The sequence below is a fragment of the Pareuzebyella sediminis genome, from assembly GCF_008367235.1.
In the GTDB taxonomy this organism is placed as follows: Bacteria; Bacteroidota; Bacteroidia; order Flavobacteriales; family Flavobacteriaceae; genus Pareuzebyella; species Pareuzebyella sediminis.
The window spans coordinates 288,054-345,724 of record NZ_VTZS01000001.1; the positions used below are offsets into that span (position 1 = coordinate 288,054).

The 57,671-nt window shown below is 38.9% G+C and carries 43 protein-coding genes (2 of these 43 cut by a window edge); 16 read left to right on the forward strand and 27 right to left on the reverse strand.

The features are described from left to right. A protein-coding gene (locus F2B13_RS01150; protein ID WP_149302825.1) for a 16S rRNA (uracil(1498)-N(3))-methyltransferase crosses the window boundary here: on the reverse strand, nucleotides 1-183 show its beginning. The gene continues 525 nt to the left of window position 1, outside the view; 183 of the gene's 708 nt are visible here — the first part of the coding sequence; it begins with the start codon at nucleotides 181-183; its stop codon lies beyond the left edge, outside the window. A 95-nt stretch (nucleotides 184-278) separates the two neighbouring features. Further along, the gene (tsaD, locus tag F2B13_RS01155) at nucleotides 279-1,313 is read right to left on the reverse strand and encodes a tRNA (adenosine(37)-N6)-threonylcarbamoyltransferase complex transferase subunit TsaD (RefSeq protein ID WP_149302827.1); all 1,035 of its coding nucleotides are present in this window, start codon (nucleotides 1,311-1,313) and stop codon (nucleotides 279-281) included. Nucleotides 1,314-1,395: 82 nt separating this feature from the next. Here tsaD and F2B13_RS01160 point away from each other — a divergent pair, with 82 nt between their 5' ends. The 4 genes from F2B13_RS01160 to F2B13_RS01175 all read left to right on the forward strand — a co-directional run bounded on the left by F2B13_RS01160 (nucleotide 1,396) and on the right by F2B13_RS01175 (nucleotide 9,018). Further along, nucleotides 1,396-5,841 carry a translocation/assembly module TamB domain-containing protein gene (locus F2B13_RS01160; RefSeq protein WP_198439881.1) on the forward strand — a complete coding sequence of 1,482 codons (4,446 nt, stop codon included), beginning with the start codon at nucleotides 1,396-1,398 and terminating at the stop codon, nucleotides 5,839-5,841. A 229-nt stretch (nucleotides 5,842-6,070) separates the two neighbouring features. After that, entirely contained in the window at nucleotides 6,071-7,057 is a 987-nt protein-coding gene (gene pfkA / locus F2B13_RS01165; protein ID WP_149277068.1) for a 6-phosphofructokinase, read from the forward strand. Between the two features lie 25 nt (nucleotides 7,058-7,082). Continuing rightward, complete coding sequence (gap, locus tag F2B13_RS01170; RefSeq protein WP_149277069.1) at nucleotides 7,083-8,084, forward strand: type I glyceraldehyde-3-phosphate dehydrogenase; 1,002 nt, start codon at nucleotides 7,083-7,085, stop codon at nucleotides 8,082-8,084. An 82-nt stretch (nucleotides 8,085-8,166) separates the two neighbouring features. After that, nucleotides 8,167-9,018, forward strand: a complete 852-nt coding sequence (locus F2B13_RS01175) for an N-acetylglucosamine kinase (protein ID WP_149277070.1) — start codon at nucleotides 8,167-8,169, stop codon at nucleotides 9,016-9,018. 57 nt (nucleotides 9,019-9,075) lie between these two features. Here F2B13_RS01175 and F2B13_RS01180 read toward each other — a convergent pair whose 3' ends face one another. Continuing rightward, nucleotides 9,076-9,468 (reverse strand): RidA family protein, encoded by a 393-nt coding sequence (locus tag F2B13_RS01180; protein ID WP_149277071.1) that lies wholly within the window; start codon nucleotides 9,466-9,468, stop codon nucleotides 9,076-9,078. Nucleotides 9,469-9,516: 48 nt separating this feature from the next. After that, nucleotides 9,517-12,270 carry a putative LPS assembly protein LptD gene (locus F2B13_RS01185; protein WP_149302829.1) on the reverse strand — a complete coding sequence of 918 codons (2,754 nt, stop codon included), beginning with the start codon at nucleotides 12,268-12,270 and terminating at the stop codon, nucleotides 9,517-9,519. Nucleotides 12,271-12,374: 104 nt separating this feature from the next. Between F2B13_RS01185 and F2B13_RS01190 the strand changes: the two genes are divergently transcribed. The 9 genes from F2B13_RS01190 (at nucleotide 12,375) to F2B13_RS01230 (ending at nucleotide 23,605) form a co-directional block, all read left to right on the forward strand. Continuing rightward, nucleotides 12,375-13,790, forward strand: coding sequence for an N-acetylmuramoyl-L-alanine amidase family protein (locus F2B13_RS01190; protein ID WP_149302830.1), 1,416 nt, complete (start codon nucleotides 12,375-12,377; stop codon nucleotides 13,788-13,790). Nucleotides 13,791-13,873: 83 nt separating this feature from the next. Further along, nucleotides 13,874-14,842, forward strand: a complete 969-nt coding sequence (locus tag F2B13_RS01195; protein ID WP_149302833.1) for an MlaD family protein — start codon at nucleotides 13,874-13,876, stop codon at nucleotides 14,840-14,842. A gap of 5 nt (nucleotides 14,843-14,847) precedes the next feature. Further along, nucleotides 14,848-16,173 carry a (Fe-S)-binding protein gene (locus F2B13_RS01200; RefSeq protein WP_149302835.1) on the forward strand — a complete coding sequence of 442 codons (1,326 nt, stop codon included), beginning with the start codon at nucleotides 14,848-14,850 and terminating at the stop codon, nucleotides 16,171-16,173. An 86-nt stretch (nucleotides 16,174-16,259) separates the two neighbouring features. Next, complete coding sequence (locus tag F2B13_RS01205; protein WP_149302837.1) at nucleotides 16,260-17,054, forward strand: (Fe-S)-binding protein; 795 nt, start codon at nucleotides 16,260-16,262, stop codon at nucleotides 17,052-17,054. 40 nt (nucleotides 17,055-17,094) lie between these two features. Continuing rightward, on the forward strand, nucleotides 17,095-17,577 hold the full coding sequence (locus tag F2B13_RS20580; RefSeq protein ID WP_232623059.1) for an ABC transporter ATPase: 483 nt from the start codon (nucleotides 17,095-17,097) through the stop codon (nucleotides 17,575-17,577). A 105-nt stretch (nucleotides 17,578-17,682) separates the two neighbouring features. Continuing rightward, entirely contained in the window at nucleotides 17,683-20,595 is a 2,913-nt protein-coding gene (locus F2B13_RS01215) for a glycoside hydrolase family 3 N-terminal domain-containing protein (RefSeq protein ID WP_149302839.1), read from the forward strand. Between the two features lie 103 nt (nucleotides 20,596-20,698). After that, complete coding sequence (bshA, locus tag F2B13_RS01220; RefSeq protein ID WP_149277078.1) at nucleotides 20,699-21,841, forward strand: N-acetyl-alpha-D-glucosaminyl L-malate synthase BshA; 1,143 nt, start codon at nucleotides 20,699-20,701, stop codon at nucleotides 21,839-21,841. Beyond that, nucleotides 21,838-22,296: a hypothetical protein gene (locus F2B13_RS01225; protein WP_149277079.1), complete on the forward strand. Its 459-nt coding sequence runs from the start codon at nucleotides 21,838-21,840 to the stop codon at nucleotides 22,294-22,296. Before bshA ends, F2B13_RS01225 begins: the two co-directional genes overlap by 4 nt. Nucleotides 22,297-22,423: 127 nt before the next feature. Beyond that, nucleotides 22,424-23,605 carry an OmpA family protein gene (locus F2B13_RS01230; protein ID WP_149277080.1) on the forward strand — a complete coding sequence of 394 codons (1,182 nt, stop codon included), beginning with the start codon at nucleotides 22,424-22,426 and terminating at the stop codon, nucleotides 23,603-23,605. Nucleotides 23,606-23,869: 264 nt separating this feature from the next. Here the strand turns inward: F2B13_RS01230 and F2B13_RS01235 are convergent, their stop codons facing one another. From F2B13_RS01235 to F2B13_RS01320, 18 genes are all read right to left on the reverse strand, one after another. Next, the gene (locus F2B13_RS01235; protein ID WP_149277081.1) at nucleotides 23,870-24,835 is read right to left on the reverse strand and encodes a hypothetical protein; all 966 of its coding nucleotides are present in this window, start codon (nucleotides 24,833-24,835) and stop codon (nucleotides 23,870-23,872) included. A 3-nt stretch (nucleotides 24,836-24,838) separates the two neighbouring features. Continuing rightward, nucleotides 24,839-26,293, reverse strand: coding sequence for an MBOAT family O-acyltransferase (locus F2B13_RS01240; protein ID WP_149277082.1), 1,455 nt, complete (start codon nucleotides 26,291-26,293; stop codon nucleotides 24,839-24,841). An 80-nt stretch (nucleotides 26,294-26,373) separates the two neighbouring features. Then, complete coding sequence (locus F2B13_RS01245; RefSeq protein ID WP_149277083.1) at nucleotides 26,374-27,522, reverse strand: GNAT family N-acetyltransferase; 1,149 nt, start codon at nucleotides 27,520-27,522, stop codon at nucleotides 26,374-26,376. A gap of 113 nt (nucleotides 27,523-27,635) precedes the next feature. Continuing rightward, nucleotides 27,636-28,682, reverse strand: coding sequence for a GNAT family N-acetyltransferase (locus F2B13_RS01250; protein ID WP_149277084.1), 1,047 nt, complete (start codon nucleotides 28,680-28,682; stop codon nucleotides 27,636-27,638). A gap of 276 nt (nucleotides 28,683-28,958) precedes the next feature. After that, entirely contained in the window at nucleotides 28,959-29,615 is a 657-nt protein-coding gene (locus F2B13_RS01255) for an HAD family hydrolase (protein ID WP_149277085.1), read from the reverse strand. Next, nucleotides 29,599-30,567: an ATP-grasp domain-containing protein gene (locus F2B13_RS01260; protein ID WP_149277086.1), complete on the reverse strand. Its 969-nt coding sequence runs from the start codon at nucleotides 30,565-30,567 to the stop codon at nucleotides 29,599-29,601. The genes F2B13_RS01255 and F2B13_RS01260 overlap by 17 nt, the downstream gene beginning before the upstream one ends. Beyond that, nucleotides 30,564-31,583: a glycosyltransferase gene (locus tag F2B13_RS01265; RefSeq protein WP_149277087.1), complete on the reverse strand. Its 1,020-nt coding sequence runs from the start codon at nucleotides 31,581-31,583 to the stop codon at nucleotides 30,564-30,566. Before F2B13_RS01265 ends, F2B13_RS01260 begins: the two co-directional genes overlap by 4 nt. A 317-nt stretch (nucleotides 31,584-31,900) precedes the next feature. Continuing rightward, nucleotides 31,901-32,518: a sugar transferase gene (locus tag F2B13_RS01270; protein ID WP_149277088.1), complete on the reverse strand. Its 618-nt coding sequence runs from the start codon at nucleotides 32,516-32,518 to the stop codon at nucleotides 31,901-31,903. Between the two features lie 128 nt (nucleotides 32,519-32,646). Next, the gene (locus F2B13_RS01275) at nucleotides 32,647-33,798 is read right to left on the reverse strand and encodes a glycosyltransferase family 4 protein (RefSeq protein ID WP_149277089.1); all 1,152 of its coding nucleotides are present in this window, start codon (nucleotides 33,796-33,798) and stop codon (nucleotides 32,647-32,649) included. Between the two features lie 74 nt (nucleotides 33,799-33,872). After that, complete coding sequence (locus tag F2B13_RS20805; RefSeq protein ID WP_149302841.1) at nucleotides 33,873-34,496, reverse strand: glycosyltransferase; 624 nt, start codon at nucleotides 34,494-34,496, stop codon at nucleotides 33,873-33,875. Between the two features lie 691 nt (nucleotides 34,497-35,187). Next, entirely contained in the window at nucleotides 35,188-36,231 is a 1,044-nt protein-coding gene (locus F2B13_RS01285; RefSeq protein WP_149277091.1) for a sugar-transfer associated ATP-grasp domain-containing protein, read from the reverse strand. Nucleotides 36,232-36,361: 130 nt separating this feature from the next. Beyond that, the gene (locus tag F2B13_RS01290) at nucleotides 36,362-37,282 is read right to left on the reverse strand and encodes an ATP-grasp fold amidoligase family protein (RefSeq protein ID WP_149302843.1); all 921 of its coding nucleotides are present in this window, start codon (nucleotides 37,280-37,282) and stop codon (nucleotides 36,362-36,364) included. A gap of 75 nt (nucleotides 37,283-37,357) precedes the next feature. Beyond that, nucleotides 37,358-38,440 carry a glycosyltransferase gene (locus F2B13_RS01295; RefSeq protein WP_149277093.1) on the reverse strand — a complete coding sequence of 361 codons (1,083 nt, stop codon included), beginning with the start codon at nucleotides 38,438-38,440 and terminating at the stop codon, nucleotides 37,358-37,360. Beyond that, the gene (locus F2B13_RS01300) at nucleotides 38,433-39,392 is read right to left on the reverse strand and encodes an ATP-grasp fold amidoligase family protein (protein WP_149277094.1); all 960 of its coding nucleotides are present in this window, start codon (nucleotides 39,390-39,392) and stop codon (nucleotides 38,433-38,435) included. Before F2B13_RS01300 ends, F2B13_RS01295 begins: the two co-directional genes overlap by 8 nt. Nucleotides 39,393-39,445: 53 nt before the next feature. Next, on the reverse strand, nucleotides 39,446-39,988 hold the full coding sequence (locus F2B13_RS01305; RefSeq protein ID WP_232623060.1) for an acyltransferase: 543 nt from the start codon (nucleotides 39,986-39,988) through the stop codon (nucleotides 39,446-39,448). 109 nt (nucleotides 39,989-40,097) lie between these two features. Then, entirely contained in the window at nucleotides 40,098-41,438 is a 1,341-nt protein-coding gene (gene murJ / locus F2B13_RS01310) for a murein biosynthesis integral membrane protein MurJ (RefSeq protein WP_149277095.1), read from the reverse strand. 127 nt (nucleotides 41,439-41,565) lie between these two features. Next, nucleotides 41,566-42,486: an O-antigen ligase family protein gene (locus F2B13_RS01315; RefSeq protein WP_198439883.1), complete on the reverse strand. Its 921-nt coding sequence runs from the start codon at nucleotides 42,484-42,486 to the stop codon at nucleotides 41,566-41,568. Nucleotides 42,487-42,846: 360 nt separating this feature from the next. Next, entirely contained in the window at nucleotides 42,847-43,941 is a 1,095-nt protein-coding gene (locus tag F2B13_RS01320) for a glycosyltransferase family 4 protein (protein ID WP_149277097.1), read from the reverse strand. 541 nt (nucleotides 43,942-44,482) lie between these two features. On the opposite strand from F2B13_RS01320, the gene F2B13_RS01325 reads away from it, so the two are divergent. The 3 genes from F2B13_RS01325 (at nucleotide 44,483) to F2B13_RS01335 (ending at nucleotide 48,976) form a co-directional block, all read left to right on the forward strand. After that, entirely contained in the window at nucleotides 44,483-45,178 is a 696-nt protein-coding gene (locus tag F2B13_RS01325) for a tail fiber protein (RefSeq protein ID WP_149277098.1), read from the forward strand. A 122-nt stretch (nucleotides 45,179-45,300) separates the two neighbouring features. After that, nucleotides 45,301-47,181: a 3-coathanger stack domain-containing protein gene (locus F2B13_RS01330; RefSeq protein WP_149277099.1), complete on the forward strand. Its 1,881-nt coding sequence runs from the start codon at nucleotides 45,301-45,303 to the stop codon at nucleotides 47,179-47,181. A gap of 529 nt (nucleotides 47,182-47,710) precedes the next feature. Beyond that, the gene (locus tag F2B13_RS01335) at nucleotides 47,711-48,976 is read left to right on the forward strand and encodes a right-handed parallel beta-helix repeat-containing protein (protein ID WP_149277100.1); all 1,266 of its coding nucleotides are present in this window, start codon (nucleotides 47,711-47,713) and stop codon (nucleotides 48,974-48,976) included. Between the two features lie 84 nt (nucleotides 48,977-49,060). Here the strand turns inward: F2B13_RS01335 and F2B13_RS01340 are convergent, their stop codons facing one another. The 5 genes from F2B13_RS01340 to F2B13_RS01360 form a co-directional block, all read right to left on the reverse strand. Continuing rightward, a complete protein-coding gene (locus F2B13_RS01340) occupies nucleotides 49,061-50,902 on the reverse strand; it encodes an Ig-like domain-containing protein (RefSeq protein ID WP_149277101.1) in 1,842 nt (613 codons plus the stop codon). A 393-nt stretch (nucleotides 50,903-51,295) separates the two neighbouring features. Continuing rightward, entirely contained in the window at nucleotides 51,296-53,653 is a 2,358-nt protein-coding gene (locus F2B13_RS01345) for a PKD domain-containing protein (protein WP_149277102.1), read from the reverse strand. Nucleotides 53,654-54,062: 409 nt separating this feature from the next. Further along, nucleotides 54,063-55,343 carry a nucleotide sugar dehydrogenase gene (locus F2B13_RS01350; RefSeq protein WP_149277169.1) on the reverse strand — a complete coding sequence of 427 codons (1,281 nt, stop codon included), beginning with the start codon at nucleotides 55,341-55,343 and terminating at the stop codon, nucleotides 54,063-54,065. 390 nt (nucleotides 55,344-55,733) lie between these two features. Next, on the reverse strand, nucleotides 55,734-56,750 hold the full coding sequence (locus tag F2B13_RS01355) for an NAD-dependent epimerase (RefSeq protein WP_149277103.1): 1,017 nt from the start codon (nucleotides 56,748-56,750) through the stop codon (nucleotides 55,734-55,736). Beyond that, nucleotides 56,747-57,671 carry the 3' portion of a nucleotide sugar dehydrogenase gene (locus F2B13_RS01360; protein WP_149277104.1) on the reverse strand. The gene runs 473 nt beyond the window's last position, so the window shows 925 of its 1,398 coding nt (coding positions 474-1,398); the start codon falls outside the window, past its right edge — the gene reads right to left on this strand; its stop codon occupies nucleotides 56,747-56,749. Before F2B13_RS01360 ends, F2B13_RS01355 begins: the two co-directional genes overlap by 4 nt.

Genomic DNA, 57,671 nt, shown 5'->3' on the forward strand with positions numbered 1-57,671 from the left:
CTTACATTTTTTTGGTGCCGCCGATATAATTTTAGCCTCGAAGAGATGACCTTTACCATTGGTGATTTTCAAAATATCACCTTCTTTTTTTCTAAGGACTTTTACAATATGCCTGCTTTCTTGTTCTGAAAAATTAAACTGAGATAAACTCAGGTCTAGCGTTGGGTTATAAAAAAGTTGCATAAAAGCTAAGTTACAAAAGAAAGTTAGTTGCAAGTAATTTAAACGTATAGGGTTTCATAAAAAGGCCCTTGGTATCTTTCAACAGGCCATTAATTCTAGTACTTTTCACCCAACGCATAGCGTGATTTTGCCGAAACATCCTGCTGGGTAAAAGACCGTTGCCGGTATTTAAGATATCCAACGATTCCGATCATAGCGGCATTATCCGTACAATACTCGAATTTAGGAATATAGGTGGTCCAGCCTCGGGCTACCTCTGCTTCCTTTAGGGCGGAGCGAATACCTGAATTGGCTGAAACACCTCCTCCAATAGCAATTTGCGAAATTCCTGTTTGCTTCACGGCCATTTCTAATTTTTCCATCAGAATTTCAATAATGGTTTTTTGTATGGAGGCACATATGTTCTCCAAATGTTCGCCTATAAAGTCGGTATTTGAGGTCGTCTCTCGTTGTATAAAGTACAAAATACTTGTTTTCAGCCCGCTAAAACTGAAATTCAAGCCTTTTACCTTGGGCTTGGGAAACGGGTACGCTTTTGGGTCGCCTTTCTGCGCATTTTTGTCTATCAGCGGTCCACCAGGGTAGGGTAGGCCCAAAATCTTGGCACTTTTATCAAAAGCCTCGCCTACGGCGTCATCTAGGGTCTCTCCCAAGATTTCCATATCGAAATAGTTTTTTACGAGGACAATTTGGGTATGTCCGCCACTTATTGTCATGGCTAAAAAAGGAAATTCAGGAGTCTTATGATTCTTGTCTTCGATGAAATGGGCGAGTATATGGGCTTGCATGTGATTTACTTCAATAAGTGGAATGCCCAAACCCAGTGCCAGGGACTTCGCGAATGAAGTGCCGACCAAAAGTGAACCCATCAAACCTGGACCCCTTGTAAAAGCTATGGCTGATAATTGTTTTTTATCGATATTTGCTTTGTTCAAAGCTTGGTGCACCACCGGAACTATATTTTGTTGGTGTGCCCTTGAGGCAAGTTCGGGCACGACGCCCCCATATTCCTCATGTATTTTTTGCGTAGCCGTAACGTTGCTGAGTACCTTTTTACCGCTCAGAACTGCTGCGGATGTATCATCGCATGAAGATTCAATAGCAAGAATATAAATAGTTTCGTTCTCCACCGAGTTTGGAATAAAAGTTGGATGTGTCAAAGGTAAAACATATAGCCCTATCAAAAAACTTAGAAAAATACTGATTAGAACCGTGCTGGTTCTCGTATTGACCTGTGTTTTGGGCACTTTTGTACTTTCTTTGCCTTTCGTTCAGACCAGCTTTGCCAAATATGCAACCGATACCATCAATAAAGATTTTGGAACGAGCATTAATATTGAAAGGCTGCGGGTCTCTCTCATCTCTTGGGACACGAATCTTCAAGGAGTGTTTATCGAAGATTATAAAAAAGACACTCTTTTTTATATCAATGAACTATCGACTTCGGTCTTAAGTGTTCGCAATCTCATCAACGGGAAATTGGAGTTCGGTGATATTGATATCGATGAGCTCGATTTTAAGCTCAAGACCTATCGGGACGATAAAAGTACGAACCTCGAAGTCTTTATAGATAAACTTGATGATGGAAAGCCGCGAAAACCCGGTACTCCCCCTTTCTTTTTCTCTTCTTCCGGAATTGAAATCGCTAACAGTACGTTCAAGCTTCTGGACGAAAATAGGGAAACCACCGAAATGTTAGATTTTAGCAACCTTAACATAAGTGCGTCTAGTTTCCAAATTGTAGGACCGGAGGTAACCGCCGATATCGATAGAATGTCTTTTATAAGTGAACGGGGTATCGAGGTAAAAGAGTTACGGACCGAATTTACATATACCAAACAGCAGATGCGCTTCGATTCGTTGCGAATACAAACCCTCCAGTCAAAACTTCAAGGCGATCTTGTTTTTAATTATGACCGAAAAGACTTTGCCGATTTCTTGAATAAGGTGAAGCTTGCGGCCAATTTTAAAGAATCGACCGTTGCGTTTGATGAAGTCAATCTATTGTACAATCAGTTCGGTAGGGGTAAAAAGGTGAATTTTTCATCAAAAATCGACGGAGTTTTGAATAACTTGAATACAGAACTTATTTTTTTACAATCGGATAATACCGGTATTCGTGGAGACTTTAATTTCGAGAACCTTTTTAGTCGTAATGATCCGTTTAAAATGCGGGCCGACATGAAGAATGTGACCACAAGCTATTATGAACTGCGTTCACTTTTACCTAATATTATCGGGAAATCATTACCTCCCGCCGTTTTCGAAAAGCTGGGGCAGTTCACGATTCGAGGTGATGCGGTGATTACCGAAACCTCAATAGATGCCAAGGTTAATTTGAATACCGCTATTGGAAGCAGCTATGCCGATGTTGAACTAACCGATATCAATAATATTGATAATGCCACCTACACCGGTTTCGTATCCTTGATTGATTTTGACCTAGGCGCTTTCGTGGACAATGAAAAATTGGGGAAAACAACGCTCGATGTGAACGTCGAGGGAAAAGGTTTTGCCAGAGAAGGGCTGAATACGGAGGTAATCGGAGAAGTGTATTCCGCTAGCTTTAATAAATATGACTATAAAAATATTAATGTCTCCGGAATTTTAAAAGATCAACTTTTCGACGGAACGTTGTCGATCGATGATGAAAATGTAAAGTTCAATTTTAAGGGATTGGCAGATTTTGGAGAAGATCGAAACGATTTTAACTTCATCGCCTCTGTGGATTATGCAGATTTGAAGAAACTTCATTTAGTGAACGATAGCATGTCTATTTTTAAGGGAAATGTAAACATGAATGTAACCGGCAATACGCTTGACAATTTGGTCGGGGATATCAAATTCACAAAGACAGTCTTTAAGAATCAAAACGATACTTATTATTTCGAGGATTTCAAAGTGTCTTCAACTTTTGAAAACGATTCAATACGTATAATCGACATCAATTCGCCCGACATAATCACTGGGTATATGAAGGGTAATTTTAAAGTTAGGGAATTGGGCAAGCTGGTGCAGAACTCTTTAGGCAGTATCTATACCAACTACCGTCCGTATGAAATCTCGTCGGGACAGACCCTCACCTTTAATTTTAAGATTTATAACAAAATTGTCGATGTTATTTTCCCGGAACTCAAATTTGACCCGAATACCTTCATTCGGGGCGATATCGTCGCAGATGAGGGTGACTTTAAGTTGAATTTCAAGTCGCCCAGTATTGCAGCCTTTGGTAACGAGGCCGACAGCATCGATATCAAAATCGATAATAAAAACCCGCTGTTCAACACCTATGTTTCGGTTAGCGACCTATCTACAAGTTACTACGACGTAAAAGATTTCAGTTTGATCAATACCACCTTGAAGGATACGTTGTTCTTCAGGGCAGAGTTTAAAGGGGGTAGTGAGTTCAACGATAGCTATAATCTTAATTTTTACCACACCTTCAACAAAGAGAACAAATCCGTAATCGGGCTAAAGACTTCCGATGTCAGCTTTAAAGGTAACAAGTGGATATTGAACAAAGAAGGCAATGATAAAAATAAGGTTATAATAAACCGCACCTTAGATAGTATTGCAATAGAGGAAATCGTAATGAACAATAATGAGCAGGAGCAAATTAGGTTAAGGGGCCAGCTGGCCGATTCTACCTATAAAGATCTTCAACTACAGTTCAAAATAGTTTCCCTGAACAAGATTACGCCTGAAATAGACAGCCTTAAACTTCAAGGAGAGGTAAATGGTACCCTTAATATCCTGCAAAAAGACGATATTTATCTTCCCTCGTCGAACTTAGGTATTCAAGATTTTTCAATCAACGACTTTCGTTTGGGCGACTTGGCAATAGGTATAGTCGGAAATAAGGATTTGACGGAGTTTGCGGTTAACTCCCAAATTACCGATGAGGGCGAAGAAAAATTAGCGGTGGTCGGCAATATCCTAAGAAAGGGAGAGGTGCCCGAAGCCAATCTTTTGGTCAATCTCAATGGTTTTGAACTAAACCCTTTTTCACCCTTAGGAGAAGATATTTTGAACAATATTCGCGGTGAGGTTAGCGGTAATGCCCGAATTCAGGGGGCTATTGATAATCCTGATTTCAGTGGAATACTAACGCTAGACAAGGCGGGCCTAGGTATACCTTACTTGAATGTCGATTATAGTTTTGCACCGAATTCAAGGGTGAACTTGAGTAAACAGACTTTCGAGTTTGACCAAATCGAATTAACCGATGTAACCAAGAAAACTACGGCCACATTAGATGGTACCATCAGCCATTCTTATTTCGATAATTGGTTACTTGACTTAAATGTCGACACCAATAACAACAAGCTATTAATTCTCAATACACCTTTTGAAGAAGAGATACTCTATTATGGTACGGGATATTTAACGGGTAGCGGAAGAATTTTTGGACCTACTAAAGCTCTCAATATAAAAGTGGAAGGTGAAACTGCCCCGGGAACTTCACTCAAGATACCGTTGAGCGATGTAGCTTCCATTGGAGATTATTCATTTATCAATTTTGTCGAGAAAAATGAATACAACACTATTGAAGAAAAATTTGTGCTCGATGAATTTCAAGGCCTTGAGCTGACCTTTGATTTAGATGTAACGCCAGATGCCGAAGTGGAAATTGTGACGGATACCAAAACAGGGAGTTCACTAAAAGGTAGCGGTGTAGGTATTTTGCTCATTCGAATAAATACACGCGGGGCGTTCGAAATGTATGGTGATTTCGTAGTCGTCAATGGAGAATACAATTATAAATTTGGAGGAGTAATCAATAAGACCTTCAAAGTAAAACCCGGAGGAACCATAGTGTGGGACAGGGAGCCTTTAAAGGCGACGTTGGATCTGGAGGCCGTATACTCTTTGAATGCTAATCCTGCGCCCTTATTGGATAACCCTGGTTACCGCCGAAGAATACCCACCGAGGTCGTTATTAAGCTTACCGACGATCTTGAAAGTCCTGATATCGCTTTTAATATTGACTTTCCGGGAACTAACTCCATCATTCAATCGGAATTGGAATATCGCCTACAAGATCCGACTGTAGAAGAGCAAAATGCCCTTTTTTTATTGGCACAAGGGTCTTTTGTCAACGATCAGACGGGTATCAATCAGCAGGCGGTAACAGGTAATTTATTGCAATCTGCATCAGGCCTACTGAACCAGGTTTTGGGAAATAACGACAAATTCAACCTAGGTCTTTCCTATGAACAGGGAATTTTAGATCAAAGCGCCGCCTTTCAAACCGAAAATAGAATCGGGGTAACCGTATCGACACAGATCAGTGATAGGTTGCTTTTTAATGGTCGGGTGGGTGTACCCGTTGGGGGTACCACCGAAACCGTAGTGGCCGGAAATTTTGAAATTCAACTCATACTTAACGAAGAAGGAACCTTGAGCGCTAAATTCTTCAATAGGGAAAACGAAATACAGGAGTATTTGGCCGATAGGTTGGGCTATACCCAAGGGGTCGGGTTGTCTTATGAGGTAGATTTCAACAGTTTTAGGGAACTCTTCCGAAGCATATTGAACAGGAAAAAAGAGCAGGAAAGTAAAAAACAGGACTTGCCTCAACCAGACAAGGTTCCAACGGCCGTAATGGGTAAGGATAGTTTGTTGCGTTTCTACCCAAAAAGTAACAGATTACGCTAATCGTTCCGTAAAGACCATTCAATCATAGTAAACAATAATTTAGGCGTAAAAGGTTCTTGGTGTCTAAAGTTTAATTCCCCACATTAACAGGTCAAAAAGTTGTAATTCAAACATTATGGTGGCGCTCGCCTTGGGAAAATGATTTAAGGGGTCCACTTAATGATAATTTCGCCTTTTACCCTTCCTTGATATGAATAAGTTTGTTAATTTTGCAGCTTAGTTTTTTTTAATGACTTCAGAGATAAAGAAAATCGGTGTTTTGACTTCGGGAGGGGATTCTCCTGGTATGAACGCCGCCATTCGGTCCGTAGTTCGAACCTGTGCCTACATGAAGGTAGATTGCGTTGGAATTTACAGAGGGTATCAAGGAATGATCGAAGGGGATTTCAAGGATATGGACGCTAGAAGCGTCAATAATATTATCAATAAGGGAGGTACCATTTTGAAGTCGGCCCGCTGTGATGAATTTCGAACGCCTGAAGGACGTAAAAAGGCCTATGACCAATTGCGGTCGGAAGGTATCGATGCTTTCGTAGTTATTGGGGGGGATGGTAGTTTTACAGGGGCTATGGTATTCAATCAAGAGTTCCATTTTCCTATCATTGGTATTCCCGGTACGATAGATAACGATATATTTGGTACATCTAACACAGTGGGTTTTGATACGGCAATGAACACCGTTGTCGAGGTAATCGATAAAATTCGTGATACGGCCAGTTCGCACAATAGACTTTTCTTTGTAGAGGTGATGGGAAGGGATGTAGGTCATATTGCCTTGAATACTGGGGTAGGGGCCGGTGCCGAAGAGATTCTGATACCTGAAGAAGATAGGGGCTTGGAGCGCTTACTGGAATCGTTGAAAAGAAGCAAGAAATCAGGCAAATCATCAAGTATCGTTGTCGTCGCCGAGGGCGATAAGATAGGAAAAAGTGTTTTCGAGCTTAAGGAATACGTCGAAGAACATCTTCCTATTTACGATGTTCGGGTTTCGGTTTTAGGCCATATGCAGCGCGGTGGGGCGCCTTCTTGTTATGACCGAGTACTGGCCAGTCGAATGGGAGTCAAGGCCGTAGAAAGTTTGCTCGAAGGGCGAACCAATTTTATGGTAGGCGTCCAGAATAATAAAATTATACTTACCCCTATAAGCAAAGCGATAAAGGGGCACACAAAAATAGATAAAGAGCTCATACGAGTTTCTGAAATAATGACAACATAATTCTAATCCTAAAAACAAAGAGAACATGTCAAATTTAAAAATAGGAATTAACGGATTCGGACGAATTGGAAGATTGGTCTTTAGGGAAACAGTAAGAAGAGATGGTGTCGATGTAGTGGCCATCAACGACCTATTGGATGTAGATCACCTTGCTTACCTTTTAAAATATGATTCTGTACACGGAAAATTCGACGGTGAGGTCGAGGTAAAAGATGGAAATCTCGTCGTAAACGGAAGTACTATTAGAATTACGGCAGAGCGCGACCCAAAAAATATCAAGTGGGATGCTGTTGGGGCAGAAATTGTAGCCGAGTGTACCGGTATATTCACCACTCTTGAAATGGCGCAGTACCATATCGATGGAGGAGCGAAAAAAGTGGTAATATCTGCACCTTCCAAAGACGCTCCTATGTTCGTAATGGGCGTTAACCATAAAGAAGTAAAAGCTTCCGATAAAATTGTGTCGAATGCCTCTTGTACGACTAACTGTTTGGCACCAATGGCCAAGGTGTTACATGATAATTTTGGTATTGAAGAAGCATTGATGACCACCGTACATGCAACTACGGCTACCCAGATGACCGTAGACGGACCCTCAAAAAAAGATTGGAGGGGAGGCCGAAGTGCTATGTTGAATATAATTCCGGCGTCAACCGGGGCCGCCAAAGCGGTGACCAAGGTAATCCCAGCTTTGGAAGGTAAACTTACCGGAATGGCTTTTAGGGTTCCTACGGCTGACGTTTCCGTGGTCGACCTAACCGTTCGCTTAGAAAAGGAAACCTCGTACGATGCCATTAAAAAAGCCTTTAAGGAGGCTTCTGAGGGTGATTTAAAGGGCATATTGGGCTATACTGAAGAAGCTTTGGTTTCCCAAGATTTTGTGAGCGATAAACGAACCAGCATTTTTGATGCGGGAGCGGGTATTGAATTAAATCCGAAATTTTTTAAACTGATTTGTTGGTACGATAACGAGGCTGGTTTCTCAAATAAATTGGTCGACTTAACACAACACGTAGCAAGTTTGTAGTTTTTTTGATGGTTTTCGAAGTATTCCTGAAAATGGGCGAAAATTTGCTTATTTTCAGGAATCTTTTTTTAAACAGAATTTTATGATTTTAATAGTTGATAGTGGTGCTACAAAATCGGATTGGATTGCCCTAGACGATAAGGGGAACCAGTTGTTTTTAACACAAACTCTTGGGCTAAGTCCAGAAGTTTTGACGCGCGAGGTCATTGAAGATAGACTGGCGAATAATTTCGAACTCTCAAAGAATAAGGAAAAGGTCACTCGGCTACACTTTTATGGGGCTGGTTGTGGTACAGATCGGATGAAATCATTTTTGCGTGATATTTTTAAAGATTTTTTCCCCAACGCCAAGGCCGATGTCAAAGAAGATACATATGCAGCTATTTTTTCAACCACTAAAATTGGCCATCAGGGCATAGTGTGTATTCTGGGCACTGGTTCCAACTGTAGTTATTACGATGGGCACCAGTTGTTTCAAAAGGTTACTTCATTAGGATACATACCTATGGATGATGGTAGTGGCAATTTTTTCGGACGAAAGTTGATTCGCGATTATTACTTTCATAAAATGCCACAAGACTTGGGAATCAAGTTTGCCAAAGAGTATAATCTTGATGCAGATGTAATTAAAGAGAATTTATATAAGCAGCCAAACCCCAATACCTATTTGGCCACTTTTGCCCGCTTTTTGATCGAGAATAAAGAACACCCCTATAGCAAGGGAGTTATCGATAAGGGTTTTCAGCAATTCGTCAATAATTATATCATGCAGTTTGAGCTAGCGACGAAGGTTCCTATCAACTTTGTCGGTAGTATTGCCCATTACTTGAGGGACGAACTAATTACAGTGCTTGAGCGCAATGATTTGGTAGTAGGGGTTATTAGACAAAGGCCTATCGAGGGGTTGATGGAATTTCACCGTGAGACCATTTAATATGAGTTATTAGGCACCAACTCTTTATTGGAGAGTAATCCCATTGCACTAACTCCGTTAGTATATCTTTTCTTCAACGGCTATTACTGAGATTTCAACGTTTACAAATTTGGGTAGATTGGCCACTTCAATGGTTTCTCTTGCCGGGGCGGTCTCAGGTTTGAAATAGGATCCGTACACCTCATTGATCTCAGTGAACTGATTCATGTCTTTTAAGAAGATGGAACTTTTGACCACATTTTCAAATGTCATTTCAGCTTCGGTTAGAATGGCCTGCAGATTCTCCATAACTTTTCGCGTTTCCTTTTTTATATCTCCAGAGATGAGTTTTCCTGTTGCTGGATCCAGTGGAATTTGCCCTGAAACGTATAGGGTGCCATCACTCAAAATAGCCTGATTATAAGGGCCTATAGGCGCTGGTGCCTTTGTTGTATTAATGATTTTTTTCATATGTTAATTCTGTTATACGGTTTTAATTGGTTTCTGCGGAAGATCAAACTATCTTCTAGGGGGTTGACTTCTATTTTCCCATTTTAGATCGCTCAACAGCGAACTTTTTATCCCTATAAAAAAATACCACCGTGAATAGGTTCCAAAAGGCGTCCAGTTAAAGTTCATCCGAAAGCTTTTAAGGTCACGTTCGAAACGAAGCTGCGTTAAAGTAAACCCCTTATTTTTAAAATCATACCCCGATGACCCACCTACCTTCCATCTTGGGGAAAGTTCAATATCCCCGGAAAACATGAGTGAATGACTACTGAATTCGTTTTGACGGGCCGAATTAAAATAACTGGCCGAATAGGCTAAGCGAAAATTCCATGGAATTTTAGTGGCATAGGTCGGATTTTCAACGTCTTCGTCTCCCTTATCTCCATAGTCATCCTCAACAGATCGGTTATTGTAATTGTCGGCTCTACCAAAGAGGTCATCGTCGCGGCCACCACTCTGAGCGACATAATCATATTCCCCATACTCCTCTTCATCTTCTTCTTCTTCCTCTTTCTTTCCGAAAGTCTCACTATCTATAGAATAACCAATGTTAATATTGGCTTGGGTCAATCGAAAAAGGCTACCACCATTGTCTACGTTGAACTTATTGATTCGTCTTCCGTTATTGTCAATGGCATAAGGGTCGAGTCCTGCAGAGAAGTTAATTGACATTTTATTGTTTAATATATTGGTACCACCATTGACACGCAAAGGACTAAGCCTCAATGAATCGGATTCAAAATTATAGCCGGTCGATATATTAAAGTTACTCAGAATGGGTACTTTTTTAGGTTCGGTGGCCGTGGAGTCTTTATCGGTAACCTTGGCCTCGAGCGTATTGGCCAAAGAAAAACTCAAGCTGTTTGATTTACCTAGGCTGGGAGCTCCGTTTAGTGTACCCTCGAAACGGCTATATTGTACCACTTGGCCCGTATCGTTGTTCAAATATTCGTCGTAGAATTGTTCAAAGGAGGGCGCATATCCGTAACTTAGGGAAGGGCGCACTGTATGACGTATCGCCTGAATTTTTTTATCCTCACCAAAGTTAAATGTTCCGTAAAGCGTGGTTCCAACGCTGGCACTGAAGTTATACTTATTATAACGATCAAACCCAGGAATCGTATCCCGAACGACTTGCCCGCGGGTATCTTCCGTGGCGGCCTCGTATCGCTGTCGAAAGGTTTCAAGGGCCCAGACATCTTCATAACTTCCACCCATGCTCACGCTAAAAAACTTGGCTACTTTAAAATTGGTGCTAATCGGAATTCGGTGCCGTGCTCCCACCCTGGCGTTATCGAACATACCGGCCTTGAAGAAATTCTCATCATTGGTCGTCAGTTGGTTACGCGCATTGACATCGTATTGAAAATTGATATTTTGAATAAACCCCTTTTTAATACCTTCCCTAGGCGCAAAAGGAAAAATACGTTCAACGCTTGCCTGAAAGGTCGGTAAGGTCATTTGAATATTGTTGTCCTGAGGATTGGCTCTCGCCGATGCACTGGTATTTTGTGAATGCGTAGCGGTCAAACTCATATTCACCGATGGGTAGTTCGGAAATGTTTTGGAATACGATATCGATGAGGACAGATTGTTATTTTGTGTCAATGGGAGATTGACTTGATTCAAAGAGTTTTGATAGTATGAACTGCTCCCTAAGTTTACTGCGGCCGAAAACCTCGAATTCGGACTGGCTTTGGTATCCTGTGAATGTGATATCTGAATATTCCAAACTTTACTATTACTGTAATCGTCGAACCCTTTTTGACTGGTCACCAAATTTTCGTACCTGAAATTCACGTTACCTCGATATCTATAGCGTTTGGCATAGATACTCTGCGTTCTAAAACCATAGCTTCCGTTCGTGTAAAAATCTCCTGTTACCGTAATATCGGCATAATCGCTGAACGGAATATAATATCCCCCGTTCTGTAGAAAGTACCCCCTATTGGGGTCATTTCCGAAGGTGGGCATCATAAGCCCTGCACTACGTCCCACGGTCAACGGAAAATAGGCAAATGGTAAGGCTATGGGGGTTGGCACATCGGCGATGTAAAGATTACTGAATCCGGCGATGACCTTCTTCTTGGGAACGAATTTAGCCTTCCGTATCCGAATGTAATAGTCAGGGTTTACGGTATCTTTTGAGGTAGTAAGCTTTCCCTCGCTCAAAAAATAGACAGAATCATTTTCTTTTTTGGTGATTTCCGCATATACTTTCATTGCGTCGCTGCCCAATTGGCCTAGTCCGGCCTGTTGTTCGGTACGTGAATTCCAGATAAGTGCCTTTTCCGTATCAAAATTAAACCGAATACTGTCAGGCCGTACCTCGTTATCGCCTTGTTTAAAAAAGGGCAGTTGGGTGTAATTACCCAATGAATCTTTTAAACGCCCGGCATACACCTCATTCTTGATATAATCTAAAATAATAATGCCGGCCTTTAGTTCCGTGTCTTCATAATAAATTTCGGCCTCATTATAGAGGTATATTTTTTGGTCTTTTTGACTGAGCTTAACGTAATCTTTGGCCTTGTATTTGATATTATCCAATAAAATAGAAGGTGTTCGCTTAATGGAGTCAGCCTCAAGGGAATCTTTGCGCACCGCTTCTTTTAAGGCAGGGTCGGGGAATAGCGGTGCAATGATAGTGTCCTTTTCCGCTTTTATAGGAAGAGGCACTACGCCATCTTCTTGAGCGGTCGCTGAAAGGATACCAACAAACAGGAATACGATGAAAAGTAAATGATGTTTATTTGATTGCAAGGCTATATATCCTATTTTTGTAACCGTTTGGCGTAGCTTCCAGAGCTCAAACTTACATATATTTTTTGTTCCCCTTACAGGGCGTTACCATAAATTTAACCATAATGAAGGCATCCAAATACGGTGTGAATGTGAGGCTAGAACGGTTTTTTTTACTCCCTCTTACCTTGCTCGCAATTGTACTCGTTTCGTTTACCGAGCATAGTTTTGCGATTGAAAATGAAGATGAATTTGTCGTGGTTCTAGACGCTGGTCATGGTGGCCACGACCCTGGAAACCTAGGAAACGGTTATCTGGAGAAGAATATTGCCTTGAATATCGTCTTAAAAGCCGGTTCGATTTTGGAAAAGACCCCCGGTGTTAAGGTCATCTACACAAGAAAGGACGATACTTTCGTCGATTTATATGTGCGGGGTGAGATTGCCAATAAGGCGGGAGCCGATCTTTTCGTTTCTGTGCATTGTGATTCACATTCTTCAAAGGCATATGGTGCGGGCACTTTCGTACTTGGTCTCCATGCCAACAAACAGAATTTTGAGATAGCCAAAAAAGAGAATTCCGTAATTTATTTGGAGGATAACTATCGGAGTCGATACGCCAATTACGACATTAATTCTCCAGAATCGGTCATAGGTCTTACTATTATGCAGGAGGAGTTTTTAGACCAAAGTATCGCATTGGCCAAAGCTATTCAGGATAACTTTACCCAGAAATTAAAGCGTAAGGACAGAAAAGTAAAGCAGGCCGGTTTTATCGTATTGCACCAGACGGTAATGCCAAGTGTGCTGGTGGAGACAGGTTTTTTAACGAATCCAGAAGAAGGTGCGTATCTCAATTCCAAAAAAGGACAGTCTGAAATGGGTTCGGCCATCGCAGAGGCCGTCTTGACCTACAAAGGGGCGGTTATGGCCAATATGGCCGATGCGCAATTGGCCTTGATTACAGATACACCAAGCCCCACTACTTCAAATAATGAAGAACCGGTTGTTGTTGAAGCCGTTCCCCAAAAAAACAAAAGTAGTACACAGCTAGACACCCAGAAAGAGAATACCGACGGGGACGACGGTGTACGGGCTAATGTTGAAAAAGATACCGATGAAAAAGCAACGGCCCAGATAATCGATGAAGCTCGAAAAAAGGCGGAGCGTTCATCTCCTTCTTCTGGAAAAACAGGAGTAGGGACTTCTGTCAGCGAAAAAGCACCGATTGCGGCTGTTAGTAAAACCTCGGAAAAAATCGAAAAGAACCATCAACCTGAACCCAAGGAAGGTGTCATATATAAGGTGCAGATTATGGCATCCTCTAAAAATATACCCCTAAAGCCTTCTTCTTTCAATGGTCTTAATCGTGTGGTAAAGGAGCCTTATAAAGATATGTTCAGATACGTTTATGGTAGCACCAAATCACTAGAGGAAGCCAAAATGATGAAATCGAATGCCGACATTAAAGGATATCCTACCTCATTTATTGTTGCCTATCGAAACGGTGAGCGTATCCCTTTTAAGGAGAGCCTAAAATAAATGGGATGGATTTAATACCCCGCCCTTTCGTATTTTATTTCTAATTTTGTTATGAATCGTGTATAAATCTTAAAACTATCCTCTTGAAACTATCCAGGGAAATTAAGACAGGAATAATCGTCATAGGCGGTATTCTACTCTTCATATTAGGCTTTAGCTATTTGAAATCATCCCCTCTTTTCGAAGATGGTACCACGCTGTACGCCGTGTATAAAGATGTGGGCGGACTTCAGGTGGGTACTCCCGTTACCATTAATGGTTTTACCGTGGGTACTGTGAGCGATATCAAGTTCAAGGATGGGGGAGGCAATTTAGTGGTGACACTATCCCTAAAAAATGATTTTACATTCTCAAAAAATAGCCCTGCCGAATTATATGATACGGGTATCATTGGAGGAAAGGGAATTCAAATTAAGCCGGTATTCGATGGGGCTGAAATGGCGAAATCAAGGGATACTTTGCCAAGTAGTACCCAACTAGGGTTGACCCAATTGGTTCAAAAGCAACTAACGCCGCTCCAGCAGAAAATAGAGGGGGCGGTAACCAATGCCGATTCCTTATTAATGAATGTCAACCAAGTGCTTGATACTAAGGCTAAAAATGACCTAAGGGAAACGCTCAGCGGTCTTAATACGACCGTATCCAGTTTTAAACAAAGCGCTGAAGTGCTTAATCGCATATTGACTACGAATGAAGTTACCCTTGAGGGCTCGTTGAAGAACTTCGAGACCCTTACGTCAAATTTTGCCAAACTTTCAGATTCGCTAAACAACGCAGGTCTGGGAAGAACATTGGTACGACTGGAGTCGACCATAAACGATTTGGGGAATTTGATGGCAAAGATTGAACAAGGAGAGGGTACAATGGGCAAATTGATGAAAGATGAAGAGTTGTATACCAACCTTAGTAACGCCTCGCGTGAGCTAGATCTATTGCTACAAGACTTCCGTTTGAATCCGAAACGATACGTGAATGTTTCTGTTTTTGGAAAGAAACAAAAGGAATATGAACTTCCCGAAGATGATCCGGCGGCTAAAATGAACGAGCAATAAACTAGATGGGATACCTTTCGAATATTGTATTTGTACTCTTACTGGCATTTGGCATAGGCTATTTTATCAGAAACGTAAAACGACTGATACGTAATATCCGACTTGGGCAGGATGTAGATGTATCGGACAATGTGGCATTGCGGTGGAAAAATATGGCCAAGATAGCCCTAGGGCAGACCAAAATGGTGGTTAGGCCCGTTGCGGGAATCTTGCATATCATCGTTTATCTCGGTTTCATCATCATCAATATCGAAGTTCTTGAAATAATTATTGACGGTATTTTCGGCACGCACAGGATTCTGGGATTTCTAGGTGGGTTTTACGACTTTTTAATTGCCTCTTTTGAAATTTTGGCGCTATTGGTAATCGTTGCCGTTGTCGCTTTTTGGATGCGGAGAAATATCATTCGTTTGCAGCGCTTCGTCAAACCAGAAATGAAAGGGTGGCCCAAAACAGACGGTAATGTGATCTTATATATTGAATTGGTATTAATGGTGTTGTTCTTGACCATGAATGCAGCAGATTATCAATTGCAACAAATAGGCGTCGATGATTATAGTAGAGCAGGTACGTTTCCTGTCAGTCAATTCATTTTGCCGGTATTTGATGGTATGACCGCGGAAAGCCTTATTTTTATTGAAAGAGCCGCATGGTGGTTACATATTGCCGGAATTCTTTTTTTCTTGAATTACCTGTATTATTCCAAGCATTTGCACATTCTTCTTGCTTTCCCAAACACGTACTACGGAAAATTGTCTCCTAAAGGGCAATTTAAAAACCTCGATTCGGTGACCCAAGAAGTAAAGTTGATGCTCGATCCTTCGGCAGACCCGTTTTCCGAACCTGTAGATGATACCGGCGATCCTGGCAAGTTTGGCGCTTCGGATGTGGCCGATCTGAATTGGATACAGTTGATGAACGCCTATACCTGTACTGAATGTGGTCGATGTACAGACGAATGTCCGGCCAATAAAACGGGTAAAAAGCTATCTCCTCGAAAAATTATGATGGACACGCGTGACCGATTAGAAGAAGTGGGCAAAAATGTGGAAAAGAACAAAGGTCAATTTGTGCCGGATGGGAAGCAGTTGTTAGATGATTATATCACTAGGGAGGAGTTATGGGCCTGTACGACCTGTAATGCCTGTGTTCAGGCCTGTCCAGTTAGCATTGATCCTCTTTCTATAATTATGGATATGAGGCAATATTTGGTTATGGAACAATCGGCCGCTCCCTCCGATTTGAACAATATGATGGGGAACCTCGAAAATAATGGAGCGCCATGGCCATTCAACCAAATGGACCGTTTGAACTGGGCGAAGGAAGGGTAGACGTATCCATGGTCGCAAGCTCTCACATTGATTAGTGGCATATGGTCTGGTTGTATACCCCTGAATATGAAATAGAAATCTAAAAGATGAAAGCACAAGAACTAAGAGTGCCTACCATGGCAGAACTTTTCTCTAAAGGGGAGAAACCTGAAGTCCTATTTTGGGTGGGCTGTGCAGGTAGTTTTGATGATAGGGCGAAGAAAATTACAAAGGCCTTTGTGCAAATTTTGAATAAGGCCCAGATTTCTTTTGCCGTTCTGGGCACCGAAGAAAGCTGTACCGGTGACCCGGCAAAGAGGGCGGGTAACGAGTTTCTATATCAAATGCAGGCCATAACGAATATTGAAGTTTTAAACGGTTATGAAGTACAAAAGATAGTAACTACATGTCCACATTGTTTCAACACCCTGAAGAACGAGTATCCCGGCCTTGGAGGAACGTATGAGGTTGTGCATCATACCCAGTTCTTAAAACAGTTATTGCAAGAAGGAAAAATGACGTTGGAAGGTGGAAAATTCAATGGAAAGCGCATTACCTTTCACGACCCCTGCTATCTGGGTAGGGCCAACGGAATTTATGAAGCACCTCGAGACCTTATTCGGAAACTGGATGCAGAACTGGTCGAAATGAAGAGCTGTAAGCAGAAGGGGTTGTGCTGCGGAGCTGGTGGTGCCCAAATGTTCAAGGAGGCCGAGAAAGGGGACAAAGATGTCAATATCGAACGTACCGAACAAGCGTTGGAGACCGCGCCTGAAATTATCGCCGCAGGCTGCCCCTTCTGCAATACAATGATGACAGACGGCATTAAACACAAAGAAAAGGAAGGTTCAATAGCTGTAATGGATATTGCCGAGCTTATTGCCTCCGCCGAAGACCTTTAAACGGAAAATAGATTAAATCAAAATTTGAACTATATAAAATATGTTAGTAGACTTTGAAAGTTTACCGGAAACCTCAAGAGTCTGGATTTATCAGGCCAACAGGACCTTTACCGACGCCGAGTTAAACGAATTGCGTGGTGAGTTGGACGATTTTATTCGTGAATGGACGGCTCACGGTTTGGAATTGAAGGCGGGGTATGAAATTCGATATGGCAGGTTTATCATTCTAGCGTTGGATCAGCAAAAGAACGCTGCCTCAGGTTGTTCGATAGATGCTTCCGTACATTTCATTCAATATCTTGAAAAAAAATATGGGGTTATCTTGTTGGATAAAATGAATGTATCCTACAAACAAGGAGAATTTATAGCGTACAAACCCTTGGCCGATTTTAAGAAGATGGCCAAACAAAAAGCCGTGTCGAAGAATACGATCGTATTTAACAACCTTGTGATGAACAAACAAGAATATGCAGATCACTGGGAGGTTCCCGCATCCGAAAGCTGGCATGCTAGATTCATGTAGTTCACCTCTAGTTATAGCATGCCAAGCTCTTTATTTCAATACATACATCCGATGAAGTGCAATATTTATTTCCCTTTTTAGTTATTTCCATAGACTATCCCAACTATGCCATTTCTTAAAGTGTTTTCAATCTTTCTTTTCACCATTTTTTGTGTACATGCACAAAAAAATCCTTTGGTATCAATAGATAGTGCGGCCCAGCAAAATTGGGTTGACAAAACCTATGATAGCATGTCTTTGGAAGAGAAATTTGGACAGCTATTTATGGTGATGGTGGCCTCCGACCAAAGCAAGGAAACCACCGACAATATCAAGACCCTTATCGAAAGGGAAAAAATCGGCGGGGTAATCTTTTCGACAGGGGGCCCCGTACGACAGGCCAAACTCACCAATGCATTTCAGAAGGCTTCTACATTGCCCTTATTGATCGGTATGGATGCCGAATGGGGTTTGGCAATGCGACTTGACTCCACCTACGCTTTTCCTTGGAATATGACCTTAGGAGCAATTACCGACAGTTCAATTATTGAAAAAGTGGGTCGGCGAATAGGGGAGCATGCCAAACGCTTGGGAGTGCATATCAATTTTGCCCCTGACCTTGACATTAACATCAATCCTCAAAATCCCATCATTGGAAACCGTTCTTTCGGGGAAGTACGGGAAAATGTGGTTGAGAAAGGCATCGCCTTTATGAGGGGAATGGAAAGTGCCGGGGTATTATCGAGTGGCAAACATTTTCCGGGACACGGTGATACGGCTACCGATTCGCACCACGCGCTTCCTATGATCAACTTCACTAGGGCTCGTTTGGATAGTGTTGAACTATATCCGTTCAGAAAATTGATCAATGCCGGTATAAGTAGTATAATGGTCGCCCATTTAGAAGTGCCCGCACTGGAAATAAAGGAAGGGCTGCCCTCCTCATTATCGGAACAAATAATATCCGGTATTCTTAAGGAGGAAATGGGGTTTAAAGGATTGGTGTTTACAGATGCCCTTAATATGAAGGGGGTAACCGACCATGGCAAGAACGGGGATGCCGAAGTGGCGGCATTTATGGCAGGAAATGATATTCTTTTGATGCCTACTGAAGTGGCCAAGGCCAAAGAAAAATTGACCAAGGCATTTGAAAAAGGAAAAATTTCTGAAGAACGATTGGCCACATCGGTCAAAAAGATTTTAATGGCCAAGTATAAGGTAGGCCTTTACGATTATAAACCTGTCGTCTTAGAAAATCTTTACGAAGATTTGAATTCGAGAAAAGACGACTTGGTGTATGAGGAGGCTATTGAAAATGCCATTACCGTGGTCAAGAACGATTTTTATCTCATGGGCATCAAGAAATTGGAGAACAAGAAAATAGCCTATGTGAAGTTCGGTGATGCCGATAGCGATCCCTTTGTCGAAGAGTTAAATAAATATGCTCGTGTTACGCAAGTCAATGGGAAAGATATTGGCACTTTGAAAACGAAGCTCAAAGAATTCAATTTAGTGATTATCGGGCATCATAAGAGTAATGATAGCCCTTGGAAGCCCTATAAATTCTCGCAAAAGGAATTGAAGTGGTTGGCCGAAATTGCCGCAGAGCGAAGTTCAAATCTCATCCTTGCACTTTTTGCCAAGCCCTATGCCCTTTTAGACGTTCAAAGTTTCAACAGTATAGATGGTGTTGTGGTCGCTTATCAAAATAGTGCCATGGCCCAGCGCAAGGCTGCCCAGCTTATTTTCGGGGCCATACCCGCGAAGGGAAAACTACCCGTCACGGCACATCCCAGTTTTCCGGTTGATACCCAAATACTTCTAAAATCGCTTTTACGCTTGGGATACAGTTATCCAGAGCGGGTAGGTTTGGATGCCGCAAAGCTGGCGCAGGTCGATAGTTTGGTACACGACGGTCTCGATTCGTTGATGTTTCCGGGAGCCCAGGTCTTGATTGCGCGAAAAGGCAAAGTGGTTTACGATAAAGGATTCGGTAAACCGACCTATGAGTCAAAAGATAGTATTACCACGGACTATATTTATGATCTTGCCTCCCTTACCAAAATATTGGCAACACTTCCGATAATTATGAAAATGGAGGAAGATGGCGAGATTGCCTTGAACAATACCTTTCAGGATTTAATTCCGGAGTATGCCGAATCCCAACTTAAAAATGTAACGGTTTTAAAGGCCTTGTCGCATTATGGAAGGCTTCCCGCATGGATTGCATTCTATATCGATACGTTGGATAAGAATCGCAAACCTTCTAAAGAGTTCTATCGCACCGAGCCCATGGATGGCTTCACAACAAAGGTCACCGACCACTTGTACTTGACTGATGCTTATAAAGATTCTATCTACGACCGTATAGGCAGACAAGATCTGAAGTCGAATAGGTATCGCTATAGCGATGTGGCGTATTATGTGATGAAAAAATATATCGAGGACGTTTACAAAAAGCCGCTTGATCAGCTTGCCCAAGATTTTTTATATGCACCGATTGGTGCGTTTAATACGAGTTTCAATCCGTTGGAGAAATTTCCGAAGAATAGAATTGTGCCTTCTGAAATCGACAAGTACTATCGCTACGAAACTATCCAAGGCTTTGTTCATGATATGGGAGCCGCTATGCAGGGTGGCGTAGGCGGGCATGCCGGACTTTTTAGTAATGCCGAAGATGTTGCCAAAATCATGCAGATGTATTTACAGGAAGGGTTCTATGGAGGAACCAGGTTCTTGGAATCCCGTACCATTCAAAAGTTTAATAATTGCTATTTCTGTGATAAACACGTGAGACGGGGCGTTGGCTTTGATAAACCACAATTGGAAGATCGTGGGCCTACCTGTGGATGTGTCTCACGAAAAAGTTTTGGGCATAGTGGGTTTACAGGAACGTATACATGGGCAGATCCTGAAGAGGAGATCGTATATGTTTTTCTTTCCAATAGAACCTACCCATCGGCTTCCAATACGCTTTTGATAAAATCAGGATTACGCACGCGAATACAAAGGGCGATTTACGATGCCATCGTCAATTAAATCTGTTTTTTTTATCATACATTAACGAAACCTTAACTACCAAGGTTTGAAATTAAAGCAGGGCCCCGACGACTTAATCTACAGTTTTGGTTAACTTTGATCGATGAAAATAGCTATCGTTTGTTACCCTACTTTTGGGGGTAGTGGTGTTGTAGCCACTGAATTGGGAATCGCCCTTGCGAACAGGGGACATGAAGTACACTTTGTAACCTATCGACAACCTGTACGCCTAGGTCTACTCAATAACAATATATATTTCCACGAGGTACACGTACCGGAATATCCCTTATTTCATTACCAACCCTACGAACTGGCACTTTCCAGTAAGCTTGTCGATACTATTAAGCTTTATGGTATTGATCTTTTGCACGTACATTATGCCATACCTCATGCGTATGCAGGGTATATGGCGAAAAAAATGTTGGAAGAAGAAGAAATCTATGTACCCATGATTACGACCTTGCACGGTACCGATATAACCTTGGTGGGTAAACACCCGTTTTATAAGCCCGCCGTTACCTTCAGTATCAACCAATCTGATGTGGTGACTTCCGTTTCTGAAAACCTAAAGCAACGTACCTTGGAGTCTTTCGACATAAGAAAAGAAATAGAGGTTGTACCGAACTTCATCGATAAAAGAAAATATGAAACGGCCTATACCGATTGCCAGCGTTCTTTGATGGCAGAAGACAACGAAAAAATAGTGACCCACATCAGTAATTTTCGAAAAGTGAAACGAATACCTGATGTAATCAAGGTTTTTTATAAAATACAAAAAAAGATACCCGCCAAACTTATCATGGTAGGGGAGGGGCCCGAGAAGGAGAGGGCCGAAATGCTTTGCGATTCTTTAGGGATTTCCAATAAGGTTATATTTTTGGGCAACAGTAATGAAATCGATAGAATTCTTTGTTTTTCGGATTTATTTTTACTGCCCTCCGAATCGGAGAGTTTTGGTTTGGCCGCACTCGAGGCAATGATGAATAAAGTGCCTGTAATTTCTAGTAATACTGGAGGAATTCCAGAGGTAAATCTTGATGGAATAACAGGATATCTCAGTGATGTGGGTGATGTAGAGGAGATGGCTGAAAACGCGATTGCGATTCTTGGTGATGAGAAAACCTTGGAGCAATTCAAACAAAATGCCGTAGATTCTGCCTTAAGATTTGACATTCAGAAAGTTTTGCCTTTATATGAAAAACTTTACGAATCTGCCTTTAAGGGCAGGTTTGATAAAACGATATGATGATTGTTAGAATGGTCTTTACGTGTATCGTTTTACTTGTGCTATCGTGCAACGGACAGAAGAAAACTACGATGAACCATAACACAAAGCTTGGTGAAAACCATTTAAGTTTAATTGTAAGTGATTATTATGCCCCGGCCGATAGTGCAGCCATATTGGTGATTAGGGATGAGAAAAGCCTTCTAAAATTCTATGCTCAAATAAACAAGACCCGTAAACCTGGGCTACCTGTTCCAAAAATTGATTTTTCAGATGAAATGATTGTGGTTCGATGCATAGGAGAACAAAAGAATGGTGGGATGCCAGAGCTCTTTTTCATGGAAGAGACCCCTCGGGCTATCGTGATAGGGGTAAAAGAAAAGCAACCAATAAATTTAGGAACTGCGATAACCGGTGCTTTCTCTGTTTATAAAATGCCGTTTTCCAAAAAGGAAATAATTGTACGGAGCAAATGATAAAAAAGGTCAATTGTAACCTTTTTCCGTAGTCTACCGAAAATACTTACACTTTATAGTTTAATTTTTGATTTGGGTTTGGTCGTCAGTAACTTTACACCATTGTAAGACCCAAATCTTATGACCTATGAAAAACAGTTCGCTTTCAGCGATAATATTTCTGCTGTGTCTTTCTATTCTTCCCGTTGCTGCCCAGGATGGAGAAATACAACTTACCACAAGTGATAGTGTAATTACCCGCTCATGGATGGTCGGTCTAGGATATAACTTTATCGATGATTCAGGTGACATGCTAGACGAGTTATTCTCATTTCATACCCAATGGAATATGCTTCCTTACCCTTCCCGTATAAGTTTCGGTAGATATTTCAAAAGTGGTATCGGGGTGGAAGCCATAGGTACCTATAATCAATATAAGGTAGGTAAAATTATCGAAGGGGAAGTAAATACTACTAAAACCGACTATTTTGGTATGGACGCTCGGTTGACTTATGATCTGAACAAAGTTATCGGGCATACGGCTTGGTTTGATCCGTATATAGGAGTGGGTGCAGGTTATACCCATGCAGCGAACCAATCAAGAGGTACGTATAACGGCATTGTGGGGTTTAGAACTTGGTTCTCCGACCGGTTTGGTCTTGATTTCAATTCTTCGGGAAAATGGTCTATGGATATTTCAAAGGCAACCAATCATCTTCAGCATGCGATTAGCCTGATTTATCAATTTGATACGGAGAAAGAATTGACTAGGCAAGGTGAGAAAAAATTGGCCCTCATAGAAGCTATTCAGAAAGAACGTCAGAGGGTACAAGATTCCATTGATACCGAAAATAGAATTAGGGAGGAAGCCGCCTTGGCCGAGCAACTGGCTCGCCAACGTGAACAAGATTTGTTGGCACAGGAAAAGGCAAAGGAAAATCTTGAAAAACAACGTGCGCAACAAATAGAGCAACAAATCGATAATTTAGGAATAGTCTATTTTGATTTGAACTCCTCCTATCTTAACAAAACATCGAAGACGGTTTTGGAAAGGCTAGCTAAGTTCATGCATGAAAATCCGACGATCAAACTTATGGTTTCAGCCCATACCGATTCGAGAGGAACATCGAAATATAATGACTGGCTGGCGGAGAGAAGGGTCAATCGTACCGTAGAGTACCTAATCAAACATGGGGTTCCCTTGGATCGATTAGAGGCCGAATCATATGGAGAGGATCGACTGTTGAACGAATGTGATGATGATACCTATTGTGATGAAGAAAAACATCGGATAAATAGAAGGGCAGAATTTAGTATCCTTAATTATTAGACCCACCGATTTTTTGGTTTTCTACCTAATAAATATGGTAAATAGTAAGGGTGATCGATCATATATCCAAAGAATCACATACTCCTTTATATCGTCGACCCAAAGAATTTGGTTAGATTTCCGCGGCCTGCCGGGTTCATTTATTTCGGACATTTTTTAGGCTTTACACTATAGTAACCATAGTATATACGGTTTAATACGTCATTCGGACGCTCAATATATACATATATATATAGGATTTGCTAATATGGGGCTTTAAGCACTTTATTTACCTTTAATGCTATTGATGTAGGTGCCGATTTCATCGGCAATCAATGCTCTGCCGTGAGCATTCCAATGATGATCGTAAATTAGAGTAGTGGGTTTTTCGGAGTTTTTGAAACGCGGTGAAAAGTCTAGATATTTTATGTTATTTTTTGTACAGAAATTAAGAAAGTCGGCACTTGTTTTTCTACTATCCAAAAGTAGGGTCGTTTTATTTTTATCGAAGCCGTACAGGTCAATAAGACTTTTAAAGTTCTCGATTCTTTTTTTGTCTTCTTCTTGGTCTTTTTTAGCATCTACCATTTCGTTAGTATGATACCCTTGTTCGGTGTCATCAAAAGCATTCCCTCCCTGTGCAAGCTTTTTTAGGGGTTCAAGGATACCGATCTTCGACCCATAGGCCAACAGTTTAATATTGTCCCGGATTTTAAATAGGGTCGAAGATAACATTTTGATTCGCCCATAATTGGGTTTATAGATACCTCTGCCTAAGTCATTTTTATAGTTGAGATAAATAATAATTTGGTCGATCAATTGAAAATCGTCTTTATAAGCGTTGATTAAATGCAATTGATTTGCTAAGTCATAACCTGCATACCCGTACTCATAGACTTCGATACCTTTTACTTTATCCTCGATTTTTTTCCCGGTCGATTCATTATAATCTTGATGGAATCCTTCAATGAAAGAATCCCCTATAAGCGCAACCTCATATTTTTCAAGGGTCGGATTAAACTCTCTAAACGAGTTAAAGCCCGAATTATTAATATCGAACTCTGAAAAATTTTGATTTCTATTACCGGTAACGGCATAGCCATTATTATTCGGAACCCTTTTTTCAACTCCGTATTCATCAATAAATCTCGGAGGATCTTCCGTATACAGGTGAAAAACCCGTACTATAACTTCCAAGAGCAGAAGTATCAAGAATATGTAGAGTATGGTCTTGAGAATAAACTTCTTCATGGCCTAAAATTGGAAATAAATAAATGATCTGTTCACCCCATCGTCATAGAACAATAGAATGCTCAACACAACCAAGGTGTATAAAAAGAACCTTACAATAGGTGATCTGAACTTAAACGGGTTTCGTTCGTCTTTACGGATAACGTATTCATACAACGTAAAAATGGCCAAGAGCACATAAAAATCGAACATTCTATACCCCATAGGATGGACATACGCACCATAGCTGAAATCGTTTGCAATATGATTAATGTAATCAAAAGCGTCCGAAAGGGACGGCGACCTAAAGAAAATTCTTGAAAAGGTAACTAGTGCAAATGTTAACAACACCTGTAAAATCTCAGTTATTGTTGGATACCAGGTTTTCTCTGCTATTACATTATCGGCATAAATACGATTACGTCCCATAAGAAATACCGGGATATAGAGTAAAGCATGTACTCCTCCCCAAAAAACGAATGTCCAATTGGCACCATGCCAAAGACCACTGACCAAAAAAATGACAATGATATTCCGTATCGATTTCAATTTACTTACCCTAGAACCTCCCATAGGTATGTACAGATAGTGCCTGAACCAAGTGGAAAGGGAGACGTGCCAGCGTTGCCAATATTCAGCGATATTTCTAGCAAAATTTGGAAATTTGAAGTTCGACATTAGTTCAATTCCAAAAAGTTTTGCCGTACCAATGGCAATGTCGGTGTACCCACTGAAATCTCCATATACTTGAAAACTAAATAAGGAGACACCCAATATAAGGGTGGATGCCGGGTAGCTTGCGTAGTTTGCAAATATATCATCGACAATAGGCGCCAATGAATCTGCGATGACCAATTTTTTGAAAAACCCCCATAAGATCAGTTTTATACCGCTGCGCGCCTGTTCATATTCAAATATTCTTTTAGAATTGATTTGGCTCAAAAGGTTTGATGCCCTTTCGATAGGCCCAGCGACCAGTTGGGGGAAAAAGGAAACGAATGCAGCAAATGATACGAAATTTCTGGTCGGCTCTAACTTTTTATAATAAATATCAAAGGAATATGACATGGTTTGAAAAGTGTAGAATGAAATACCGACCGGTAAAATTATACGAAGAGTCCATACACTTTTGATAGTGTAACCCATTGAACTGAACATACCGATAAAAGAATCTACGAAAAAATTGTAGTATTTAAAGAAACCCAGTAGTCCCACATTACAGGCTACACTTATCCAAAGCCAATATCTAGCTTTTTTCTTGGTATTTAAATTTTTGAAAATCTGTTGACCTACATAGAAATCAAGTACGGTGCTGAAGAATATCAATATTAAAAATCGCCAATCCCACCAACCATAAAATAAATAACTGGCTGCAATTATTAATATATTTTGAACTCTCAGGTTCTTTTTGAATACGAACCAATAGAGTATATAAACTGTCGGCAGAAATAATAGAAATTCTAACGAGTTAAATAGCAATGGGGTACGTGTTTAGGATATTTGGATGTTGGGGCTTATTTTTATAATATACTCAAAGCTCAAACAGCTTGATAGACCGATCAACTTTGATATTCTAACGTTGCCATAACCTTTTTAGTCTCTGTCGAGAGAAAATATTTATTCTCGGAATCAGGCAGGTGATACACTTTTAATTCGGAGAGACACACGTTATTAAGATATAAAAAATCGAACGCTACGGTTCTTAAATGACTATGGTTAGGCTCCCTAATATCTACTTCTTCGTAGTCACCAAGTACTTCATCTTCGTGTATTTCATCGAATGAGTGATTGATTCCTTTATCGTTCTTCTTTCTATTTTTCAACCAAAATGTTAATCTATGTAGCTTTTCATTGACATTTTTATCGCGGAGCAGTTGTTTGAAATCATAGAATTCTCTTATCAAAAGGGCTATTAACCGAGCTCTAATCGATGTTTTATCATATAAAATATGATATTCAAAATCATATTTCTTATCAGCCCATCTGGCCTTATAATCAAAATAACCTTTCGAGAAGTCAAAGGTTCGCATTTTTTGTTCTAGGCTCCATTCCAAAAGTTTCATAATGGTTATCGAACCGAGGTGAAATTTAGCATAGTCAATATCGAAAACCGTTATTGCATCGAAAAGTATTTCATCGGAAAAAAAGTTTAGGGTTATCCCGATGGGTTGTTGCTCATTGTATATTACATATAGCGAGGCTCTTTTCTCTAAGATCATGGGTCTTGTTACTTCATAATAGAATTTCCATTCTTTGGGGTCTAGATTGTTGTTAGTAATTTGTTTGTCATCGAACCGCTTTTGAAGTAGGCCGCGGAAATTTTCGAAAATAAAATCATAAGTTTCCATTGAAATTTCACCGAAATACATCTCATACGAGATATTGAAACAGTTTTCAAAGCGCTTTTTATATTTATTGAGTTTGTACCTACTGCTCTTACTAAAAGTTTTGCGTAGGTAGTCGGTCAAATCGGTATAGTTCTCCAAGTCTATCGAAAAACCCGGATATTGTTTCGATTTATATATCCCCAGTGTGGCATTGACATCTTTCGTCTCTACCTGAAAATAAGTAGGGATATCATAAATTAAAAATACCTTTTTTTGATAGTCCTGTGGACCACTAGGTAAAATCTTATAGTCGATACCTTTGGTGTCTGTTGCGCCAATATTGATGTACAGAGGAAGGTAACTGTGTTTGGTGAATTTCATACTCTTAAGAAATTCAAAACTGCAACCCTCTTTATCGTCATTGAAATTTTTTGACCATATCGAGGTAAAGCTTTTAGATAAAAACGGATTGTTTTTAATCAAATCGGTAAGGTTTAATGGGTTTTCTGATTCTTTCTATAGGCAGGAAAAAAGTTAGGGTCATCGTTAAAGCTCTCGCCCAGCACTTTTTTTCTACTTTCGGTCAATACATCATAGACTTCTTTGTTTATGGTATATTTCCATAGTTTGGCATCTTTGAAATCGTGTGAAAAAGTGGATTTGAATCTGAAAAGACTGTCTTCTTTGATGCCTTTGCCTCCACCTAAATTGAAATATTTAAAATTCTCTTTTGTTGCCCTGATTCTCATTTCATCTATCAATAGCTTGACCGGGTTTAGTTGTAGGTATGCTTCTTTCGAACCCGAGAGATGATATTGAACAATGTTGCCCGTTTTAATGAAAAGGGCGCCTCCTATAATTTCTTTGGTATCTTTCAATAGGCAAAGTAAAAGTTCTGCCTTGAAAAAAGAACTCAACATAAGTTTATAAAAATATTGTCTGTCAAAATAATATTGTTTATCGGCATGTACCCTTCCCATATTCTCATAGTATAATTGAATAAACTCTTCTATGTCTTTCTCCTTGGTACCATCGATTACGCTATAAACTCTTCGCGCTTTGTTCACGTAAGTTTTTAACCTGCTGTTATACTTTTGTCTTTGAATATCAAGAGGTTTTGATATGTCAATATTTACCACACTGCCGGGGCAGGTTACGCAACCTATACCTTCTAAAACTTTTTCTTGACCTTCGATATAAGGATGTAGTCTTGAAAAAATGGAGACGATTTTGTTCTTTTTCAGAAAAACCTGAAGTTCCATTTTGAATTCGGATAGTTCAGAACCTCCCAAAGGCCCCGTATGAAGAGGACCCGCATATCCGTATACAGATGTGGCATCTTGATACTCACTCTCTGGGATTGGCCTCAACAGTAAAGGAATTGCGATGGTCAATGCGGCCTTTTGATATATGAGAAGAATAGGGGTCTCGCTTTCCTTCTTTGATAGAATGTGATAATGATATGTGTGATAGCAATCGTAATGCTCAAATAGCTTAATAAAACTATTCCACCCCTCCCTATCTTTAATAATTTCTATCATTGAGGTTTTTCTAAATAATAATTGAGCCTAGGTCGTTCAACTGCTTTTAAAAATGAATTCTATGGCTAAAGTTCGGTTTAAAGTAACTTTGACTTATTTGAAAAGAAATGATAATTATCATTAATATATTTTTATAAAGTAGTATTTATATCCTGCAACAAAATTTAGAGGTAAAATATCAGTCGAATAGAACGGAGCTCCCTACTTTTTTGGTTAATTTAAATTCATAGCCTGTCCAGAGCGTACATGGGTTCCCTAATATCTTTCAACTACAGCTTAGATAACCGTTATGTCGCTAATTTTTAAAATAACCTCCTTCGGTTTTAAGCTATTTTTCATATAGCGGTGCGAATCGAAGTGTATGTTTTGTCCGTTATCAATTAAACCTATGGTCTGCCATCCAAGTTTGTTTGGACTTATAAAATCTTTTCTAAAATTATCCGCTATATAGGTATAATTGTGCTTTTTGAAAACCTCTTCAATAATATGAAAATTGTTGGTATTGGGTTTTTCAGTACCCACTTCTTCAGAAATAACTATTTTGTCAAGAAAATGTTGTATTCCTAGTGCCTTTATTTTTGAATGCTGAGTGGTGCTTCGACCGTCGGTGATAAGGCATATTTTTCCTCCCTTTGATTTTATGGATTGAAACAATTCTATAACACCTTGGAATGGAGTAATTTCCGGGTAGTGATTACGATACCGGTCGAGAAGTTCACTTTTTTCGCATATGAACTTGTCCGCTACAAATTGAAAGGCGTCTTCACCGCACCTGTGTAACGAAAACATTAGGGCATATGTCGCTTTCCATGAGGTCGGGTCTATGGTTGCTGCGATTTCCTTATAGGCTGATTTTAAAAAATCAATTTCATTGTAGAGTGTGTCGTCAAGGTCAAAAGCTACAACGGTGCGTTTGTTAACCTTTATATCCATGTACTAGTATTTCATCGTCATACCGGATCATTAATAAATTGTTTTCCCAACAATCGAAGTTTTCAGAAATTTCGTTGCCTAAGTAATATTCATCAATAATCCATTTCGGATAATTTGCACCTGCGAGATAGGCTAGGGGATAGCCTCCTCCGAATCGTGGGTTAATCTCTATGCCATAAATCTTTGACTCGGTCTTATGCTTAAAAAATTGCGCTGTAAAACATCCGATAGCCCCATCTATATGGTTGAGTCGCTCCCGAATAAAATCAACCAATTCATTCTTTATCGCTAAGGCCTTATAGACCTCGCCATCACGAACTTCAATTCTTTTTCTTGGAACGACACATTTTAACTTATTTTCCTTGCCATAGTACAGATCACAGGTATACTCATCAAAATGATCATGATCTAAATACTCAAGAAACATTAATTTCTCGTTCTGAAAATGATAATCGGTCAAATCTTTCTGTTGCTTGATGACAAACGTATCGACGCTTCGACTGCCATCTATCGGCTTGATGAATAAGGGTAATTCTAACGCCTTCTTATCATACTCTTTGGCCACGTTGATGTTATGCGAGCTAAAAAATCGATGTATTTCTCTTTTGTTTCTACATTTCGCTACGAAATCTTCCGATGCGATTAGGGGAACAATATTATTCTCTTCAAGATACTTCCTGTTTTTAGCAAGAGGTAACAATTCAGTATCTATTGTAGGTATGAGCAGCGTAATGTTACGGGATTTACACTCTTTAATTAAAATATCAAAGTAATCGGGTTGGCTTACGAATGGAACTTCAAAGTACCCGTCAGAGACCTGACATGCTGCAGAGAGTTGTGGGTCTGCGTCAGAAGTGTAAACTTTGGCTTCGGGGTACCGGTTTTTGAGCTCTTTTTGAAAAGCCCTGACCAACGATACTCTACGGCCAGCAGAAGATATTAGGATATTCATCGTGCTAAAGTATAAAAAGATCGGAACAATTTGATAAAAGGATTTATCAAAGATTTTCTGTTAAAAATGAAAACTAAAACCGAATATCCGATTCCGTTATAATCTTCACCGATGAATTCATCTAGTGGATAGGCTCCTATTTTTTTGAAATTTTTCAGCATTCCCGGTATTTCCTTTATTGATATATCAGACTTCATCAAACGAACCATAAGAAAGAAAACAAAAGATTGCTGACGTGTTTTAAGTCTTTTTATACATGCGTCGGCACTTCTGTGTATCATTGGAACATTCTTTATCAATCTATCGAATATGTGAGCGGCCTTGGCATTATCGTGAATAACCTTATTGTAGTGTTCTGGGCTCTTGTTCCGCATAGCGGATGTGGGCAGTATACGATAGCGATGCACATCAAGGGAAACGTGAGCCATACTATTCGCTACGCAGAACAGTTCTGCCGTGAAAATAGCGTCTTCCATCCATATGCCCTCGATAAATCGGACCCCGGTATCTATCATGAAATCCCTTCTGATAAGGTACCACCATATTTCGTTCTTGTGCTTATTTTTTGCGAGATAGGTAATTCCGTCAAAAATTTCTATTTCGTTAGGTATTCCGGATAAGTTTTTAGATAACGGAAACTTTCGTTTGACTACCGATTTACTTTCAAAGGTCAAGATATCGAGATTGTTCTTATGGGCTATTTTTAAAAGGACGGGAATTGTTTTTTCGGCCAAATAATCGTCTGGGTCTAGAAAATATATATACTCACCCCTAGCAATATCAAAACCTGAGTTTCTGGCAGCTCCGACCCCCGCATTCTTTTTATCGATGACCACAATATTAGTATGATTTGCGGCGTAGTTCGTGGCGATTTCTAACGTGCTGTCTTTTGAACCGTCGTTAATTACGATTATTTCATATTCTGAAACTTCCAGTTGCTGACTTAAAAGACTATCAAGACATTCCGACAGATATAGCTCCATATTATAACAAGGAATTATAAAGCTAATTTTCATAGGATGGGAGTATTGATCTGCTGCAATTATTAAGCTTAATTAGAATTTTGGAAGCTACCGTAGCATCGCAAGGACGATTTTTCCTTTTTCTCTCTGACAATCAAATTTGTAAGGATAATAGGTTGATCCGTCAAGGTTTTATCAGGATTAATAAAAGTCTTTTTTTCTTTTGTTAAAGAAAAAATTAAAAGACAAAATACAAATATTCATCGACTATTAGATTAATTGTGACATAATTCTTCGCTGTATGGCCGGCTCTTCGAAAGGTTCTCTGCAAGATTATCCCAGTATCAAAATTAACAGGGTACGCTAACCATTTATCCTGCAGTTGTTTCGTTTCCTGTAAAAGCTTCCATCGTTGCACTGGTATCTGAAGAAATGCCATCCCTTTTTATTACTTTTTTGATGGTAAGCCAAAGAATTTTGGTATCCACCAAAAAACTGAGGTTCTCGACATACCAGACATCGTAGTCAAACTTTTGTTGCCAAGATATTGCATTTCTACCGTTGACTTGGGCCCAACCTGTGATTCCGGGCCGTATAAGATGCCTTCTTTGCTGTTTTTGACTATATAACGGAAGATAGCTTATCAGTAATGGCCTAGGACCGATGAGGCTCATATCTCCTTTGAGAACATTTACCAATTGAGGTATCTCGTCCAATGAACTTTGTCTAATTAAATGCCCGACTTTGGTTATCCGATACTCATCGGGCAAAAGGTTTCCGTCAGCGTCTTTTTTGTCGTTCATGGTTTTGAACTTCATAATCTTAAAAATTTTTTCTTCTTTTCCAGGCCGTTCCTGAATAAAGAATACCTTTCCCCTGTTCGATATGGCCAGAAAGGGTATGATGAAAATCAGAATTGGACTAGCCATGATCAAAAGAGCAAGCGCCGCAAAGAAATCCAAAAATCTTTTAAAAAAATGTCGATACATCGTTATTCGTTTACTATTGGTAGATACTAAGTTTCGGTGTACTCACTACCCATTTTTTAAAAATTTTTCTTTCAGAAAGGGTAGTTATTGCAATAGTAGCTATCAATAATGCCATTAAGTTTCTTTTATTACACCACTGTATTGATAATTGTAAGCAGTTTATCGTTAATTAGGTTTACATCAAATTTTAATTCTGCCAACTCCCTACTATTTTTTCCCATAAGTTGAATTTTATCGCGGTTCACCAGGAAATATCTCATCGCCTGTGTCAAGGGTTCTTGCTTTTTTGCCTCGATTAAAAAACCATTTTTATCATTTATTACAGTCTCCCTACAACCCGGTTCGTTCGTTGTAATTATAGGCATTCCTGAGGAAAGGGCCTCCAATATCGATCTTGGTACACCTTCCCTATAGAATGTAGGTAAGACAAATACGTCTAATTCTGCAATATCTTTTGCCACGTTATTCGATTTTCCATGGTAGATTATAGTACCGTTGTCGTGCATTTGCCTAAGCTTTTCGTTTGAAATGGCCGAGGCATTATTTTTAGGGGGCTGTCCAATAATGTGGAATTGCGATTCAGGAAATTCTGGTTTCAATTTTTTGGCCGCGTCCAAAAAAAGCTCTACCCCTTTCTCTTTCATTAACCTAGCCACCAATACAAACTTAACAGCTGTATCGTTGGCATGGATCCTTGTTTTATATTGAAATTTATCAAGGTTTACCCCGGAGCCGTCCACTACGTGAAGGGACTGTTTTCGATTGACTATTTTTCTATCAAGAAAAAGTTGAAGGTCATCCGTATTTTGAAAAATTACTGCTTTATTGGAGCGAAGTGCTCTTCGGTAAAGAAACTCGGTAACCCATTGTAGAAACTTTGCTTTAAAATTAACCTGACTGAAAGTAAAACCTAGGCCTGTAATCAATGAAACCATTGGAACGCCCAATTTTTTGGCGGCGAAAGATCCATAAATAACGGGTTTTATTGTATACGGAAAAACGACATCTATATTGAACTTTTTTATAATACCCTGAAGCTCGCTAATAGTTTTAAAGTCTTTCATCGGGTTCAGACCTGTTCTCTGCAAATTATAAGGGATCGGAACTCCTCCAAGGTCCTTGACAAGTTCTAGGGTATAGTCACTAAAATCCGGTGCAGCACAATACACCTTAAAGTTTTCGTTTATTAAAAGCTGAATCAAGTCGCCCCTAAAGTTACTAAGGGAAAATGAAGCTGAGCAGAGAATTAATAGATTCTTGTTGGGTTCTTTGAGTCGCATGATGGAAGTTAAACAGGCTTTATGACAATAAGCGGTCGAAAATATATCTTATTGTATTTTGATTCATTTTTTAGTTATAGGTACTCGAAGATTCGTTCTAAGAAAGCCATTTGGGTACGCGATTGTAAATATGTGTCAAAAATGGCCCTATTAGATTCGGTATCATTGGAGAGGGCTTTTTCTATGGCAATTTTCAAATGGGAACTGTCATGGGGCGGACAAGTGACAATACCTGGTATCTTTTCTATATCCCCTGCACTCAAAGTGGCTACGATTTTGGTATTTTGAGACATCATTTGCAAGAGCACATTTGGAAAACCCTCAATTCGCGATGACAAAACACAGGCCTCTGCGTTCTCAAAATACGCATAAACACTTTGTACGTAACCAGGCATATGAATTCGATTTTGTAACCCTTTTTGTTCGATTATATTTTGAAGTGCCTCTCTTTCGGCACCTTCCCCCAAAATTATCAAGTGGAGCTCCTTCGTATCCAATTTGCTGAAAGCTTCAATGAGAAGGTCAAATCCTTTTGCCGGTGCCAAGCGACCCGCTCCCACAATATATCTGATAGGTTCATATTGGCTTGCAATACGACCTGACCTATTCTTGATATCGTCGAAGTCGAACGGATTTGGAATGGTTTTAATATTTTTTTCGGTCAACTTTGGTAAATTTTCCAAGAGCTGCCTTTTCATATAGTCGGTTTGACAAATAATCAACGAGGAACCCGAATATCCAATTTCATAGAAAAATTTATAAATCCTTAATTTATTGCCCTTTAGTAATTCAAAAATAGAGTTGGATTCACGAAGGATTACTTTTGTTTTTTTGAAAAGACCTATTCTTTTTGCGAACCCCAAAACACCATTAATGATTGTTTGCGAAGAAAAGGTATAATCGAAATTTCGATATCCTTTCAGTGCCAAAAAGGGTATTAAGGCAACTGCTCCGATCATGTACCTTTTAAAAGGCAAATAGTGAACTTGCATTTTACCTTCAAGGTCGGCCCAGCCCTGACTCTTTTTTTTGGTTAAGATAATTACTTGACAAGTATGCCCTTGCTCCGATAAAAATGTAGCTAGGTTCTTCACAATAAATTCGGAACCTTGTATGCTATCGGTAGGCAGAACGAATAGCCAAGTAGATGATTTAGGTTTTTTCAGAACTGATTCAATTAAGGGGAATGAAATTTTTCAAACTAAAGGTTGATTTTTGGTATATAACTACCGCTTTTTATACTTATTTATTTACATGCTGATAAAATACTGTTTATTCTTCTACAATTAAATACATCAAGAAATAAAGATTCAAACTGGCTATAGTAACTTTTATAGTTTTGATAATTAAGATCTGTATATACCTAAATAGAGTTTATTGTAATCTATGCTATACTAATTTCTCCCAAAATAATCCTTTGAAACAAGGACCTTGAGTGGCTTCGCCGAATTTTATGTCATTATGTTGCCCATTCCATTCTATCAAACGGATTTTGTCGGAACTGTCCACGATAATATCCCATCCAATACACCTGACAAAGGGTATCTGATTATGCATTTTAGTTACTTCAGAAATACAATTACTGAACTTAGGTATCTTCTTATTTTCGAAAATAATTTTACTATTGGGATGTTTCTCGGTTGAGGTCCAATTTGGTAAATAACCATATTTAGAAAGCTCACCCTTTTCAAGGTGAATAGGGACTTTAATCGCTGATGCGGATTTCACATGGGTATCTCGATCTTTTCCAATCCTTAAATAGGCCGATCTAACGGATACCTTGCCACTATTATCACACACGGATGTGAGGCGAATAGTGGCAACAGATAAATTGGTAAATTCAGAAAAAAAATCGTGTTGTTCAATATAGTTCTGAAAAACGCCGTTACCCAATTTTTTGATCGCATCAAATTCGAAGTTCTCCCTTGTGAAAAAGTATATTCCCTTACCTTGTAATGAGTTTTCAATTTTGTAGACTATCTTTTTATTGCTTTTAAAAAGTAGATCTAATAGGTGATTTTCTTTTAATACTTTATGCTTCAGATCCCAAAATATGTTATTTACATAATAACAAATATCTAATGGGTATGACGTTTCCAGCAAAGAATTTGTTAATAATGTTCTATTATCAATCTTGCCATAGTCGCCCTTCAGTTTTGGTACTACTACGGCTCCATAGTAATTATCAGGAATCCATCCTTCTTTAAAGGTTCCAGCCATTGCACTATAGGTTAACAACCAAGGAGCATACTTCTCATCTCCAAAAATGTCGTTAGCGTATTCTTTGCTCAATCGCCCTAATTGAGTATCGGTTTTTCCCTTATCTTTTTCAATATTTTTAAGCATTTTCGTTGCTCTTTTTCTTTCGTTTAAATGGTAACGATATTCTAAACCTTTATTAAATATGTTCTTGACGGTCTTTTTTATTTCCATAACGCTACTTTTCTTGTATGATCTGGCGCACCATTTTTTTAAAAGATCTGAGGTGCTTTTATTAATTATGCGTATTTACCTATATATGATAAAATCGTTATAAATTTCTCAAAATTAGGACGCCAGAAGGCTAATTGTTTTTGCCTGGCAGGCTGAGCATTTTACCAAAATTATAATCCCAAATTTCAGGTATGAATTTTTCGAAACCTGATCCAGAGTGAAAGGTCAATTCCCCAAAGTATATTTTCTTCTTGATATAATATAGATCAACCCTTACATAGTGAAAGTCTTGGGCTAAACATTCGGCTAATTCGATCATTCTTTCCAATGCCTCAGGCTTTTTAATGTTACCTCCATTTTCATGCACCCAGCGTAAAGGAAATTGCTGCCATTCACTATCATATACATTTCTTCGGTGATTTGTGCTCCTATCTATATCTACCTGTATGAATTTCACAGTGCCATTCATGCAATGTAATTTATAATCCAATGGTATTTGCCCATGCTCATCCAACATCAGTTTTTCTATTACAACCCTAGGTTCTATTTTGGCATATTGCCATTCTCCTTTATAATCACCGTAGCGCCTTTTTAAAGATTTGCCTAATTTTTCTCTCAACGAAACCCAATCAACTAATTTTTTATCTCTGATAATTGTAGTGCCCCCACTATCGTGATTGGTTTTTATTATAACAGGGTAATCGGGGAGCTCCGAAGGTTTAAGTTCGTTAATGTCTTTAGTTTCTTTAATCAACGGTATCAAATGCTCTTCGCCTATTTTTTTCGCTACATGCGATCTCACTTTGAACTTATCGGCGCAGATGACGTGAAGTTCGCTTCTGTCATTTATTTTTAGCCATTGAATCTTTTCGTTAAACGTTTTGGGGTTTTGAAGATCGAGTTCATACCCTAATAAACGTCGAAACCTTTTTTTTAGAATAATTTTCAAAGGGATAACCTTATTTCGAACTTTGAAAATTGGGTCGATAAGTAATCTACCAAAAGAATTTTTGTAATAGAAGTTCGTGAGTACCTTCCTAAGCATTTTCATACAGTATGAATTGATTATCTTTCATAAATAAAATATTTTTCTACATTCAAAATATATGGGATCCACGTTATTTCCTCAATTTTGGGAATGAAGATCCAGAAAGAAATTTTTGTATTTTTCAAGTATTATCTCTGCAGAATACCGATCGGTAACCGATTTGCTTATTGCCTCGGGTACCCACTCCTTTTTGACTGATTTTTCCAATTTTTTAAGAAAATCTTCTTCGTTATCGGCAAGGTAGCCGTTTACCCCTTCAATAATAATTTCGTCTATACCTCCCGGAGCCTTAAAGGCCAGCACAGGCGTGCCTACGGCACAAGCTTCCAAAAGTGAATTTGGAAAGCCCTCTACATAGGAGCCCAGAAGGTACAAATCGCTTTTTTCTAAGTATTGCTGTACGTTATCGGTAAAGGGTACATGGGTTATTTTATCTGATAACCCATGCTCGTCTATGAATGCGAAAATTTTTTCATGGCCCTCTCCAGACCCTATCATTGTATAATGGAAAGGCATATTATATCTTGACAAAGCTTTTAATAGGCGTAAATGGCCTTTCTGAATGGCGAATCTTCCAACTGTTATAAGTTGAATAATATCGTTTCTTTTTCTGTTTTTCTTTAATCGAAATTGATGTGTTATAGGATTGTTTAATGTGATGAGTTTATCATTTGGGAAACCATAATTTTTATATAAATCATCTCTCATATCATTACTTTGACAAATAATTGCATCGAGATAACGCATTTGTACTTTATAGATGAGCTTGGACAAAGGAGTGGGGTATAAAGGAAGACCTTGTACTTTATTTGTGGCAGACCTTACAATAGCTTCACGACCTACAAATTTGGTTTTATTGGAGAAAATAGAAAGAATCGCCATCAAGGTATTGACATGACCCATGGAACTAACGGCAATATCAACTTTGTTTCTTTTTAAATGTTTGGCTATAGCCCAAATACCGTCCCTGACTCTATTTTTGTTCAAATAAGTTATTGGGATATCCTTTATTTCATAAGATTTGTCTTTTTCCGATTCGATAATTAAAAGTTCGGACGAAAAAGTCTTTTTATCGATATGTTCCGCTAAAAAAGACATGACTCTTTCAGCTCCTCCTGCCCGGAGAGACGGAATTACAAAACAGATTTTTATCTTATTCATGACCTATCGCGGGTAGTTTTATTTCGGCACCTAGCTTATCATCCCATGAGGCAGGAACAATCGCTTGACTACCTCCATCATGATGGAAAGTTATTTCACCAAAATATAACTTTCCTTCAAGGTCATACCAATCAATTCGTACGTAGGCAAAAGGTTCGGCCAATAATTCGGAAAGCTCAATCATTTTTGTCAAGGTTTTTGGGGGTGGTATTTCATAATCTGTTGGATCTGTATATTTTCCATTGGCTTTTGGGGAAGACCACTTAAATGGTTGGCGTTTCCAGTCTACGTCGTACCAATTTCTTTTGTGGTTATCGGTACCCCTGCCTATATCTACAGAAATCATACGAACACTACCATTAAAACAATGTACCTTATAATCTTCTGGAATTGTGCCATCCTTTTTCTGGAGTAACTTTTCTACGATAATAGCTGGCTTGATATTTTTATATTGCCACTCTTTACTCCTTTGATAATAGTTTCTTTTCATTCTTATTCTAAGTGATTGTCTAAGTTTGGAATAATTGACCTTACTTTTATCACGAACGAAAAAACCACCTCCACTATCGTGGTTAGTCTTTACTATGCAGGGTTCATCAGGCAAATTATGAGCTGTTATTTCCTTGTAGTCCGTAGTGTGAAAAAATAGAGGAACTAAATATTCTTCCTCAATTTTAGCTTTAACATACTCTCTAACGGCTAATTTATCACTACATTGGGTATGCAGTGGAGTGCGGTCATACAATTTTAACCATACAATTTTTTCATTTAGTGTCTTGGGATTGTTCAAATCAATTGGACGGCCGAAATTCCTCTTAAATCTGTTTTCCAATGTTTTCTTATCATTTACCAGTTCATACTTGAAAAAATTGACAATTTTTAAAATTGGATATAATAGATAATAACCAATAGGATAAGATTCATAAATATTCTTCAAAAATTTCCTGAACATATTTGGAGGTATTGATTGTAACTCAAAAACTGTTGGACCACTTACATATTAGGTTACTTCCGCAAATATTCCTTGAATGAAGGGTCTAATGATTCTATTGTTCGTTGTTTGTAATCTTTGGAAAAATCTATTTCTGAATTTGCAATATAGGTCTCAAGAACCTTTTTCTCATAGGCATAAAAATCACCGATGATTTTGGCTGGATTACCACCAACAATTACCCCGCTTGGGATGGATTTAGTGACTACGCTTCCTGCAGCCACCACAACATCTTTTTCAATTTTCACACCGGGTAAAATTATACTTTTCATACCAATGAAAATATTATCAGCGATATCGATTCGTCGAAATAATTGACGCCTTCCCCTGTCGTCGATAAAGAGCCAAGTTGAGCCATCATGGGTGATAAATTGAACTTCAGGTGCAACAGTCACTTTATTTCCAATTTTGATCAGCCAAGGCTCTGAGCCTAATTTTCTTGAATATACTCTGCAGTCTTCGCCAACTTTCACTCCTCTATAGCGAGCGTATTCCACTCCAGACATCTTACGCACCTTAAGACGCTCCTTTATTTTTAAGAATATATCTTTTAACATAATTATTCTACTTTTAAACAGAGTTTAACGATTAATATTGCAAGCTAAAGTTTTATTTTATCGAACCGTCATTTCTCTTTGTTATCTTAATTTATACGCAAATAAACAATCAGCTAAAGAGTTTTTTTGATAGTGATTTTGCGTACATATAGTAAATTATTGGATTTATCGAGTAAATTATTGAGGTTGCCATAACAATTCCATAAACCCCGAAATTTTTAAACAGAATGTAGTCTAGAAATATATTTACCACAAAATTCATAAACGACATTTTGGCCATAAATTTATTTTTATTAAAACTGGTCAAAAATTTCACTAAAACATTTCCACATAGGTAGAACGGCACATAGAGTAATAATATTTGTTGAATTCTTGAAACTACTTCGGTGTCTTCATTGTCAAACTCATTTCTTTGAAAAAGCAGTTCAACTATCTCTTGAGAAAAATAGATAAGAGCCACAATGATAAGAAGCGATCCTAAAAAAAGAATTTTTAAGATTTTAAAGAGCTCCTTAAATGCTTTTTTTGGATTTTCATTGGCAAGTTTTGAGAAATAGGGAAGTAAAACAGTACCGAGCCCGGTAATTGAAAATCCTAGAACGAAAGCAGGAATCTTTTGGCCAAAACTTATGGCTGCTACCGACCCTACAACTAATTTAGCCGCAAAAAACTTATCTACGGAGGGTATTAAGTTGGTGAAAAGGCTCGACGACATTTTGTAGGGAACCTGTTTGAGCATGGCAATGAAATTCAAATCTTTTAAATCTGGCTTTCCAATCCGCAGAAGTCCTTTTCCTTTATTTACTATCAAAACATACAAGAAGCCTAGAATACTACCAACAAGGGTGGAGGCGGCCAATACGGATTCTTTGAGCTGCTCTTGGAAAAAATAGATTGCTATTATTGTAACTATCGGAATAAAAATTGGAGTAAGGGAAGAAAATCTATACTCATTTTCAATATTGAGCATGCCAGTTAAAAGTGAAGACACCCCCCAAAATGGAATGCATAATACAAGTAAATAAAATTGGCGACTTATCATCTCATAATAGGATGGTTCATGGCCAGGAAAAAACACTTCAACGAAGGGTTCAAAGAAAAAATAGACAATCAGAACAAGTAGAAACGAAATAGCAATAGTTAGCAGAAAAGATGATGCTTGAAAATCAGCAATATCTTTATTTTGTTTTAACGCGATGACATAATTAGGAACGAAAACATTGGAAAATGAACTTAAAAATACGGCCTGAATCAACGAGGGAATTATCATGGCCAGTAAATACGTATCAATCATGGCGGAAAGGCCGTATTCGTAGGCGATATAACTTTCCTTAAAAAATCCGATTACTTTTATAGCATACGTAATTGATATCACGGTTGCCATATTGATGAGCAATGGATTTGTTATTGTCTTTTTTAAAAAAGAACGAATGTTAGGTTTAAATTTCATTCAAGTGGTTTAAGATTTCTTGCTTTTCATTATTATAAGGATAATCACGCCCAACACTTAAATTATTTTTGCTCAGTTGAGTTTCTCAGAATTAAAAAGGTCAACAGGTTTAAATCGTTTATATTGCTCAAGTAGTGGGAATTTTTTTCTTGACCTTTAAATAAACGAACATCGACAGAAAAACCATATAAAAATTGTCGAAGTAACTATGGCCGACCATCGCCGATAATATCAATGCACTGGATAGATAGAGGTATTCCGGATTTGGTTTAAATAACCGGAGACTATTAATTATTAAAAAGGCGTAAATACCTATCATCAATAGGAAGGGAATTATTCCTGCCTCACCGAACACGAGCAAAAACGAATTATGTACACCGGGCAAATATGCACTTTTTTGCTTCATTTTACCGTATCCATGACCAAAGAATGGCTTGTCTAAAATCAAATCGGTATAAAGCGCCCAAGTTGCTGTACGTGAGTCCTCAGTTATAGTTTTGGTTTGAATTTGAGTATCGCTTTCGAAAATGCTTTTTAGGGCAGAAAGACGATCTTGATTTAAGGACAGAACAGTAGATAATGCAAAAACCATAATAAGAGTTACGACCCCTACCAGTGGAACGGTCAAATTCTTCCTGTCATTATAAATTGAGATAATGTTTACCACGAGCCAGATAACTATGAAACCTCTAGAAAACGTCAATATCCCTGCTAGTGTAAATAACAGTTGCCCCCCAATTTTTAAGAACCGCTTATTGATTGAATAGCTCAGGGCAAATCCAATGACACATATAGATCCGGCAAAATTTGGATTTAAAAAGAAACCACTATACCGGCCATAGGTGGGCGTAAAATTAATATTGGCAAAGGGAAAAATAAATGCGTTTACCACAATGCTCGCAGCACCTAAAATTAGAACATAGTATATTTCTTTCTTATTGGTTCGAGATAGAATTTCACCACCACATACCACAACAATCATGAATCGCACAAACTCCTTCAATAAATCCTTGGCAAATAAGCCATCATAATTTAAAGCTCCTATCATGAAATAGAGTAAACCCAAAAGAATAAATGGAAAAAAAAATCTATGTTTCTCCTTGGTGAAAGCAAAAAAGAACAACAGTAAAAAAGAAGAAGAATAACTTGAAATAGAGCCTAAACTCGATCCAAAATAAGCCAGTAAAAAACTCGGTATGTTACAAATAATCAAGATAAGAATAAGATACCTGATCAGGTTCCAAAACTTTTCAATGGTCGACATTTTCTTCTTTTTGTTACTATTTTGAATATTTGAATAGTTTGTCAAAATTTGACTTTACATTGAGTTGGTCAATCTTAGCTTCCTAGAATTGACATTTAATTCGAAAGTTAATCGGTACTGTAAATTCTTCATTAAAAGATAAAATTAGTCTAATGTAGATTGAATTACGGATTCCCAAGCTGAAATCACTTCATGGGTTTTAAATCGTTTCACTTTTTCTCTACCTTTTCGACCGAATATTTCCCTCATTTGTGGATCTTTTATCAAAACACCTAACTTCTCTTCCAGTGCAGTTTGATCCCCTACATTTATTAAAAATCCATTATTACCATCCTCTATAAGTTCTGACGGGCCTGTAGGACAGTCTGTTGCAATGCTGGGGAGACCCATATGCATTGCTTCTATCAAGGCATTTGGGAAGCCTTCAAATCGAGAAGTGAAGGCGAATATTCGAGCTGAGGCATATTGTGGGGATATTGCTTTGATATTACCAGGTAATATAATTTTCCCTTTCATGTTAAGTTGCTCAATCATTTCCTCATATTTTCCCCTATTTGGTCCTTCACCTATTATTATCAGTTTCCAGTCCTTAGGATTAATGTTCCCAAAGGCTCTTATCAGCATATCTTGTCCTTTCTGGTTGGTCAGTCTCCCTACATTAAGAATGATTTTTTCGGCAGGCTTGCTATGATTCAAATCGTATTGTAAATCAGGGGAGAGCGGATTGGGTAGAATAATCACTTTTGCTTCATCGATATAACGGGTAAAAAAGCGTTTGATGGCCGCGGTCTGCACCACCACCAAATTCGCTTTTGGATAAGTAAAGCGCCGAAGCTTTTCCCAAACAAAAGATTTTTTTGAGGCGTTAGGGTCTATACGTTCACTGACAATGACTGGAATTCCTCTTGATCTTGAGGCCAATATTCCAAGAATATTGGAGGAAGTTAAAAAACAAATCGATAGGTCTATCCGCTCTGATTTTAGAAAACCTGATATTTTTTTGTACAAATTATAATTTGTTTTTATGGCCTGCCACAGATTTTCACTAGGATTAATGACTTCAGAGCAGTGTAGCAGGCTGACCTTTTTATCTAAGGAATAAAAGGGTTTACTGGCAATGAAAGTTATAATTGCAATATCATAGTGCCCAATGAGTCCGTTGCATAGCGTGCTGACTACCCTTTCTGCACCACCCGAACCTAAAGAGCCGATGATAAAGGCGATGGATTTCTTTTTCATGGTGTATTATTACTTTTCAAAATACTGTCTATCATCCAGGTTTCTTTTACGTATTACTCAACGTCTATTCTTTATTTAGATATTCTTATAATTATAAAGCGGTACAAATATGGGAAAAAGCTTTCAAAGGCTGTTTAAAATTTGAGGAAGCAACAGGCAAATCCGACAAGGTGTACAATTCGAAGGAAAAAGTAATCTTTTTTTAAAATAAGGAGTCCGGAGATTTTTCTTACCCGCCCCTCAGTGGTATGCCATGTGAATACCTATTATACCCCATATTAAGGCTATATGTAATAAAACTCTTATTCTTTAGAGGTTATATTTTTTCAGTGATACCCAAGCAATTAAAATTTTAACATTTTTTTTTCGACGAAAGACATCTTTTTATCCATGAACTACCGTATATATGACTAATTTGCTGGATTATAAAAAATAACATCGTGTACTATTTCGAATTTATTTTTAATGCAATCGGTAAGTGTTTATAAATTTTTAACCTTGAAAACAAAGAATTTATCCCCTTTTAATCTTTAACTACATTATGAGAAAAATTACTTTTTTAGGCGCTCTTTTCTTAATTTCCTTTACGTCACACTCCCAATGGTCTACAAGTGGGAGTAGTGTAATCACCGACGAAACGGCGATAATCAAATCCGATAATGGTGGCTTGGCCCTTGAAATCGAATCGAACAACAAAGATATCGATCTTAGAATGGGACACGCGCCCGGAGGATATGGATTCTTTTGGAGGTATAAAGGAAGTGATAGTGGAAACAACAATGATTTGGAATTATGGGCAGAAAATCAAACTTCTAGCAACAAGCTTGTTTACAATGTAAAACAAAGTGGCAATATTAGTTTTGAACAGAAGGTCGGTATCGGTACGTCGACCATGGGCAAACACTTACTTGCCGTTGATGGTTCCATTGGAGCTAGAGAGGTAACAGTTGAGAGCAGTGGCTGGTCCGATTTTGTTTTTGAAGAAGACTATAAGTTGCCTTCCCTTGAAGAGGTTGAGAAGCATATTGCAGAGAAGGGACATTTGATAGATGTGCCCAGTGCAATAGATATCGAAGAAAATGGTATTCCTTTGGGCGAAATGGATGCAACACTTTTGCAGAAAATCGAAGAGTTGACCCTGTATGTATTGGAGTTGAACAAAAAAAATAATCAGCTGCAAGAAGAACTTAGACACCTCAGAGAAGTCAACGAAAAACTCCTTCCTCTTTTAGATTAAATCCAGTCGTGCTTCTTGAATCAAGAACATTCAATTCGCTAGCCGGTATAGGTAAACTGGCCTTGGGAAAAAGTGTGTAGTTCGATTCAAAGAGTACTTAATCAGCTCCAAATAGGAAAATTATGAAATATAAAATTACCCATAATATAAGAGCCTTACTATGCCTGATAACCTTGACGCTATTTGGCGGCCATACGATGATATCGCAAACCACGGTCAAGGCATCAAGTTTCGGTTACAGTTCGACCGATGCTACCTTAGCATTGCAAAAGGCATTGAATTCGAACTATGATAAAGTAATTATTGATTATAAAAGTAGCGGTTGGAATATTGGGCCTTTAAAGTTGTTCGATATTAGCAATAAGGAAATCGTTTTTGAATCAGGGGTGGTCGTTAGAGCGCTGAAAGGTAGATTCAAGGGAAGTAATGATGCTTTACTAAACTTAGTGAGAGCCAGAAACCTTAAGATTTCTGGGTATGGCGCTACCTTTAAGATGGATAAGGACGAATTAATTAGTTATGATTCCAAAACAGAATATCGTCATAGCTTGCAATTTACAGGTGGTGATAATATTTCGGTTAAAGGATTGACATTAGAAGAGAGTGGCGGTGACGGGGTTTATATAACTGGATCTAATGTATCTGTTTATGCTAAAAATATAGTTCTCGAAGACCTGAAAGTACTTAATCATGCTAGAGATGGAATCAGCCTAATCAGTGCTGATGGTGTTTTGGTCAAGAACTGTGTTTTTTCAGGAACAAAAAGTAATATACTAGGCTGCGGTGTGAATTTTGAGCCGAATACTTCTGACCAGCGACTAAGGAATATCGTTTTTAAAAATTCCACGATAAAGAACAATCATTATTATGGAATCCAAGTAAGTTTAAAGCACTTGACCTCGTCCTCAAATCCTATTGATATTACTTTTGAAGATTGTTATCTAACTAATAATTTTTATAAAAATACACGAAATAGCCCAAGCGAAATACGCTTAGGAGTAGGTAAGAGCTTCAATAACGCAGCTAGGGGGCTTATAACTTTTGATAATACGACCATTGAAAATGTAGATCACCCGGTAATGAGTTCTAGAAAACCTTCTACTGCTTTTATGGCAAGATTTACCAACTGTGATTTTTTAGATATTAGTAGTACTTCCGTTTATCTAGAGACACCGAGTTACAGTATTACCTCTCCTCCTTTAGGAGGATTTGAGTTTAACAATGTTCGGGTGTCGGGCAACACTACCGATCCGTTCCTTAAAATATACGGCTATAGCACCATGGATGGCCTTAAAGACGTGACCGGTGACTTTGTAGTTGCCAACTCAAAATTGAACAAAGACAACGCTATTGTTTATTCGAGAGTTTATAAGTTTACGAATGTAGACGTGGATTATAAGTTCGTATCCAGTCTTTCTACGGGTAGTACTTCCAGCACTTCAAGTTCCAGTGGCGATTGTGTCAGCTCGGTAACTTTGTCGAGTACCATTTCTTCGGCCACGACCAAGCAGGCCTCAAGTACGATTACCGCGACCAATGATGTTACACATTCGTCAGGTACCGTAACATACAAGGCGGGGAGCAAAGTGGTACTTAAACCTGGCTTTAGCGTAAAAGCGGATGGCAGTGAAGTTTTTAAAGCTGTGCTTGGTAATTGTAGTGGTTCTAGTGGAGCTACGGCACTAAAGGCCAAATCAGGATTTTATCACAATTGGAGACCAGAGGCGGAAAGAATGGAAGAAGTTGGCGTGAAACCGACCTTGACTCCTAATCCTATCAATACCTATACGGTTATGAGGTTTATGGTCGAGCAAGATGATTATATTTCCGTAAATATCTACGACATCAACAATCAACTCGTGAGGTCCGTCATTGCTGATCAACGTATGTACGCAGGTCCTCAACGCGTAGAGGTAGATTTTTCCTCGCTAATGGCCGGTTTCTATATGGTTAGTATCGAAGGGTCTTTCGAAAGGCGTATGGTGAAAGCCATAAAGAATTAGCGTTTGTCGATTACATGAAAATAACAAACTGGGCGGTTCCAAATTTGGAACCGCCCAGTTTGTTATTTGTTCCTTTCTTTAATTTTATTTCACAAATTACATTTCAATTTGAAACGGAGTCTTAAGTTTTTACTCCTTCCGCTGAACAAATGGCCTCAGAATCATTTCTGCCCCTCGAAATCATCATCTTAAAAGACCGGAAGGTTTACTTATCAAAACCGCCATGGGTATAGATATACGGTTCATAGAAGGTTGGAATGGGAGTAGAACCTCACACTAGCTATCGCCAATTTTAAAGAGTAAAGTGGGTTCTTTATCGTAATTACGACACCACCGATTCAGAAAGCTTTACTTTTATACCTTATAAAAACAATACTATTTTTAGACGTAGGTAGTGTTGCAAGTAGGTCAATAATGAATATTCTCGTCTCATGGATAGTAATAGAGGTATGGTTCATAGGCTAATGGATTGGCATACCTATTGCTATACCACGTCATAGATTCAAAACTTTCGTATAAATCAAGCCCGATGAGAGGAATATTTTTTTTGTTATTTTTTTTAGCGATTACTATCCTAGGAAATGCCCAGACCGTAGAGGTGTCAAAGTTTCTGATTGGAAAAGATTATACCGGGGCTATGAAAAGAGCTTTTGGTTCTGAGAATGATACCTTGATAGTTGATAAGTTGGATACCCCATGGATTATTGGCCCCATGGAATTTCAAGGGCTTAAGAACAAAGTAATAATAATTGAACCCAATGTGGAAATAAGGGCAGAAAATGGGGTATTCGTGAAGACTTCGGATGCACTTTTTGAATTCCAAAATTGTGAAAATATCTCCATTATAGGCAATGGATCTAAACTTTCCATGAACAAGGACGAATATCTAGACGGTGAATGGCGACACGGTATAAGCATCCGGAAATGTAAAAATATGAAAATTGATAATCTATGTATTGAAGATACAGGGGGTGACGGTATTTATATCGCTGGATTTGGAAAAGGCAGCTATTCCGAAAATATTTTTTTAAGTAGAATAATAGCGACTAATAACAAGCGCCAAGGAATTTCAATTATTAGTGGAAAGAATATTACCGTTTCCGAATCGGTATTTCAAGAAACAAAGGGCACCTTACCTGGGGCTGGTGTCGATCTTGAACCCAATTCAAAGTTGGATCGATTAATAAATATTACTTTTTCTAATTGCATTTTTAGAAATAATGATCATGCCGGTATTTTATTAGCCTTGTCGAAACTTGATAGTACTTCGGAACCTGTGAGTATCAACTTTAAAAAATGTGTATTACAGAATAATCACCACCCTGATAACAAATATGTAGCTAGTGAAATTGTTTTTGGAGCGCATAAGACCTCACCGGTTCAAGGGAAAGTTGTCTTAAAGGATTGTATTGTAGAAAATTCGAAATGGGGGCTATTTTATAGCCGAAAAACAAAAGAGGCCTATTCCGTCGAGTTTAAGGATTGTCTGGCACGAAATATTTGTCAAGATAACTCTTACCCGCCCATTTATCTAGAAGTACCCGATTATTACAAGGGAGACTTTAGTTTGGGTGGCTTTAAGTTCCAAAATCTTTATCTTGACTATGCCTCGGAACTTCCGGTTTTTTTGGTCAGGGGTTCAACGATGAAAACACTTGGCCGGTTAGCGGAGATTACCGGAGAGATTTTTATAAAAAATAAGAAAAAGAATAAGTTTAAGTATATCAAATACGACCCAAGTCAAAACAAAAATGTTCGACTTGCGATTACTATAGGCCAATCGGCTCAAGACTAATTACCTTGAACCGACCCTATTTCAACTCAAGCATTGATTATATAACCCGATGGCCCGTTGGACTAATTTGGTAAAAGAATATCTTTAAAGGGTCAAAAAGTGTAAAAAGTCCTCCAAATTTGTAAAACCATCACTATTTTGATCCGATGATGCATCACTTGGATCATTCGGGTCTAGGCCATTTTGAATCTCCCATGAATCTTCCATACCGTCTTGATCCGTGTCATAGGTCTCTGGTGTTTTAGCATTGACCAAATTTGGGAATCCGCCAACACTATTTTCAGAATCTATGAAAGTTCCTGTGTTGTTTATATAATCTTGTTTGATCCTTTCGTCAACAGGATCATAGAAGATATTTGCACCGGCATTGGACAATACCTCATTTTCAATTGCTTCGGCAGGTGAGGGATCAATATAAGAATTTTGGTGTACCCTCTCTGCCGAATTATAATCACGAAAATTTCCGTTCGTTTCGTTATAATTGCTATTTATCACAATATTACCAGATTGAAACACCTCTCCGTCCTCAGCTACATAGTCTGGTGTGTTCTCGCTTGGAATATAGGTCATGGCATTCCCGGATTGCTCGATGTTATTTGAATTTTTATAGGTATTGCCTATAACATCAAATTTTCCACCGAAAGAAAGTTGAGTGCCCCATCGCCAGTTATAAATAACATTGTTGATTACTTCAAATTCTGTCTCTGCAGTCGAGGCACGAAATTGTCGGTCTTTATTGTGGGCCAAATAATTTTTAAAGAATGTCACATGGTTCACTTGGCCCATGACCAATACGCCATATTTGCTATCAATGGCTTCTGAAACAATACAGTTTTGTACGGTAATATTTTTTAGTTGGCTATTTTCGGCCCTATTTACGCCAAACGATAAAACTTCATCCTTTGCCCAAGAAAGTGAACAATGATCGATTATTATATTCTTCATGATATCATTACTCTTGTATTGTACGACGCGAACTGCATCCAATTCGTCAGGAGAATTGATTCCAGGTCGTATCCTCAAATATCTTATGATGACATTGCTTGTCAATACTTCAACACCATGATGCATTATTGTGATTCCATCACCTGGTGCAGTCTGGCCGGCAATGGTAATATCTCCATTTTTGATTCTAAGGGGTTCTAGAAGGTTAATATAGCCAGAGACTCTGAAAACAATTGTTCGTGGTCCGCTAGAGGACACGGCCTCCCTTAAACTACCTGCTCCGCTATCATTAAGGTTGGTCACCTCAATGACCCTGCCTGCGCGACCTCCGGTGGTAAATTTACCGTATCCTTGTGCTCCGGGAAATGCCTTTAGCTCTCCATAATCAAGGTTTATGGTCACCGTACCCTCATTGGTTTCTTTCGTGCCGTCTTCGTTGGTCGTCTCGGTGGTGTATGTAAAGGTGTCGCTACCCTGTTGAGTTTCTCCATTAGTTCCTTCAGTTTCGGTGTTCGATTCGGTCGTTTCATTACTACCAGAGGTTTCTGTGGTGCTATCTGAGGATTGTTCTTCTTGGTTCGAGGTATTTTCTGAAGTCTCCGGAGTATCTGATGTTCCGGAATCTTCTGTAGGAAGATTATCAGCAGTGCCTTCTACGGATCTACTTTCATCCAAGGTATACGTAATTGTGTTGTCTTTGTTAATAACAACGGTTCCAAGGTTAGGAGTGGAGGCGGAGATAATTTTTACCTCATTCTGATCGGTGAACACATCGTTAGCCAGAACGTCGAGGGTCACCGATCGACTGCTTCCAATGATATAAGAGTCATTTATTACTAGCGTTTTTAGAAAATATGCATCGGGCTTTTCGGCCATAACATAGTCAGCGAGTAAATCGGTATCCTTACTACAAGAAAAAAATAAAGACAAGGCAATAGTGAGCGAAATCGCTTGTACGATTCTTAAGTTTTGAGCTTTCATACGTAGGTTAAGTTTTTTTAAGCGAATAATGGCATTTGGGCTACCATTATCTGTTGTAAACTTTCTAGTGTTCTAATATTGATCTAACTTCAAAACTCCTACTTGATTTGGGATAAGCTAGGGTTTCATATGGTGTTTTAGGTCAACATCGGAAACAAAATAATTGAGCGAAATTCCTTACATGTTATATTATTAATGGGTGAACTTAATTTTTATTGTTCTTATAACTATCAAAATCAAAAAATGTTGTCAACTGGTTGATTTAATAGATGAAATGCACTCCATCAAATTTTTAAACCAAAAATTAGGGTAAGCTGAGTGGGGATAAAGAGGTGTTTTTATCTTCGATATGAACTTGGGGTTATTGTATTCGGGCATTTTAATTACCGAGCATCAATCGATGTGAGTATACGTAATTTCTACATTTTGATTAGCAGAAGGGTTGTACCCTCCGTTGTAGAGGAGTTCGATATCGTTTGGCTCTTTTAGAATAAAATCTCCCTTGATGTCCTTTACTGTGAAATAGCTGGGCGCATTGATTTTTAAGAAGGGTTCTTTCACTCTGTATTCAATATAAAAGTTCTCAAAAGTAAACCCGCCTAGCGTATTCTCTCCAGAAAGGGCCTCAAGTTCCATTATGGAACGCCCTCCGCTTGTTCCGACGTTGTAGGCCGAACAATCCTTAAAAATTACGTGATAGGCATCAGCTGATTTTTTACTTTTAAAGATCCTATGTTTACTACCATTAAATGTCAAGCGCTCGAAATGCACATTGCCTTTAACGGGATTCGAGTGTGTGCCTTGCCCTACAATGAGCTCTGTCTTAAAGACGCCGTCTACCGGGGCAACCACATTGTTGCGAAACTCGGAATCTTTGACGGTTACGCTGATCGGTTTGGAACTACTGGTCAGGTTTCCAGGAGCGATTTTAAAACCTGAGCTATCGTTCCCTAAAAATTTACAATTGATAAAATTGATGTTAACCAATCTCTCATTAGGTTGATTCGGTTCTAAATCGACTCCATTTTCAGGTCTTACCCCACTAGATTTCGAGAACTCGCAATTCTCGACCCAGACATTTTCTGCGCTGATGATCGACATTCCGTTGCGATGATTGTTGGTGGATAAAATATTTTTGAGTGTAATATTTTTTGAATAGTCAAGAGCTCCACCTCCTGAAATATATATTCCATCACCGCCACCGTCTCTCAACGTTAGCTCCGATATGGAAATATCCTCCGATTGGTTTATAGCCAATACATGCCTATTTTCACCATCGCCATAGACAGTTTTGTCCATTTTAAAAACTGCTCCATTCCCCTCGATAGTTATATTTTTGGCTCTAACTAGTTGAAATAAACTACTTCCAAGATTTGAAAATGACCCTTTTTTTGCTCTGAGTACTACCCCGGGTTCGAAGACTATCGTTAAGTCTTTTAAATCGAATAATTTTAGAGGGCCGACTACCCAATCTTGAGACTGTTTGTCAACAATGACGTAAGAACTTCCTGAAGTCAATGCAGCCTTAAGGGCCTCAGTTGCATCACTAGGGCTGTAACCAAATGACGAGGCAAAAACAGCATCAGGAGGATAAGATCCTGTATCTTTCGGCGTACTATTTTCATTATTGGTATCAACACCTGATGTGGTCTCTGCACCAGTATCGGTAGGAGTATTGGTATTGGCGTTTAGGGGCCTTGCATTGACAACCACCTCGATATGGGTGGTATGAACCATTTCTTCTTCGTCTTTTACGGAAAGTGCTACGGAGTACGTGCCCGCCTCTGAAAACGTATGGGAAGGATTTTGGTCAATCGCCGTGCTTCCATCTTTAAAGTCCCAGAAATACGCAACAATAGCTTTATCATCGGTCGATTTAGAAGCGCTAAACTCTACCTTTAAAGGAGCGTCTCCAACAAGTGGTTTGCCCTCTGCAATAGCTATTGGACTTTCATTTTTTTCTAATTGCACGCTAGCGGAATTCCCGGTAATTGACCCATTTTCAGCAGTTGAAGTCAATACATTGTTACTATTCGCACCTATAGGGGCTTCAAATTCTACTTGAAGTATTGGAGGCTTGCCCCCATTACCTTCTTTCGAAGAAAAGGCAAAGTCATTTCCATATTCATGAATTAAAATTAAGGTAATTATTTTTGGCTCTACATTTATGGTGTCCAATGCCACTCGATAGGTACTTCCTACCGTAAAATCATCTTCGATAGAACCCAAAAAAGTTTTGGTTTCAGGTGCATTATTTTCCGAAAGGCTTTTTTCGGACCAATCGTTTGAATTTCCCATAAAAACACTGACCTTTCCATCGCCCTGATCGGAGTCAATCGTGAATTCGAGGTTTAAGGTTGTAATATGCCCACCAATTGCCTTAATTTGGCTGAGATCAAACATTAAATAACTCGTTCTAACGTCTTTTTCTAAGCGTACAATGGGTTGATTGTAGCCTTTTCCACTACCTAGATAAGCGTCGTTAACCGGGAGAAAGTCATTCGTTCTTTTTTCTAACGTTTTTTCCAGTGGTGACTGAGTTAAACTATCGCCTTCACTTCCTTCTTCCACAAGCTCGGAAGATAAATTATCAGTAGTGTCTTTCACCGTTTCTTGAATTGATGTCGGAGTGTTCAAGACAGCATCTTTGAAGAGTTCGAAATCTTCATCTTTACTACAGGAAATCAATACAAAAAGTAGGCAGGCAACAAAAGACAAAGTTTTGCCTAGGGTCGTGGGGAAAAATTTCATAGGTAGGACTAAGTTCTAAATTACAGAGATTAAAACATCGATTAAATGCGTAAATATTCGATGAAGGGTAAGATAATGCGTTTATGTGTGGTGCCCCATCAAAAAGAATATTTCAAAACATATTAATGTCTACGCACTTTTTCATGGTATTAGATGTTATTTGAACTTAGTTTTAACGCCCTTTTAAGATAAAAATCGATGAACTACCTTTTTTCTTCAAAAATTCCTTATGGCTCATTGCCTTTGAAAAATAAAAGTACTTGTCTTTGAAAGGTTATATGAGCATATCAAAACGAGTACGGAATTCCAACCTTGGTACAAAGCTAAAATGATAAACAGTTGCGAAACGGAGAATTTTAGAAGATGTAGCCCAAAGAAAATCCAATGGAAGTTGGGCCGAAATCAGAAGTTACAGTCTTCCATCGACTTCTTCCCTTATCACCCCTTTCACATCGTAGAGAATACCATCAGGTTTTAACAGGGATCTTAAGTTTACCTCTAGAAATTTGCTGTGGGCAACTACCAAAATAATTACATCGAAAATACTATTTGGTAAATTTGAGAGTACATCTAGGTTGAGTTCGGCCTTGACCTCTTCAGGCGATGCCCACGGGTCATAAATAGTTACGTTCGTGCCATAGCTTTTAAGGCTGTTGATTACATCGACCGCTCTTGTGTTGCGCACATCCGGACAATTTTCCTTAAAGGTTATTCCCAATACCAGAATGTTTGCACCTTTGATTTTTAAATCGCGCTGCACCATAAGCTTAATAACCTCTGATGCCACATAAGTGCCCATACCATCATTCATTCTACGCCCGGCGAGTATAATTTCTGGGTGATAGCCGTACTCTTGCGCTTTTTTAGCTAGGTAGTAAGGGTCGACACCTATACAATGTCCTCCGACAAGACCTGGTTTAAATGGTAGGAAATTCCATTTTGTTCCGGCCGCTTCCAAAACGGCGCTCGTATCTATAGAAAGTAGGTTGAATATTTTAGCCAGCTCATTTACAAATGCTATATTGATATCCCTTTGGGCATTCTCAATGACTTTGGCTGCTTCAGCTACTTTAATCGTAGGGGCTAAGTGGGTGCCTGCAGTGATGACAGATCCATAAAGGTTGTTGACTTTTTCACCTATTTCGGGGGTTGATCCCGAAGTTACCTTTAAAATCTTGTCTACCGTATGCTCTTTGTCTCCTGGATTTATTCTTTCAGGGGAGTATCCCACAAAGAAATCCTGGTTAAACTGTAAACCACTGACTTCTTCCAAAATGGGAACACACTCTTCTTCGGTCACCCCAGGATAAACTGTAGATTCATAGATAACCAAATCCCCTTTTTTAAGTACGCTACCTACCGTTTTGCTAGCCTTGTGCAATGGAGTCAATATAGGGCGATTTGTAGAGTCAACCGGGGTCGGAACAGTTACTATATAATAATTGCATTCGGCTATATTTTCGATATTGTCGGTGCAATAGAGGCCTATTTTGGCGTCAGGGGAGTCTTTAAGCACCTCTTTTAAGGCAGAATTACTGACCTCAAGGGTATGGTCTTTACCTGCCTGTAATTCTTCAACTCTTTTTTTGTGGATGTCAAATCCAATGACCGAAAACTTGGTAGCAAATAGTCTCGCTAACGGCAACCCAACATATCCAAGACCGATCACCGCAATTTTTTCCCTACTCATCATTTAGCACTTTTTAAGTTGTAGTGGTACTTTTATCCCTCTATTGATTTATGTGTATAAAAGATTCTAACGTACAAGAGCTTCAATAATATGGGGCTTTACGGATGCTAAAATATACGGCAATCAATTTAAATCAAATGGTTTTTTGGACCAGCATTTAAACTGCAATATTAACAATTAAATTAGGAAACTAATAGTGTGGTGGATATTCAATTTCCCAATACTGTATAGTCCTTATATGGTTTTTCAATTTCCCGCCCAATTCGGGGGGTAAAAGCAAATTGCATAAGATTTAAAAATATTAGTTCTTTTTGCTCAGGCTATTTGCTGAACAGGAAAATAAGATTTTAAGAAAAACTGGAGATTAAAAACGATAGGAATATTATAGAATTATATTTTATAATAGTCTTTGTACCATTCCACAAATTTTTTCACCCCTTCTTTGATGCTAGTGTTCGGACTGTAATCATAGTCTTCTATTAAATCTTCGACATTGGCCCAAGTTCTTTCAACATCGCCGGGTTGCATGGGTAAAAACTCTTTTTTTGCCTTTCGGTCTAGATTTTGTTCGATAGCCTCTATAAAATCCATGAGCTTGACGGCATTGTTGTTTCCAATGTTATAAACTTCATATAATTTTCTATCTGCCGTTGGTTTAATTAGAATTCTTGTGATACCCTCTACAATGTCATCGATAAAGGTAAAATCCCTTTCCATTTTTCCATGATTGAAAACCTTGATCGGGCGATCATTGACTATGGCATCCGTAAAAAGGAATAGGGCCATATCTGGCCGACCCCAAGGCCCGTAGACCGTAAAAAAGCGCAGACCTGTAGTGGGTATGTTGAAAAGATGGCTGTATGTATGGGCCATAAGTTCATTACTTTTTTTACTGGCCGCATATAAACTAATAGGATGGTCAACATTATCGGTCGTTGAAAATGGAATTTTTTCGTTCAAACCATACACACTTGAACTGCTGGCATAGACTAAGTGTTCGATTTTGTTGTGACGACAACACTCCAAGAGGTTAAGAAAACCGACAATATTACTGTCGATATACGATTCAGGATTTTCTAAACTGTAGCGTACACCTGCCTGGGCAGCTAAATTGCAAACAGTATCAATGCCTTCTTCGGCAAAGAGCGTGGGAAGCGCTTCTCGATCCTCAAGATTCAATCTGATGAAACTAAAAGAATCATCGTGAAGTGAGCCCTTACAGATTTTACCGAAAACTTCTGCCTCGGATCGTGATATCCCAAGCTGTTTTAGACGATTGAACTTAAGGTCAATATCATAATAGTCGTTCAAATTATCCAAGCCTAGAACGACATGACCCTTTTTTAAAAGGGATTCACAAAGATGGTATCCGATAAAACCGGCGGCACCGGTAACCAATATTTTCATGATTGACCTATTTTATAATATTGAAAACCCTTTTGTTCCATTTCATCTTTAAACAAAAGTCTTCGTCCATCAAAAACGAAAGCGGGTTTTAACATTTTGTCATAGATCTCTGACCAATCATAGGTTTTAAATTCCTCCCATTCGGTCAATATGGCTATAGCATGGGCATCTTTTGTAGCTTCTATAGGGTTCGTAGCTATTTTCAGAAGTTTTCTATTTTCTTCTGGAGATCGGGTGCCTAAATAATCCAAATCGGCATAGATTGTTTTTTCTGTAACTTTCGGATCATATACTATGATTTCAGCTTTTTCTTCCAGTAACGCATCGGCTACATAAATTGCGGCTGATTCACGAGTATCATTTGTGTCTTTTTTGAACGCCCATCCATAAAAAATTATTTTTTTGCCTGACACGGTGTTATATAAAGTAGAGACGATTTTTTCTGCAAACCGTCTTTTTTGGTAGTCGTTCATTATGATTACCTGCTCCCAATAATCGCCAACTTCTTGAAGGCCAAAACTTCTAGAGATATAAACTAAATTGAGAATATCTTTTTGAAAGCATGAACCTCCGAATCCGACAGAGGCATTCAAGAATTTCGGTCCTATCCTGCTATCTGTACCTATTGCCCGTGATACTTCGGAAATGTTGGCATCCGTACGCTCACAAAGTGCTGAAATGGCATTAATTGATGATACCCTTTGTGCTAAAAAAGCGTTTGCAACAAGTTTAGAAAGTTCTGAAGACCATACATTGGTCTGTAGAATTCGTTCTTTAGGTAACCAGTGCTCATAAATAGAGCTTAATATATCTTTTGCTTCTTTTCCAGAAGGGGTTTCGTCTCCACCGATCAATACACGATCAGCTTCTAGAAGATCTTCAACGGCCGTACCCTCGGCTAAAAACTCAGGATTTGATAGA

What these genes read in the sequence shown, in the direction of transcription:
- pfkA (WP_149277068.1), top strand. Translation starts at nt 6,071, where the DNA reads ATGACTTCAGAGATAAAGAAAATCGGTGTTTTGACTTCGGGAGGGGAT.
- gap (WP_149277069.1), top strand. Translation starts at nt 7,083, where the DNA reads ATGTCAAATTTAAAAATAGGAATTAACGGATTCGGACGAATTGGAAGA.
- F2B13_RS01175 (WP_149277070.1), top strand. Translation starts at nt 8,167, where the DNA reads ATGATTTTAATAGTTGATAGTGGTGCTACAAAATCGGATTGGATTGCC.
- F2B13_RS01180 (WP_149277071.1), bottom strand. Translation starts at nt 9,468, where the DNA reads ATGAAAAAAATCATTAATACAACAAAGGCACCAGCGCCTATAGGCCCT.
- F2B13_RS01190 (WP_149302830.1), top strand. Translation starts at nt 12,375, where the DNA reads ATGAAGGCATCCAAATACGGTGTGAATGTGAGGCTAGAACGGTTTTTT.
- F2B13_RS01200 (WP_149302835.1), top strand. Translation starts at nt 14,848, where the DNA reads ATGGGATACCTTTCGAATATTGTATTTGTACTCTTACTGGCATTTGGC.
- F2B13_RS01205 (WP_149302837.1), top strand. Translation starts at nt 16,260, where the DNA reads ATGAAAGCACAAGAACTAAGAGTGCCTACCATGGCAGAACTTTTCTCT.
- F2B13_RS20580 (WP_232623059.1), top strand. Translation starts at nt 17,095, where the DNA reads ATGTTAGTAGACTTTGAAAGTTTACCGGAAACCTCAAGAGTCTGGATT.
- F2B13_RS01215 (WP_149302839.1), top strand. Translation starts at nt 17,683, where the DNA reads ATGCCATTTCTTAAAGTGTTTTCAATCTTTCTTTTCACCATTTTTTGT.
- bshA (WP_149277078.1), top strand. Translation starts at nt 20,699, where the DNA reads ATGAAAATAGCTATCGTTTGTTACCCTACTTTTGGGGGTAGTGGTGTT.
- F2B13_RS01225 (WP_149277079.1), top strand. Translation starts at nt 21,838, where the DNA reads ATGATGATTGTTAGAATGGTCTTTACGTGTATCGTTTTACTTGTGCTA.
- F2B13_RS01230 (WP_149277080.1), top strand. Translation starts at nt 22,424, where the DNA reads ATGAAAAACAGTTCGCTTTCAGCGATAATATTTCTGCTGTGTCTTTCT.
- F2B13_RS01235 (WP_149277081.1), bottom strand. Translation starts at nt 24,835, where the DNA reads ATGAAGAAGTTTATTCTCAAGACCATACTCTACATATTCTTGATACTT.
- F2B13_RS01245 (WP_149277083.1), bottom strand. Translation starts at nt 27,522, where the DNA reads ATGAAATTCACCAAACACAGTTACCTTCCTCTGTACATCAATATTGGC.
- F2B13_RS01250 (WP_149277084.1), bottom strand. Translation starts at nt 28,682, where the DNA reads ATGATAGAAATTATTAAAGATAGGGAGGGGTGGAATAGTTTTATTAAG.
- F2B13_RS01255 (WP_149277085.1), bottom strand. Translation starts at nt 29,615, where the DNA reads ATGGATATAAAGGTTAACAAACGCACCGTTGTAGCTTTTGACCTTGAC.
- F2B13_RS01260 (WP_149277086.1), bottom strand. Translation starts at nt 30,567, where the DNA reads ATGAATATCCTAATATCTTCTGCTGGCCGTAGAGTATCGTTGGTCAGG.
- F2B13_RS01265 (WP_149277087.1), bottom strand. Translation starts at nt 31,583, where the DNA reads ATGAAAATTAGCTTTATAATTCCTTGTTATAATATGGAGCTATATCTG.
- F2B13_RS01270 (WP_149277088.1), bottom strand. Translation starts at nt 32,518, where the DNA reads ATGTATCGACATTTTTTTAAAAGATTTTTGGATTTCTTTGCGGCGCTT.
- F2B13_RS01275 (WP_149277089.1), bottom strand. Translation starts at nt 33,798, where the DNA reads ATGCGACTCAAAGAACCCAACAAGAATCTATTAATTCTCTGCTCAGCT.
- F2B13_RS20805 (WP_149302841.1), bottom strand. Translation starts at nt 34,496, where the DNA reads ATGAAAAGGCAGCTCTTGGAAAATTTACCAAAGTTGACCGAAAAAAAT.
- F2B13_RS01285 (WP_149277091.1), bottom strand. Translation starts at nt 36,231, where the DNA reads ATGGAAATAAAAAAGACCGTCAAGAACATATTTAATAAAGGTTTAGAA.
- F2B13_RS01290 (WP_149302843.1), bottom strand. Translation starts at nt 37,282, where the DNA reads ATGAAAATGCTTAGGAAGGTACTCACGAACTTCTATTACAAAAATTCT.
- F2B13_RS01295 (WP_149277093.1), bottom strand. Translation starts at nt 38,440, where the DNA reads ATGAATAAGATAAAAATCTGTTTTGTAATTCCGTCTCTCCGGGCAGGA.
- F2B13_RS01300 (WP_149277094.1), bottom strand. Translation starts at nt 39,392, where the DNA reads ATGTTCAGGAAATTTTTGAAGAATATTTATGAATCTTATCCTATTGGT.
- F2B13_RS01305 (WP_232623060.1), bottom strand. Translation starts at nt 39,988, where the DNA reads ATGTTAAAAGATATATTCTTAAAAATAAAGGAGCGTCTTAAGGTGCGT.
- murJ (WP_149277095.1), bottom strand. Translation starts at nt 41,438, where the DNA reads ATGAAATTTAAACCTAACATTCGTTCTTTTTTAAAAAAGACAATAACA.
- F2B13_RS01315 (WP_198439883.1), bottom strand. Translation starts at nt 42,486, where the DNA reads ATGATAGGAGCTTTAAATTATGATGGCTTATTTGCCAAGGATTTATTG.
- F2B13_RS01320 (WP_149277097.1), bottom strand. Translation starts at nt 43,941, where the DNA reads ATGAAAAAGAAATCCATCGCCTTTATCATCGGCTCTTTAGGTTCGGGT.
- F2B13_RS01325 (WP_149277098.1), top strand. Translation starts at nt 44,483, where the DNA reads ATGAGAAAAATTACTTTTTTAGGCGCTCTTTTCTTAATTTCCTTTACG.
- F2B13_RS01330 (WP_149277099.1), top strand. Translation starts at nt 45,301, where the DNA reads ATGAAATATAAAATTACCCATAATATAAGAGCCTTACTATGCCTGATA.
- F2B13_RS01335 (WP_149277100.1), top strand. Translation starts at nt 47,711, where the DNA reads ATGAGAGGAATATTTTTTTTGTTATTTTTTTTAGCGATTACTATCCTA.
- F2B13_RS01340 (WP_149277101.1), bottom strand. Translation starts at nt 50,902, where the DNA reads ATGAAAGCTCAAAACTTAAGAATCGTACAAGCGATTTCGCTCACTATT.
- F2B13_RS01345 (WP_149277102.1), bottom strand. Translation starts at nt 53,653, where the DNA reads ATGAAATTTTTCCCCACGACCCTAGGCAAAACTTTGTCTTTTGTTGCC.
- F2B13_RS01350 (WP_149277169.1), bottom strand. Translation starts at nt 55,343, where the DNA reads ATGAGTAGGGAAAAAATTGCGGTGATCGGTCTTGGATATGTTGGGTTG.
- F2B13_RS01355 (WP_149277103.1), bottom strand. Translation starts at nt 56,750, where the DNA reads ATGAAAATATTGGTTACCGGTGCCGCCGGTTTTATCGGATACCATCTT.